At 49.7% G+C, this 57,671-nt stretch carries 30 protein-coding genes (1 of these 30 running past the window's edge); 28 read left to right on the top strand and 2 right to left on the bottom strand.

All coding sequences use genetic code 11. From position 1 onward, the window contains the following. From ACX1C1_RS23995 to ACX1C1_RS23880, 24 genes are all read left to right on the top strand, one after another. Nucleotides 1-361, top strand: the 3' portion of a protein-coding gene (locus ACX1C1_RS23995; RefSeq protein WP_458954633.1) for a winged helix-turn-helix transcriptional regulator. 23 nt of this gene lie to the left of the window's left edge; the window shows 361 of its 384 coding nt (coding positions 24-384); its start codon lies beyond the left edge, outside the window; its stop codon occupies nucleotides 359-361. Between the two features lie 317 nt (nucleotides 362-678). Beyond that, nucleotides 679-1,830, top strand: a complete 1,152-nt coding sequence (locus tag ACX1C1_RS23990; protein WP_458954632.1) for an IS4 family transposase — start codon at nucleotides 679-681, stop codon at nucleotides 1,828-1,830. Nucleotides 1,831-2,067: 237 nt separating this feature from the next. After that, complete coding sequence (locus tag ACX1C1_RS23985) at nucleotides 2,068-3,645, top strand: GH116 family glycosyl hydrolase (protein WP_458954631.1); 1,578 nt, start codon at nucleotides 2,068-2,070, stop codon at nucleotides 3,643-3,645. A 216-nt stretch (nucleotides 3,646-3,861) separates the two neighbouring features. Then, entirely contained in the window at nucleotides 3,862-5,445 is a 1,584-nt protein-coding gene (locus ACX1C1_RS23980) for a response regulator transcription factor (protein ID WP_458954630.1), read from the top strand. A 5-nt stretch (nucleotides 5,446-5,450) separates the two neighbouring features. Beyond that, nucleotides 5,451-7,223, top strand: a complete 1,773-nt coding sequence (locus ACX1C1_RS23975; protein WP_458954629.1) for a cache domain-containing sensor histidine kinase — start codon at nucleotides 5,451-5,453, stop codon at nucleotides 7,221-7,223. A 157-nt stretch (nucleotides 7,224-7,380) separates the two neighbouring features. After that, nucleotides 7,381-8,283, top strand: a complete 903-nt coding sequence (locus tag ACX1C1_RS23970) for an ABC transporter permease (protein ID WP_458954628.1) — start codon at nucleotides 7,381-7,383, stop codon at nucleotides 8,281-8,283. After that, on the top strand, nucleotides 8,277-9,137 hold the full coding sequence (locus ACX1C1_RS23965) for a carbohydrate ABC transporter permease (protein ID WP_458954627.1): 861 nt from the start codon (nucleotides 8,277-8,279) through the stop codon (nucleotides 9,135-9,137). Before ACX1C1_RS23970 ends, ACX1C1_RS23965 begins: the two co-directional genes overlap by 7 nt. A 61-nt stretch (nucleotides 9,138-9,198) precedes the next feature. After that, entirely contained in the window at nucleotides 9,199-10,743 is a 1,545-nt protein-coding gene (locus ACX1C1_RS23960; RefSeq protein ID WP_458954626.1) for an extracellular solute-binding protein, read from the top strand. An 18-nt stretch (nucleotides 10,744-10,761) separates the two neighbouring features. Then, nucleotides 10,762-13,008, top strand: coding sequence for an FAD-dependent oxidoreductase (locus ACX1C1_RS23955; protein WP_458954625.1), 2,247 nt, complete (start codon nucleotides 10,762-10,764; stop codon nucleotides 13,006-13,008). 33 nt (nucleotides 13,009-13,041) lie between these two features. Then, on the top strand, nucleotides 13,042-14,697 hold the full coding sequence (locus ACX1C1_RS23950; protein ID WP_458954624.1) for a DUF4091 domain-containing protein: 1,656 nt from the start codon (nucleotides 13,042-13,044) through the stop codon (nucleotides 14,695-14,697). A 29-nt stretch (nucleotides 14,698-14,726) separates the two neighbouring features. Then, complete coding sequence (locus tag ACX1C1_RS23945; protein ID WP_458954623.1) at nucleotides 14,727-15,986, top strand: Gfo/Idh/MocA family protein; 1,260 nt, start codon at nucleotides 14,727-14,729, stop codon at nucleotides 15,984-15,986. A 147-nt stretch (nucleotides 15,987-16,133) separates the two neighbouring features. Next, entirely contained in the window at nucleotides 16,134-21,266 is a 5,133-nt protein-coding gene (locus tag ACX1C1_RS23940) for an S-layer homology domain-containing protein (protein WP_458954622.1), read from the top strand. Nucleotides 21,267-21,457: 191 nt separating this feature from the next. Beyond that, nucleotides 21,458-22,690 carry an MFS transporter gene (locus tag ACX1C1_RS23935; RefSeq protein ID WP_458954621.1) on the top strand — a complete coding sequence of 411 codons (1,233 nt, stop codon included), beginning with the start codon at nucleotides 21,458-21,460 and terminating at the stop codon, nucleotides 22,688-22,690. Beyond that, the gene (locus ACX1C1_RS23930) at nucleotides 22,687-23,811 is read left to right on the top strand and encodes a type I phosphomannose isomerase catalytic subunit (RefSeq protein WP_458954620.1); all 1,125 of its coding nucleotides are present in this window, start codon (nucleotides 22,687-22,689) and stop codon (nucleotides 23,809-23,811) included. Before ACX1C1_RS23935 ends, ACX1C1_RS23930 begins: the two co-directional genes overlap by 4 nt. 371 nt (nucleotides 23,812-24,182) lie before the next feature. Continuing rightward, the gene (locus ACX1C1_RS23925) at nucleotides 24,183-26,885 is read left to right on the top strand and encodes a glycoside hydrolase family 38 N-terminal domain-containing protein (protein ID WP_458954619.1); all 2,703 of its coding nucleotides are present in this window, start codon (nucleotides 24,183-24,185) and stop codon (nucleotides 26,883-26,885) included. A gap of 66 nt (nucleotides 26,886-26,951) precedes the next feature. Continuing rightward, on the top strand, nucleotides 26,952-28,103 hold the full coding sequence (locus tag ACX1C1_RS23920) for a Gfo/Idh/MocA family protein (RefSeq protein WP_458954618.1): 1,152 nt from the start codon (nucleotides 26,952-26,954) through the stop codon (nucleotides 28,101-28,103). A gap of 12 nt (nucleotides 28,104-28,115) precedes the next feature. Further along, complete coding sequence (locus tag ACX1C1_RS23915) at nucleotides 28,116-31,280, top strand: alpha-mannosidase (protein ID WP_458954617.1); 3,165 nt, start codon at nucleotides 28,116-28,118, stop codon at nucleotides 31,278-31,280. 191 nt (nucleotides 31,281-31,471) lie between these two features. Next, complete coding sequence (locus ACX1C1_RS23910) at nucleotides 31,472-33,724, top strand: helix-turn-helix domain-containing protein (protein WP_458954616.1); 2,253 nt, start codon at nucleotides 31,472-31,474, stop codon at nucleotides 33,722-33,724. A gap of 195 nt (nucleotides 33,725-33,919) precedes the next feature. After that, complete coding sequence (locus ACX1C1_RS23905) at nucleotides 33,920-35,542, top strand: extracellular solute-binding protein (RefSeq protein ID WP_458954615.1); 1,623 nt, start codon at nucleotides 33,920-33,922, stop codon at nucleotides 35,540-35,542. A gap of 106 nt (nucleotides 35,543-35,648) precedes the next feature. Further along, nucleotides 35,649-36,557: an ABC transporter permease gene (locus ACX1C1_RS23900; protein ID WP_458954614.1), complete on the top strand. Its 909-nt coding sequence runs from the start codon at nucleotides 35,649-35,651 to the stop codon at nucleotides 36,555-36,557. Between the two features lie 35 nt (nucleotides 36,558-36,592). Continuing rightward, entirely contained in the window at nucleotides 36,593-37,462 is an 870-nt protein-coding gene (locus tag ACX1C1_RS23895; RefSeq protein ID WP_458957788.1) for a carbohydrate ABC transporter permease, read from the top strand. A 90-nt stretch (nucleotides 37,463-37,552) separates the two neighbouring features. Further along, nucleotides 37,553-41,503 (top strand): hypothetical protein, encoded by a 3,951-nt coding sequence (locus ACX1C1_RS23890; protein WP_458954613.1) that lies wholly within the window; start codon nucleotides 37,553-37,555, stop codon nucleotides 41,501-41,503. Nucleotides 41,504-41,525: 22 nt separating this feature from the next. After that, on the top strand, nucleotides 41,526-42,602 hold the full coding sequence (locus tag ACX1C1_RS23885) for a glycoside hydrolase family 88/105 protein (RefSeq protein WP_458954612.1): 1,077 nt from the start codon (nucleotides 41,526-41,528) through the stop codon (nucleotides 42,600-42,602). Continuing rightward, nucleotides 42,592-43,959, top strand: a complete 1,368-nt coding sequence (locus ACX1C1_RS23880; protein ID WP_458954611.1) for an alpha-L-fucosidase — start codon at nucleotides 42,592-42,594, stop codon at nucleotides 43,957-43,959. The genes ACX1C1_RS23885 and ACX1C1_RS23880 overlap by 11 nt, the downstream gene beginning before the upstream one ends. 84 nt (nucleotides 43,960-44,043) lie before the next feature. Here the strand turns inward: ACX1C1_RS23880 and mgrA are convergent, their stop codons facing one another. Both mgrA and ACX1C1_RS23870 read right to left on the bottom strand, forming a co-directional pair. Continuing rightward, nucleotides 44,044-45,033 carry an L-glyceraldehyde 3-phosphate reductase gene (gene mgrA / locus ACX1C1_RS23875; protein ID WP_458954610.1) on the bottom strand — a complete coding sequence of 330 codons (990 nt, stop codon included), beginning with the start codon at nucleotides 45,031-45,033 and terminating at the stop codon, nucleotides 44,044-44,046. Next, nucleotides 45,014-46,864: a hypothetical protein gene (locus ACX1C1_RS23870; protein ID WP_458954609.1), complete on the bottom strand. Its 1,851-nt coding sequence runs from the start codon at nucleotides 46,862-46,864 to the stop codon at nucleotides 45,014-45,016. Before ACX1C1_RS23870 ends, mgrA begins: the two co-directional genes overlap by 20 nt. A 275-nt stretch (nucleotides 46,865-47,139) precedes the next feature. On the opposite strand from ACX1C1_RS23870, the gene ACX1C1_RS23865 reads away from it, so the two are divergent. The 4 genes from ACX1C1_RS23865 to ACX1C1_RS23850 all read left to right on the top strand — a co-directional run bounded on the left by ACX1C1_RS23865 (nucleotide 47,140) and on the right by ACX1C1_RS23850 (nucleotide 57,437). Beyond that, a complete protein-coding gene (locus ACX1C1_RS23865) occupies nucleotides 47,140-52,365 on the top strand; it encodes an S-layer homology domain-containing protein (protein WP_458954608.1) in 5,226 nt (1,741 codons plus the stop codon). A 196-nt stretch (nucleotides 52,366-52,561) separates the two neighbouring features. Further along, nucleotides 52,562-53,968, top strand: a complete 1,407-nt coding sequence (locus ACX1C1_RS23860; RefSeq protein ID WP_458954607.1) for an arylsulfatase — start codon at nucleotides 52,562-52,564, stop codon at nucleotides 53,966-53,968. Beyond that, the gene (locus ACX1C1_RS23855; protein WP_458954606.1) at nucleotides 53,962-54,624 is read left to right on the top strand and encodes a DUF1961 family protein; all 663 of its coding nucleotides are present in this window, start codon (nucleotides 53,962-53,964) and stop codon (nucleotides 54,622-54,624) included. Before ACX1C1_RS23860 ends, ACX1C1_RS23855 begins: the two co-directional genes overlap by 7 nt. A 29-nt stretch (nucleotides 54,625-54,653) precedes the next feature. Further along, nucleotides 54,654-57,437, top strand: a complete 2,784-nt coding sequence (locus ACX1C1_RS23850; RefSeq protein ID WP_458954605.1) for a chitobiase/beta-hexosaminidase C-terminal domain-containing protein — start codon at nucleotides 54,654-54,656, stop codon at nucleotides 57,435-57,437. Nucleotides 57,438-57,671 lie beyond the last annotated feature (234 nt).

The following is a 57,671-nucleotide window of genomic DNA, read 5'->3' as shown; positions in this document are numbered from 1 at the left end:
TAACTCGACGCAAGGCATAATAACGACATTGGATATCATTGGCGGGAAGTGGAAGCCTTTGATTCTGTTTATTTTGCTGCATGAGGGGACCAAGCGATTCGGAGAGCTGAGGCGGATGCTCCCGGTGATTACGCAGGGGATGCTGACGAATCAGCTTCGGGAGCTTGAACGAGACGGGCTTGTTGAACGCAGAGTATATCAGGAGATCCCTCCAAAAGTCGAATACAAGTTATCCGATCACGGAAAAACGCTGGCTCCCGTGTTGACTGACATGTGCAGCTGGGGATTTAAGCATCTCGACTTTGTGAAGGGTGTTAATGGTCCCCCAAACTGCAATAAAGAAGAACCTACTAAGCACTGAAATGTCCATCATAATAGTTTTAAATGGATTCGAGATGAATCATAGATGAATTGTAAAGATATGATTCTTAGCGCTCGAAATTCCACCTTAAGCATACAGCTATCCCTCTCTACTCTTTCAACGAAAAGTTATGATAGATTTATTATTTAAATTATTCGTTGGAAGGATTATGCTGATGAAATTGAATCACTAGCGTTGCATTAATGTTCTCTGAATCTTCGCAATATTCTGTTTTTCTAGCATTTGAGCATAAAAAAATCCTTTAAAATAGATATGGTAGGTAGCCCTGTCCATAATCCATTCAAAAGGATCATCTCATGGACAATGATACGCTATTCTCATCGTTTGGTAAATGGCTCGCGCCAATATGTACGAAATCGTTCACAGATCGGATTGCTGAAACAGAGCAAGATAAGTACGTAAAGAAGTTTACGACAGCGTCCTACCTGAAGTTGTTCCTCCACACGCAATTGCAAAATCGGGAAGCATTACGACATATCGCTGACGATCTGCTCAGTGAAACGCTACAGCGAGAACTCGGGCTTACATCCATCTCTGCCTTCCAGCTCAGTCGCAAACATAAGCAAGTGGATCCTGAACTGCTCCAGCTCGTTTTCGAGCAACTAGCCAAGCAGGTACTTTCACGGTTCAGCGCACCGGCACATCGCACCAAGATTAAGATTATCGACTCGACAACCGTCGCCCTCTGCTTGCAAAAGTACAAATGGGCGGAATTCCGTAAGACGAAGTCGGGGATCAAAGTGCACATGCGACTGGCGTTTGTAGGCGATGAGGATGTCATTCCGGAGAAAGCGACGATTACAGCAGCGAAGAAGAATGACCGCACCCAGCTCGACAGACTTGTCGATGAACCTGGCATCACGTATGTGTTCGACCGCGGCTACATCGACTACGCAGCATTTGATCGCTATTGCCTCGATGGCATTTTCTTCGTCACCCGGCTCAAGAGCAATGCATGCATAGAACCGCTGGAAGAACGGGAAATTCCGGAAGGCAGCTGTGTTAGCGTAGACATGAATGTGCGTGTAGGCTCTCAGCAAAAGCTGATGAAGCATACATTACGGATGATCCAGACGGAAGACTCGCAAGGGAACATGCTGTTTCTGGTGACGAACCGTTTCGATCTAACATGTGACGAGATAAGTGATATGTATCGCAGCCGCTGGGCGATCGAAACGTTCTTCAAATGGATGAAGCAGCATCTGCGGATCAAGCACTTTCACGGACAAAGCGAGCGTGCGGTGCAGAACCAGATTTGGATTGCTCTGATCGCATTCTGCTTGCTCTTGCTGGTCAAGATGGAGACGAAGGTCGAGCACAGTCTGTTGCAACTAAGCCGATGGCTGACGAAACTGCTGTGGCAGCCTTACTCCGAATGGTTGCGACGAATGAAGCAGAAGCCGAGTCGCGAATCGCAAGGAAGGCAACGAAGGGAACCAATCGCCTAACGGCAAGCCGATCGCCAGCTAGTTATCCACATGTGAACAATTTTACATAATTCATCCAAATGGAAAGAGCTACCTCTAAGAGCTGTTCGACCTTTTGGATTTGCCGCCAGAAAAAAAATGATTTCTCAATTTTCAGACTTATAGAGTTTCAAGTTTTATGCAACGCTAGTGGCCGATTCAAAGGAAACGGCTCAGTACATTCTTGCGAATTATGACAAGCTTCATGGGGAAACGCAAATGTTTCATGATACCCTGTTTGCTTCAAGTCTTCCAAGTTACGTTCTTGATGCTGTGTCCAGCAACATCTCGATTCTGAAATCCCCGACTGTACTGCGATTGACGGACGGCACGCTGTATGGCTTCGAAGGCGTTCATATGAATGAGGGATCCTGTGAGGGCTCATGCACGCATGTATGGAATTATGAGCAAGCAACGGCATTCTTATTTCCTTCGCTTGCGCGAACGATGAGGAATATCGATTATACGTATGCGCAGTTCGACAATGGAAAGATGGCTTTTCGATTGTATTTGCCAGCAGAAAGAACAACGAAAGAGAATGTAAGATGCGCTGCTGCAGACGGGCAAATGGGCGGCATTATCAAAACGTATCGGGAATGGAAAATTTCAGGCGATACCGATTGGCTGCGCTCGCTATGGCCGAAGGTGAAGAAGGCATTGGAATATGCCTGGGACCCGTCAAACGAAGACCGCTGGGATGCCAATAAAGACGGCGTAATGGAAGGGCGGCAGCATCATACCCTTGATATGGAATTATTCGGACCTAATTCATGGCTTACAAGTATCTATTTGGCAGCTCTGAAGGCGGCAGCCGAAATGGCGGAAGCACTCGACGAACCGGATAAGGCCGAGGAGTATTACAAGATATATGAAAGCGGCTCCAAGTGGACAAATGAACATTTATTCAATGGGAGCTACTTTCATCAGGCTGTAGATATAAAGGATAAAGCTATCGTTGATGTGTTTCATGCCGCTGCCCCATATTGGAATGAAGAAGCAGGCGAGCTGAAATATCAAATCGGCGAGGGCTGCGGGATCGACCAGGTTCTTGGGCAATGGTTCGCCCATATTGTCGGGCTCGGATATATACTGGACCCGCACAAAATTAAATCGGCTGTTCAGGCCATCTATGACCATAATTTTATAGAATATATAGGAAATTATCCCAATGCATGCCGCATCTATGCGCTGAACGAGGAGGATGGGTTGATTATCTGCACATGGCCGAATCAGAATAGTCCGGTCGTGCCGATCCCGTATGCGGACGAATGTATGAATGGCTTCGAATACCAGGCAGCAGCTCATATGATCTATGAAGGATTTGTTGATGAAGGGCTGAACGCTGTCAAAGCGGTAAGAGCGCGTTATGATGGGGAGAAAAGGAATCCTTGGAACGAGTTTGAATGCGGAAGCAACTATGTCCGCTCCATGTCTTCTTATGCATTATTAATTGCGCTTAGCGGATTTGAATATGACATGACGAAGCAGCATATCGGTTTCAACCCCAAAATCATGCGCGGCGATTATCGAACGTTTTGGAGTTTGAACGAAGGCTGGGGAGCGTTCAGCTATCAGCCGGGACATCTCATACTGGAAGTGAAATCGGGACACTTGGACGTTCGATCATTCGCAAGCGATCTTCTTGACGGTCAAGTGATTAAGGGTATTAGGCTTGACGGGCAGCAGCTTATGTTTGAGCGAGCAGGCAATGTGATTACGTTTGGGATGACGGGTGCTGTGTCTGTCAATCAAAGCGGTAGGCTTGAGATACTGTTGGCAGATTATTTTTTTGTATAATTAGGAATATAATACCGTTTCAACTCACTGAAATGTACAAAATCCCAAAAATCTCCTGCCAAAGCAGGGGATTTTTTGTTTGGATGCGGCTTGAGATAAAGAAATTGCAATTTCTTTTTGAATGCGTACAATGTTTGAATATAGTTAAATCCAATTCCGATGCATGATAAAAGCTACATGATGGCAAGCCTACAACATGAATGCGAGGTGCGAGTGATGATCTATAGACCGATGCTCACAGTTCTTATTGTCGATGATGAAGAGCCTCTTCGTAAGGAAATGTCCTCTTATCCATGGGAGGATTGGGGGGCTGAGCTTATTGGCGAGGCGCGTAATGGAGAAGAGGCGCTGGCATTCTGCGAGCAGTGCGAGCCCGATCTGGTGATCACCGATGTAACGATGCCTGCGATGGACGGCATAACACTCCTGCGCGAGCTCAGACGGAGATTCCCTCGCATGCAGGTTGTGCTCCAGACCGTGCACAGTGATTTCGCTTACGCGAGAGAAGCGATACGGCAGGAAGCGCTGGATTACCTTGTCAAATCCAATGTTGAGGAAGAAGATCTGAAGCGAGTGCTGAGGAAGACAGAGCAAGCTATTAATCAAGCTTCGCTCGTCGTGCGCAGTGCCAAGGAAGAACGCAGGTGGCATTGCGGCAAGGAGATGTACGCGCTCTTGCACGATACCCCGGCCCAGGAGATGGACGAAGGCTGGCGCAAATTTGCAGAACGGTATGATATCATGCCGGAGGGGCCTGCTGCGCTTATTCAATTCAAGCTCATCTCCCTCCCGATGGACGAGCTGTATGCTAGTCGGACTGTACAGGATGCGCTCCATAACTGGGAGCTTGACAAGGCGGATCCGCTCAGATGGATATCCTTAAAGTCCAGGGAATATGTCGTATTCGCTCCTTTCAAGCAGAGGGAGGCGTTGATTACGGAGACTGTCCAGTTGATGAAGCAGGTTCAACAGCATTTATCCGCCTCATTCTCCTATTCGGATGGAGAAATCGATCTAATCGCAGTCATTAGTGCGCCCTTCGAGACAGGCGGGGAGCTTAAATTGCGTTTTGCGGAAAATCAGGCCTGGGAGGATGCGCGTTTCTATGCGCCGGAGCCGACGTCTGTCTATTATGGCGCGCCTTCCTTGCTAAGGAGCGCTACACCTGAAGAGAGTGCTGCTGTACTAAATAGCTTCTCGCTTGCGGCCTCCGATTATACGAGATGCAAACAAGAGATTCAAGAAGTCTTTATCGAATGGGCTTCCCAAGAGGCCATATTGCCCGGGGAATTGAAGGAGCTTGCCTTGCGAGGCGTCTTAAGATGGCCGATTGACGATACAGCTGAGCCGGAGCGGACGTTGAATCGAACATTATTGGAGCAGGCATCAGCCTTGACGGAATTGTCGGAGCTGCTGCACAGGCAACTCGACATGCTCTACTCCTCTCATCCGCGCAAGCTCAGAGGCGAGGTGGCTAAAGCGAAACAAATTATCGAAGAGCAGTATGCCGAACCATTCACATTGCAGAACATTGCCGAGCAGGTAGGGCAACTCTCCGCCGCTTATTTGGGCAAGCTGTTCCGCGAGGAGCTTGGCGAATCGTTTAACGAATATGTATCAAAGGTTAGAGTACAGAAGGCGATGCAGCTATTAAAGGCTGGCGACACGAAGGTTTATGAAATAGCGGAGGCTGTGGGTATTCCGAATTACCGTTACTTCTCCCTGGTGTTCAGGAAATATACCGGCTTTGCGCCCAGCGACTACAAGAAAAACGATCATGAAAGGAACGGGAGGACATGAAGCTAGTGCCACGCTTGAAGCATCCCCGCCGTTGGAGCATAGGCACCAAAATGTTTGTTCTGCTCTTTATCGTCACCATGCTGTTATTCAGCTTGCTGGCGTGGAACAATATGCGAATATCTCAGAATGCACTGAAGGAGCAGTTGTGGACTGATTCATACCGTCTTCTGAATCAGAGCAATCAACTCATCGATTCGCAGGTAAGCACTGTCCAAAATATATTGTTTTTCCTTTCTTCTCAGAAGGAATATATGCTTCAAGGCAATCGGAATGAGCTTGAAAATATATTATCGCAGTACAGCGCTGCCAATGGAGGCTTCGCAAAAGCGATGTATATGGTTCGATCGGACGGGACGGTGTATTCGAGCAACCCGTTCCTCTACGAAATCAGGGGCAATGAAATGCTGAGCACGCTGCTGCTCCGAGCCAAAATATATCGAATCGGCATTTCATGGAGCGAGCCTTACGTTTCACCGGGGATCGGTACGACGGTAGCATTCGTGCAGACCATCCTTGACGACAACGGTCAATTACTTGGCATATCGGTTGTCGAGCTGGATCTGGAGGCGCTTGGTCAAAGGCTGGCGCCCCAATTATCCAGCCGATCCAGCGGTTATTTGCTGCTTGACGCCTCCGATCATGTCATCCTGTTCAATGAAAGTAAAATGAGCATGCCTCAGCAACGACAGGTATATCCCCCGCAACTCACCTCCGAATTCGTCAATAAGCTTGAGTTCTATCATGAAGGCTCCGAGCTCTTCGACTATGACGGTCATTCCTACGTCGTCATTCGTGACGGCAGCAATCGACTAGGCTGGGAGATTGTCACGCTAATCGATGTCCAGACCTTCTACCACACTGTGAATGACTTGTTCAAGGTTTTTCGCAATACGGTCTTGGCTTGGAGTGTCGTCCTGCTTATTATTACGTTTGTATTCAGCCGGCTCTTTACCGCTCCATTGCGTCTGCTCAGCGCGAAGATGAATCGCGTTAACGATATTAATCTGGCCAGCGGCTTTTATGTCAACCGGGAGGATGAGATCGGACAACTGGCGGCTTCTTACAATACGTTGCTCGCACGCGTACATGGGCTTATTGAGATTGTGAAGCAGACTGAGAAGACAAAAAAGGATTACGAGCTTAAGATGCTGCAAAGCCAAATAGGTCCGCATTTTCTTCAAAATACGCTGTTATGCGTCTCCAGTCTTGCGCGGCAGAAGCGAACGGACGAGGTGAGGGAAACGATCAAATGTTTGATCGGCTTGCTCAGCTACAGCTTTAATCGGGGTTCCGGCGACCAGATTACGCTGGCCGAGGAGATGGAGGGGCTACGTATGTATGGGCATATTCAACGGATCAGATACGGCAGCTCTCTTAAACTTGATATCGAAATCGATGAGGGTCTGCTCGATTACAGGGTGTTAAAGCTCTCCCTTCAGCCGCTGGTGGAGAATGCGATATTCCATGGGATCGGTCCCAAGAAGGAGTTAGGCACGATCTGGATCAGAGCCAGAAAAACGGGCAGTAGTCTTCTGCTGTATATTTTCGACGATGGCGTCGGAATGGATCGGGATCAAACCTTAGCCATTCTTCGAAAGCCGGAGGAGCATGAGGGCTCTCAGCCGAACGACGCATTTTCATCGATTGGAGTATGGAATGTGCACGAGAGGATCAAGCTGTTTTTTGGCGAGCATTACGGACTTCGGTACTATAGCAGAAAAAACCGGGGAACGGTGGTGCGAATAAAGCTGCCTATCGTGATTCATGATTCGAAATAGTATGACACTTTTTGAAGATATCATGTATATTTCGTAAATTGGGACGGTGATAACATAAAACTATCAAAGAAATCGAAAGTGATGGAAGGAGGGCCACAATTCATTGGAGAGCTTACTAACCCGCACATCAGTCTCAGAGAACAAATCAAAAAGGAGGATGCTATGGAATAGGGTGTGGAGCCATCGAGCGCTGTATTTGATGCTTCTACCCGGGCTTGTCTGGTTTCTGATTTACAAGTACATCCCTATGAGCGGCGCTATTATCGCGTTTAAGGATTATTCGATTGGCAAAGGCATTTTTGAAAGTGATTGGGCAAATCCATGGTACAAATACTTTCAGGATTTCTATGAATCCCCGTATTTCTACAAAATCTTGTCCAACACACTGCTAATCAGCTTCTACAAGCTCATATTCGGCCTGATTCCTCCCATATTGTTTGCGATCATGCTGAATGAAGCCACCTCAAAGTGGTTGCAACGAGTGGTGCAGACGATCAGCTACATGCCGCATTTCTTCTCATGGGTCATCATCTACGGTATGCTGCTGATGTTCTTGTCCGAGGGCTCAGGCATCGTGAACAAATGGCTGGTTGACGGAGGGGGAGAGTCTTATCCGTTCCTGACCTCTACGGAGTCGTTCCGTTCCATATTGGTCCTGTCGGATATCTGGCAGTCTGTTGGCTGGAGCGCCATTATCTATCTGGCTGCGATGTCTTCCATCGATCCTACCTTATACGAGGCAGCCAAGGTTGACGGGGCGGGGAGATTCCGGATGATCTGGCACATTACACTGCCCGGCATCCGCAACGTTATTACTCTGATGCTGATCCTCAAGCTCGGTCACATCATGGACGCCGGTTTCGAGCAAATTTATGTGATGTACAACATTCAGGTTTATGATGTCGCGGATATTATCGACACCTGGGTATTCCGCACAGGACTTGAGCAATTGAGTTATAGCCTGGCAACAGCCGTCGGATTGTTCAAATCCATCATCGGTCTGATCCTGGTCCTTGGAACGAATCAATTGGCGAAGCGATGGGGGGGGAGCATATGGTAGCCAAAAGTTTAGGTGATCGCGTGTTTAACGCAGTCAATCATGCCATTCTGATCGCCATTGCTCTTGCTTGCGTCGTGCCGGTGCTCTACGTCATTGCGGTGTCGATTACGCCGATCAATGAGGTGATGAAGAACGGCGGTTATGTGCTTATCCCTCAAGATGTTACATGGGCGGCATACAAAGAGCTATTCGCCAAGCCGACTATTCCAAGAGCGCTTATGATTACTTTGTCATTAGCCATATTCGGGACATTCCTTAACCTGGTTGTAACGGCTTTGATGGCTTATCCGCTAAGTCGGAAAAGTTTGCCGGGACGAGGTCCGCTGCTCCTGGCGGTATTCTTCACAATGATTTTCAGCGGGGGCCTTATTCCCACCTATCTGGTAGTCAAGGAAACGGGTCTGCTTAACACATATGGAGCGTTAATTGTGCCGGCGCTAGTGGGTACCTTCCAGCTGTTGGTTATGAAAAGCTTCTTTGAGACCATACCGGAAGAATTATTCGAATCGGCTAGAATGGATGGCGCACAAGAGATGAAGATTCTGTACGCTATCGTCCTTCCGCTCTCCGTACCCGCATTGATTACGGTCGGATTGTTCTACATGGTAGGCCATTGGAATGAAATCTTCCGAGCCATTATGTATGTTACGGACTCTGACTTGTATCCGCTCCAGGTCGTGATCCGATCTATGCTGATCCAGTCCGCTGACTTTAACCAAGCGGAGGTTGTCGTTCCGACGATGACGTTGCAGATGGCCGCGGTCATGATTGCTAGCATACCAGTCATTGTGTTCTACCCATTCGTTCAGAAACATCTGACGAAAGGCATGCTCATTGGAGCGATAAAAGGGTAAGCAGCGATTAAAGGGTATATGAAAATGATTAAGACAGTAAAACATCCGAGGGGGAAATACATTGAAAACGAAGAAAACGCTTTCTAAGTCCTTGCTTTCTGTCCTATCCATTAGCTTCTTGCTTGCAGCATGCGGCAACGATACGAACATGACTAACAACAATGGCGGATCAAACACGCCGGAGAGCACGTCCGCAACGAATGAGGTGGATGACAAGAAATACCAGATCGAATTTCTGAAGCATGGCTCGGCTCTTCCGGCGGCCAATGAAAACGTCATGAAGCAGCAATTTGACGAAGCGCTTAATATTGATCTTAAGATGACGATTACCCCTTCACCGGAGGATCGCAATAATCAATTAAGCGTTCGTATAGCGGCTGGCAATCCACCGGATGTTCTGTGGCTGGAGAGCACAACGCTGCAGAAATTTGTCAAGCAGGATGTGCTTCTTGACCTAACGCCTTACCTGGATAATGAATTAAAGCCTGTCGTGGATTACATTGGCGAGGAAAGCTTGAAGAAGGGTACGGTAGACGGCAAGGTGTATGCCCTGGCATCTAAGGATTATCTGCCGCAGACTAGCTACTGGATTCGCAAGGACTGGCTGGACGGGCTTGGTCTGCAGATCCCGACGACTCATGATGAGCTGTTCGAGGTGGCGAAGGCGTTCAGAGAAAACGATCCGGACAAAAACGGTAAAAAAGATACGTATGGCATTACTGGTCTTCAATTCGAGACACTTAGCGCACTTTACACAGGTTATGATGTGGCAAAGCCAACAGATATCTATGTGAAGGACGGCAAGGTTATTGGTTCTGTCATGGATCCAGCGATGCCTGACGCTCTGGAGGCTATACAGAAATTTATCGAAGCAGATGTGATCGATCCGGACTTTGCAACGGCAACCGGTCTGCAAAATCAGCAGAAAGCGATTCAAGCGAAAGCCGGCATTGTGTATGCGACGTGGCCTGCAATGAAAAAGGATGAATTCATCTCGCAATTTACAGCTGTTGATCCTAACGCAGACTGGGTACAGTTCCAGTCGCCGTCCGGTCCTGTCGGACATTACGACAATACAATTGATATCGCAGGAGCCAATATTCTTAATGGATTGCCTAAGCAGCTAGAAGATGATCCAGGCAAGTTGCAGCGTGTATTCGATCTATTGAATTACACTGTTTCCGAAGAGGGTCAGAAGTTGACTCAGTTCGGGCTGGAGGGTGTCCACCATACCATGCAGGACGGCAATGTCGTATTGGATGAGAAGCTTACGACAGAAGGCGCTTATTTCTACCAGTACCAATTCTTCGGCCGCAATGATTACGATTACCTGAAGGCAAGATTCCCGAACCAAATCGAATATATCGAATTTGCCAAGGATCAAGCTCGTAAAGAGATTATCAACTCCGCCGCGCATGCACCGGAAGGTTATAACAAAGCGGATGCGGACAAATACATTAACGAAGAAATTTTGAAATTCATGTTCAACAAACGTCCTCTCTCGGAATATCAGAACTTCCTGGACACTTTGAATTCGACCTTCAACTATCAAGTATATATCGAAGCGGCCAATGAACAGGCCAAAGCAGCCGGATACTTGCAATAAGAACGGAGGAAGCATGTTTTGCGCTCAGAGACGATCATAACAGATATTACAGTCATCGGCGGCGGGTTAGCAGGAGTGTGCGCAGCGGTAGCTGCGGCGCGCTCCGGCCGGACCGTGGCCCTTATACAAAACAGGCCCGTATTAGGCGGCAATTCCAGCAGCGAGGTTCGAGTCTGGGTGAGCGGCGCTTCGGCTACAGGGACGCAACGCTTCGCCAGAGAAACGGGCATCATGGGAGAGCTGCTTGTCGAGAACCAGTATATCAATCCGGACGGCAATCCGTATTATTGGGATATCGTCGTGCATGAGATCGTGCTTGCCGAACCGAATATTCAGTTATTCCTGAATACGGATGTCCACGAAGTAGAAGCGGATGGCGATAAGAACTGCCGGACGATTCGTTCCGTAACGGGCTGGATGATGGGCTCGGAGCGGAAGCTTCGCTTCGAAAGCGAGATGTTCCTGGACTGTACGGGAGATGGTCTCGTCGGATTTCTAGCCGGTGCGGATTACCGGATCGGTCGAGAGGCGAGATCTGTTTATCAGGAGGAGTGGGCGCCTGAGGTAGCGGATGATATTACTCTAGGCAGTACGATCTTGTTCTATACAAAAGATGTAGGCAAGCCAGTCAAATATATTCCTCCCTCCTTCGCCAAGGATATTACAAAGACAACAATCCCGACCAGACGTATTATTCGCACTGGCGATTCCGGCTGCTACTATTGGTGGATTGAATGGGGCGGCGAGGTGGATGCTGTTCATGACAATGAACGGATCCGGGATGAGCTTTGGGCCGCCATATACGGAATCTGGGATTACATCAAAAATTCGGGTGAGTTCCAAGCGGAGAATCTGACATTGGAATGGGTAGGCTCGGTGCCGGGCAAACGCGAATACCGCCGGTTCATGGGCGATTATGTTCTCAAGCAGCAGGATATTGTAGGGCAAGCCGATTTCCCGGATAAAATCGCATTCGGCGGCTGGTCTATCGACCTGCATCCTCCGCAAGGGATGTATGCCGAGGCTAGCGGCTCGAAGCATCTGTTCCCGGACGGGACCTACCATATTCCGTTCCGCTCCCTGTACTCTGCCAATGTGTCCAACATGCTGATGGCAGGTCGCAATATTAGCGCTTCTCATGTGGCCTTCGGCACAACAAGAGTAATGGCGACCTGTGCGGTCATGGGCGAAGCGGCAGGAACGGCGGCTGCGATGTGTGTGGAGCGGGGCATAACGCCTCGGACATTGGCTGAGGAGCATATCGAAGCGCTGCAGCAAACGATTCTGCGCAATGACGGATCTATTATCGGCCTGCGTAATGACGATTGCAATGATCTGGCAAAGCAGGCTGAAGTTCAGGCATCCAATTGGCTGACTACGCCTATGGTAGAACGTGCGGACCAAAGGCATAAGCTGGACACGGACGCAGGATTGCTGCTGCCCGTCCATCCGGAGCTTCATACGCTAGAGCTGCTGATAGACGCATCGGAGAATACGGAGCTGACTGTAGAGGTATGGGATACAGGACGACCGGAAAATTATGTGCCATCTACTCTCCAGGTTTCGGATACTGTGCCAATCGAGCAAGGGGAGAAGCAGTGGATCAAGCTTCAGCTTCCTTGGCGTCCATTACAGCCGCAGAATGCCTTTATCATCATCAAAGCAAATTCTAGCGTGCATGTATGGCTTGCAGAGGAATCCATAACAGGCATCATGGCTTTCTTGCGCAGCAAGAAGCGGCCAGTTGTTGATCCAGCGCTTGAGGTACAGCCCGACCAGCCTGTCGTAGAGTGGGATCCGAAGCAGATGGTTCGCCAATTATTCTGCTTCCGTATATCCGGTTTGTCGGAGGCCTATCACCCATCGATGATCTTGAACGGTTATAGCCGTCCATATGGCGGACCTAATTTATGGGCCTCTCAGCCGATGGCGGAGCAGCAGGAGCAATGGATAGAGCTTGGCTGGCAGAAGGAAATCGCTTGCGGCGAAATTCATTTGACCTTTAATGATGAGGTCAATGAATACCTGATTAATCTCCATTATATTACGACTCCGTTCGATATCATTCCCGAGCTGGCGGCGGATTACCGTATCGAGGGCTGGCTGCAAGGACAGTGGCAGTTGCTCCATAGGGAAACCGGCAATCGCAAGCGTAAGAGAGTGCACCGGATTGCAGCGGTGAGCACCGACCGTATTCGCCTCGTTATTGAACGAACGAATGGCAGTGCAACTGCGCAACTGATCGAGATGCGAGTATACGAATAAGGCCGCCGAGCCTGCAAGAAGGAGAGAGAAGGCATGACATCACACGCATTGGAGACAAGAACTCTGAGCTCGCTTGCGAAGGTATTCGCCGATTCTGATTTAACTAACCAAGAATACCTGGAAGGCTCGGCGCTGCTGGGAGAGAATTATTCGTTCCAAGTCGCGTACCGCTCCAAGGAGCGGATCAAAAATATTCGCGTTCAGGTCGCCTCTGAGCTCGAAGGGCAGATAGAGCTGTATCGGGTAGGGCTTGTTCCTTCCGAATATCCTATCAATCATGACCATGACGAGCATGTCCTTCGAACGACTCCGGGCTTATATCCGGATCCGCTGTATCCGGATGCTGCCCTGGAGGGTGTAACCGCAGTAGGCGGTCAATGGCGGGCAATCTGGATTACCGTTCAGGTAAAGCAAGGTATGCCGGCTGGCGTTCATCCGATACGTATTTGGTTCGAGAGTAAAGAGGGAGAACAGCTTGGAGAAGCAACCTTCCGGCTGAACGTGATCCCGTCCGCGCTCCCGAAGCAGCGCTTGATCCATACAGAATGGTTCTATGCGGATTGTCTGATGGATTACTACAAGACAGACATGTTCAGCGAAGCGCATTGGTCTGTGATCGATAAGTATGTAGAGACTGCGGCACAATACGGCATCAATATGATTTTAACGCCATTGTTCACGCCGCCGCTTGATACGAAGGTTGGCGGCGAGAGAACGACTACTCAACTGGTAGACGTAATTAAAACAGGGGACAGCTATTCATTCGGCTTCGAGAAGCTGGAGCGTTGGATGGAGCTTTGCCGGAGCAAAGGTATCGAATATTTCGAATTTTCCCACCTGTTTACCCAATGGGGAGCGGGACATGCGCCGAAGATTATGGGGATCGTAAACGGAGAGCTGCAACGTCTGTTCGGATGGGAGACGGATGCGGCCGGTAGTGAATATCGCTCCTTCCTGGATCAATTCCTCCCAGCGCTGGTCGCGTTCATTAAAGAGCGTCAAATGGCGAAGGTTTGTTACTTCCATATATCGGACGAGCCGTATGCCGACCACATGGAAGCTTTCAAAAGCGCGGTATCCATCGTAGAGAAGCACTTAAGCGGCTTCCCTAGAATTGACGCTTTATCGAGTATTACCTATTACGAAGAAGGACTCGTACCGAAGCCGATTCCGGCATCCAATCATATCGAGCCCTTCCTGGAGAAGGGTATATCCGGATTGTGGACGTATTATTGCTGCTCGCAATATAAGGAAACTGCGAATCGATTTTTCTGCTTCCCTTCGGCACGCAGTAGAATTCTGGGCATCCAGCTGTATAAGTTTCAAATGGAGGGCTTCCTCCATTGGGGATACAATTTCTGGAACTCGCAATTCTCCCTTCGCCAATTGAACCCATTCGAGGTGACGGATTGTGATTTATCATACCCGTCAGGCGATGCGTTCCTTGTGTATCCGGGTGATAGCGGACCGATTGTATCCTTGCGTATGAAGGTGCTTTACGAGGCCAAGCAGGATTTGCGCGCGTTGGAGCTGCTGGAGAGCTTCATCGGAAGAGAGAAAGTCATTCAGTTTCTGGAGGAAGGTCTGGAGGAGCCCATTACCTTCAAGCAGTACCCCCGCAGTGAGGAATGGCTGCTTCAGAAGCGCTCCGATCTTAACAATTGGATTGGAGAGCTTACGCGCAATTAGGCATGGCTGGAAATCAGGAGGGTTGTCTGTTGAGAAAGGTATCTGTCGCAATCATCGGATTAGGTGCTCGGGGAGCTGGGGCCTATGCTCCGTTCGTGAAACAATTCCCGAATGAGGTTGAGCTTGTCGCCGCAGCCGAGCCGAATCCCGCAAGGCGCGAATTGTTCAGAGAACAATATAACCTTGCGAAGAATGTTATGTTTGAATCGGGCGAGGACTTTATCAAGCAGCCTAAGCTTTGTGATGCTGTAATTATTTGTACATGGGATCGCATGCATTATGAGTTTACGATGAAAGCGCTGGAGAAGGGGTATCACGTGCTTCTGGAGAAGCCGATTTCTCCTGATCCGCATGAGGTGCTGCATATTGCCCAGGCTGCCAAACGTCATAATCGACTCTTGTCGATCTGCCATGTGCTGCGGTATGCAAAGTATTGGGAATCAATGAAAAAAGTAATTGATGACGGGAAGATAGGAGACGTTGTTTCCTTGCAATTGAATGAAAATGTGGGATACCTGCACCATGCTCACAGCTTTGTCAGAGGAAACTGGAGTGATGCGGAGAAATCAAGTCCAATGATTCTGCAGAAATCATGTCACGATATGGATTTGATCCGCTGGCTTGTCGGCTCTGCGTGCACGAGAGTGAGCTCATACGGCTCCTTGTCATACTTTAATGAAGCCAATGCGCCGAAGGGGGCGACAGCAAGATGCACGGACGGTTGTCCGCATGAGCATGCTTGCGCCTTCTCGGCTCCCAGATTTTATCTGCAGGATCTAAGTCTTAATTCCTTTGCCAAGCATATTGCAGATCCGCCGACGCTTGAGAATCGTTTGAAGGCGCTGGAGGAAGGGCAGTACGGACGCTGTGTGTTCCGACATGACAATAATGTGGTCGATCATCAGGTTGTCAATATGGAATTTGCAAGCGGCGGCACTGCAACCTTCAGCATGAGTGCATTCACACGCGATATTACGCGCACGGTCTTGATTATGGGGACCAAAGGTGAAATTCGCGGTGACTTTGTATCGGGAAGCTACCAATACTTCGAATTTGCCTCCCAGCAATTGACCGAGGTAAAAGTGAATGCGCCAATTCATCATCATGGCGGCGGCGATGAAGGAATTATGCGTCAATTCTTGGCTGATGTGAGAGCGGAGCAGTTGGACAATTTGACGTCGGCGGATCAGTCCGTTGAGAGTCACATGATGGCGTTCGCTGCCGAATACTCTAGACTTCACGGTGGGGAATCCATCGATATGCGGAAATTTGCCGCTTCTCATCAGTAAGACAGAATAACTCAACAATTTATGAAATGAATAATGCTCAACAACAGCGCTGGCAGACTTGGAAGCAAGAAAGCCGGCGCTGTTTGTTTGACAAGCAATAAAGCAATTGGCTTGGCTGAAGGACCTATCTCTTTAGGAGGCGAGTTCATGAAATCAGTAGTTAGTTGGTTTGTAATCATTTGTATGTTGACGTTATATATGCCGTCGCAAGGAAACATGAGTCGAACGGCTGCCGCAGGGGGCTTCGAGCTATTCTCGAACGGAGGTTTCGAGGAAACAGGCAGCGCATCGGGCTGGGAAGGGAATGTATCAGCGACATCCTGGGGCAGATATACATTCAGCGGTTCTCCGATCTTTGCGGTTGACCCGAGCGTATCGCATGAAGGGGATCATTCGCTCAGAATGGAAGCGCTGACAACGTCTAGATCTTCCATCTTTCAGCAGACCAGTGCAGTTACAGTGAACAGCACCTACAAGATCAGCGGTTGGATGAAGACGGAGCTCTCGCTTGGGAAGGGACTGATTCGCCTGCAGGTTGGCAGGACGTCTGGTGGTCATCTCCTCATTAATATTGCGGAAGGCAGCGGAGACCAGGATTGGTTCTACTTCGAGAAGACCGTAAAGATTCCAACCAACGCGACAAGTCCGGCTTGGCTCAAGGTGGAGGCGCTGCTCGAGAACGGTGTAGGTAAAGTATGGTTCGATGATATTTCGGTAACGGAATGGGTTGCCGTTCAAGGTGTTGAACTGGCGCCGAAATCCGTTTCGCTCAGCGTCAACGATTCCGTGCAGTTGAATGCTCAGCTTCAGCCAGCCAATGCGACAAATCAAGCAACAGCCTGGAGCACTTCCAACGCTGCAGTCGCTACGGTGGATCATACAGGGCTGGTAACCACCCACTCGAACGGTTATGCGGTTATTCAGGCGGAAACGTTGGAGGGAGGGTTCACAGATACGGCTTATGTTAGCGCGGGTGCTCCGGCTACGCTTACTCTGATTCCATACGAGGGAACGACACAGGAGGATACTGCGCTGACAGGGCAGTTGGCGGCAACAGACAGCACGGGAGAGCATGTGACGTTCGAGAAGGTCTCTGAACCTGATCACGGCAAAGTGATGCTGGACGAGGATGGAGGATTTCTTTATTACCCAGATTCCGATTACTCGGGAGAGGATATCTTCATCTATATGGCCAGAACCTCGCAGGGCGGTCCTGCCTTCGGAGCGGCAGTCATTGATGTGTTGCCGGTAAACGATGCGCCTGTGCTTGATCTGCAATGGGCCTCGACAGTGAAGGACACGCCCCTTAGCGGACAGCTTAAGAAGGTGAGCGACAAGGAGGGGCACACCATTCAGTGGTCCAAGATGAGCGAACCCTTACATGGCACACTTCAAGTGCAGTCAAGCGGCGCATATACCTATACACCTGATACCGGCTTTGTCGGTTACGACGAATTTCAGATTGGCGTGCTGGATTCGGAGGGAGGAACATCGGCTGCTTCCATGAAGGTATACATAAGCCCTTCGGCCGCCGATATCCTTACGCAATTCGGCACACAATCCACTTATGAGCAGCATCCGCGCTTGCTCGCTGATGACGCGCAATTCCAGTTGATTCGATCGTTGATCGGTCATGATCATTATGTGACGGAATGGTACGATTTACTGCAGCCGCTCGCAGATGCTGTAATAGATACAACTCCGCTGCCGTATGCTTCTAACGGATCCAACAATGCAATCATTCGGAATCGTCTACTTTATACCGCTCTGATGTATCAATTAACCGAAGATAGTCAGTATGCAGACAGGACGATTCAGGAGCTGGAAGCTATGGCCGATTATGCCGATTGGGGCGGGCGATATAACAATATGCTGGCGCTGTCGGAGCTTACCTTCACGGTTTCATTGGCTTATGACTGGGTGTATGATGCGATGACTCCCGCACAGCGCTTGTTGATTACCGATGCGATCCGGGAGAAATCACTTCTTGTGGCGCTGGATTGGTACAATGGCGTGTTCACGCATAATGGAGAATCCAATAATATTAATCTGGTGGATAATGGAGCTTTTGGCCTTGCCGCTTTGGCCATTGCCGACGAAGGGATCGCTAACGAAACAGCAGCAGGAGCCGTGCTTGTCGGTATGTATAACAAGCTCCAGCAGGCGCTGCGCTTCTATACGGATGACGGTGCGTGGCCGGAAGGCCCGGCTTACTGGCATTATGGCGGTCAATATTTGACCTATGTGACAGCGGCATTAAATCATGTGCTGGGTACGGACTATGGACTGTCCTCGCTAGATGGCTTTATGCAATCCGGCGATTTCCCGCTCCATATGCTGGGCGAGGGAGGTTTCTTTAACTTTAACGACGGGAGCATTTCATCCGGACAGCCCGAATCCATGTGGTTTGCGGATTTCTATAACAAGCCGGAACTCTCTTGGCATCTGGGGGATTTGTATGACCGCAAGGGGGTATATTCGCCCCTCTATCTGGTCTTGTACAAGCCGGGTCTGCTTGACGTGGCGCCTACGGAGCTCGATCGCTTCTACAGCGGTATCGAATCGGCGTCCATGCGCAGCGGCTGGGATGATCCCAATGCGTTGTATGCTTCGATGAAGGGAACAAGCGAGACGCTGAGAAGCCACTTTGATGCCGATGCTGGAACCTTTGTTTTCGACGCGTTAGGCTGGCGCTGGGCAACGGATCTGGGCAACGAAAGTTATGAGCTGCCCGGCTTCTGGGATTATGCGAATCAACGCTGGACGTATTATCGCAAGAAGACAGAGGGGCATAACACCATTGTTATTAATCCAGCCGATAACCCTGTCATTCAACAAGATCCTGCCGGTAAAGCGCTGCGAGTCCGCGAGGAATCAAAGCCGCGGGGTGCTTATACTATTCTGGATATGACGGATGTCTATAAGCAGGATGCGGTAAGCATGACTAGAGGCATGATGCTGACGGCGGATCGAACGCAGCTTATTGTGCAGGATGAGATGAAGCTGAAGACATCTTCGGAGCTGTATTGGTTTATGCATACAGCAGCCGATATTACGATTGTGGAGAATGGAAAAGCTGCAATCCTGCAGCAAGGCGACAAAAGATTGTATGTGAAGATGCTGGAAGGACCGGCAGATGCCGTATTCTCTGTCATGAATGCTGAGCCGCTGCCGACTTCTCCTGATCCAGCGGGTCAATCAACAAACTTCGGTATAAGGAAACTGGCCGTTCATCTTAATGGAGTTGTGGAGACGAATCTTTCTGTGTGGCTTGTACCGCTATACGATACCGATCCGATCCCGACTGCGGCGCCTGCTTACACACCGCTGGACAATTGGTCGATACCGGAGGGAGAGCTGCAGCCGCTCCCGGAGCGTCCGACAGCCCAAGCTATTACGGTAGATGGCATACCTCTTCAAGGCTTCAATCCGAAGGGAACTTATTATGAGATGTTGGTTCCGTTCGACACAGAAACGATGCCAGTTGTAGCGGCAGCTTCAAACCATGAGCTGTCGATTGAACAGGCAACGGCTGTTCCGGGCAAGGCGGTCATCCGGGTAACGGATGTTTCTCAGCCGATGCTTCAGAATACGTACACGGTTACATTTAAGCGATTGCCGCTGATCGGCGAGCCCGAAGGTCTGCCGCGTTACGAGGTTGCGGAAGTTACGGCCAGCGCAGTTCCTGAGGCTGCTCAGGGCAATACACCGGAGAAGACGATCGACGGCAATCTGGATACTCGCTGGTCGGCTCCGGGCAAGCAATGGATTCAATATGATCTTGGAGGCGTAGAACAGATAGCGGCTCTATCAGCCGCATTCTATAACGGAGCGGCAAGGCAGTCTTATTTTGACTGGGAAATTTCACTCGATGGGATGAGTTGGACGAAGCTGCTTACCGTGGTCAGCTCCGGAACGACCGCGTTGCCGGAGACGCAGCTAGTTCCGACGACAGAAGCGAGATATGTGCGGCTGGTCGGGTATGGCAACTCGTCAAACAACTACAATAGCCTTACGGAGGTGGCGCTGTATGGGCCGTCGCCAGCAATTGAGGGACAGGAGCCTACTGAGGTCGAAACCGGAGCAGGGGCTAATCATCAGAATACGACGCCGGAGAGAGATAACCTGAGAAGCCTCGTATTGGAAGCCATTGAGAGCTCGCCGCCCGCTGCAATTGCTGTGGATGCCTATGAAATGGATGGGGTCTATCAGGTGAACCTTCCTGCTGATTTATTAATGGAAGCTGCTGACAAGGCGCCCATATTAGAGCTGGTGGTGAGATCACCCTTCGCATCTTACAAGCTGCCTGTTCATCTGTTGGATTGGGAAGCGCTGGCCAAGCAGCTCGGCGCAGCTCCCGATGAAGTGATGATTGCGGTGACCATCGAGAAGTCGAGTGAGAGGTTGACCAACGAATTGAAGGATAAGCTGGAGGAGAGGCAGGCAAGTTTGTTGTCGGAGGGGATTGAATTCCGTGTGACGGCGGAATCGCGAGGTCAATTAACGGACTTGAATGACTTCCAGTCCTATGTGACACGAACGATCCTGTTGCCTGATGAGGTTGAGCCCTCTAAAGTGTCAGGCATTATGTATGATCCAGGTACAGGGAAGATTATCTATGCCCCTGCGACATTCGAAACAACCGAGCAAGGCATCACAGCTGTCATCAAGAGAACAGGCAATAGCTTGTATGCTGTTGCAGAAGCGAACCGGTCATTTGTTGATGTTGAAGGTCATTGGGCTCAAGGCGACATCGAGCTGTTGGCAAACAAATGGCTGATCGAAGGGACAGGAGAAGGACATTTCGATCCGGAAGGCGTGCTGAGTCGAGCTGAATTTGCCGTTATGCTTGCAAGAGCAATGGGACTGGAAGAGCAGCAACCCTCAGCTACGTTCCATGATGTGCCTGCATCCGCGTGGTATTCCGGATACGCTGAGGCTGCTGCGAGCGCTGGTCTGATTACGGGCTATGAGGATGGAAGCTTCAGAGCAGCAGAATGGATTACAAGAGAGCAGATCGCGGTCATGCTCGTCCATGCGATGGAACGAGCTGGGAAATCGATTGACGCTACCGAAACGATGGAAAGGCTCCCGAGCACATTCGTTGATTATCACGAGATTAGCAGCTGGGCGAAGCAAGCCGTCGCTATAGCGCATCAATCCAACATCATTCAAGGTACCCCAGCAGGAAACATGGAACCGCAAGCCGCTGCAACCAGAGCGCAAGCAGTCGTAATGCTGAAGCGATTCCTGCAATTTGTTGCATTTATGAATGAATAGGATGTTGTAAGGAAAATCAAATCCATTATCGTTTCACATAAAACCTAAAGAAAATACAAGTGAACGGAAAGCAGTCCATTGCCTGCTAAAGAAGGCGACCTCTATGATAAGATAGAGGTCGTTTTTTTTGCGAGAAAAGGGGCGTCACAAGGGCATATTGAAATAATGAGACAGAAGGGAGAAACCTCATTTTGATATTCGGCCAGACTAGCGAGGGGCCGCGCGAGCATCGGTTCGGGCTGATTGCCATGTATCTTGACACGTTATTTATGGCTATTGGGTTCTATATGCTAATTCCTTTGTTATCGATTTATACGATTAGTCATCTGGGCTGGAGTCCAGCGGTCGTCGGCGTTATGCTGGCGATCAGCAGTCTGTCCCAGCAGGGGCTGAGATTGTTATCAGGCATTATAGCGGAGAGAATTGGATATAAGGAAGCGATTTTATGGGGAGTCGGCATCCGAATCGCGGGTTATCTGCTTTTTGGTCTGACACAGTCGCCTGCAGGATTTATGCTTGCCGCTTTTGTGGCAGGTGTTGGGGGTTCTATGTTCCATCCGGCAAGCTACGCTGTGTATGCCGTGCTTACAGAGAAGGAAGGGCGCTCCAAGATTTACGCCATGAGGGAGATGCTCAGTAATCTTGGTTTTATTTTGGGTCCCGTCATGGGGATGTTCTTGCTCTCTATCGATTTCAGAATGGTATGCTTCTCATCAGCTGCGATGTTTCTGCTGGCATGGGTATTAACTTATTTTTATGTTCCGTCTCCTGGCAAATCCGACCGGGATAGCGGTAAAGCGTCATCCGTTCGTACGATGCTGGTGTCCATCCTTCGGGATAAACCGTTTATTCGTTTTAATTTGGTTGCCATGATCCTATGGTCATTGTCGGTACAGCTGTACTTTATCGTGCCGATCCGTGCCGAACAGATCATGATCGACGTTTCGAAGCTGGCTTATCTATATACGGGAGCCGCCGTGTTTATGGTGCTTCTCCAATTGCCCGTCAACGTCGGCTGCAGCAAAGTGCTGAGCGGCTGGCGGATGCTAAGTATTGGCGGCGCTTTGCTTGGTCTCGGATACCTGGTGATCGGATTTGCTTCCGGTCTCTGGATGCTAATGGCCGGCATTCTGATCTTTACGCTTGGCCAAATCTTTTTTGTGCCAAAGATGAACGAGATGACCTCGGCGTATGCGGACAAACATTCCTTTGCCCTTTACTTTGGTTTCTCGGGTTTTTTCCTCGCGGCAGGCGGCTTCGCGGGCAATACGTTGACCGGATTGCTGCAGGAAGCGTCCACTCAGCTGGATGCGGATGTTAAGCTGCCATGGATTATCAGTGCGTTCGTCGGCTTCTCAGTAGCTGCATTTATTTGGCTCAAAACATTACATTCGAAAGCGTACAACAAGGAGGAGCAGGGATGACAATGATGAAGCGACTAAATCAAAGGCCGTTAAAGCTGAAGAGCAACAGAGTGTGGAGAACATATACCGGGGGCAAGCTGATCGAGGATTGGCAAGGGAAGTCTAAGGCACAGGATTCATCATTCCCGGAGGAGTGGGTAGCTTCAGCAGTCAAAGCCAAAAACGCCGGACGGGAGCATATTCTTGAAGGCTGGAGCGTCGTTAATGAAGAGGAGACCGGTGGAGCGGCAATTACGTTAAAAGAGCTCATAGAGGGAGATCCTGCAGCATTTCTTGGTATAAAGCACGTCGCTTCCTACAAGGAGCAGATGGGTGTACTAGTAAAGGTGCTTGATGCAGGAGAACGACTGACCATTCAAGTGCATCCCAGCCGCGAAGCAGCGAAAAGTATGTTTGATTCCGAATTCGGCAAAACAGAAGCATGGTATGTGCTGGGTGGGCGGGAAATCAACGGTGAAGCGCCGTGTATCTATCTTGGCTTCAAACCCGGAATGACCAAACAACGTTGGCAGGAGCTGTTCGAGAAACAAGCTATCCCTGAGATGCTGGATGCGCTTCATCGTATCCCTGTTCAGAGAGGCGATGTGTATCTGGTTGAGGGGGGCGTGCCGCACGCAATAGGCGCTGGCTGCTTCCTGATTGAAATCCAGGAGCCGACGGATTTGACGCTGAGAACGGAACGAACGACACCGAATGGACTAGCGGTTCCAGATATTGCCTGTCATCAAGGACTTGGTTTCGAGGCGATGCTGGACTGCTTCCGTTATGAGCCGCTTGATCTTCCGAATACGCTTACAACCTTTAAGAAGCAGCCTCAGTTGCTGCGACAGACGGCGGGCGGCAAGGAAACCTGTCTGATCGGTGCCGACGACACGGACCGATTCGCAATGAGCTTGCTTGAGATTTCCGGGACGTATGTGATTCGTCAAGAGAACGCCTTCTCGATCGCAATTGTCGTGCAAGGAGCCGGAGAGCTGATCTGGGAAGATGCGCGAATGAACGTCATGCAAGGCGATCAATTGTTTCTCCCGGCTGGAGTGGACACTGCGACTTGGGTCAGGGCTGGCGAGCATTCCGAGCTGAAGGTCATTGTATGTTATCCGCCGAAGCCGCGTCATTAGAAAGTGATATGTCAATCCGGGATATGGCGATTTCGGTAGAGGCTGAGGCTGGCAGTTGGGGGGAGTATATCTCAACCCTATCAAGATTAAAATACGATATGTTCATAAATAGGCCGAAACAAAAGAAGATGATGCCTCGCATTTTACGGGCATCATCTTCTTTTTTCGTTATACCTCCGAATATGCGATTTTCCATCAACCAACTGAATTCTGTTTCCGATTTAAAAAGGCGTTTGCCAGTACATACGGAATCCAGTGCACCCTCTGAATGTTGCTTATTGAGTGCTGTGAAATATTCGACTAAAGTGAAAGGGCATGTTGCCGTAACACCAGATATTTATAATAAACGGCAAGAGAGGTGGAGAAAGGAATTGACTGAACAAGCAGATTTGAATGGCAGCCAGGAAATTGAAAATGTAAAGGACAGCACGTATCGGGAACAAACAGCTGGGGACCGTCTCCATGTCGTTCCTTTTTTTCATTATGATACCGTTTATTTGGAGTCCTATGAATCCTATCTAGAGGTCGCACTGGATCATATTCTTGAGGCGCTTCGCCTGATGAACAACAATAAAACGTATACCTTCATGGTGGAGCAGGCGATTTTATTAGAGGAATTCTGGGTACGATTCCCTGAGAAACGGGTAGAGCTGCAACGATTTGCCTCCGAGGGCAGGCTCGAGGTCGGAAGCGGGATGTATTGCATGCCGGATCTCAATATGCCAAGCGGCGAATCGCTGGTGCGCAACATGGAGATTGGAAAACGGTGGGTCAAGGAAAAGCTGGGACTAGAGCCTAAGGTGTTCTGGGTGCCGGATTGCTTCGGCCATCATCCACAAATGCCGCAGATTGCGGCGCATACCGGGTATACCTCCTATATTCTCGGCCGTGTGATGGAGTCGGATGTGCAAACGCCTTTCTATTGGAAGGGGAGCGACGGCACACGTATGTTCTGCGAGCGTATTCACGGCAACTACGATATTCTCGTATTCGGCAAAACAAGTCTGTGGGACAGAGAAATTCAGAGCTGGGGCAACGACGCGCTTGGCACGAAAATTCGAAGCCGCTACGATTATTTGAAGCCTGTTCATATAAGCCGCAACATATTGCTTCCTAATGGCGGAGATATGGCCAAGCCGGTTCAATCGTCCATTGATGCCGTAGATGCCTTCAATCAGTCAGAAGCCGAGAATGGCTGCGTACAGGCTAAGTTCTCCTCATTGTCCGAGTTTATCGAGTCGGCTAAAGCGGAACAATTGGACCTGCAAACCATTGATCGGGATCTTAATCCTCCCAAAATGTCGGGAGCCAATTCGTCGCGGATGCGGCTTAAACAATATAATGGTCGCCTTACGAACCTCCTGCAGCAGACAGAGCGGCTAATGGCCGTCATCGCATGGGATGAAAGCGGCGATCGTGTTGAAGCCGGCAGATGGGCCGTTCTCCGCGATCGTATGGATCGTGCGTGGAAGCTCGTTACGTTCGGTCAATTCCACGATATCATCTGGGGTTCGATTCTGGACGAGGGTTATCTGGATATGCTGCGGCGTTACAGAGAAGCTGAGGAGCTGCTGCAAAGCGTGAACCGGGATCTGAGGGAGGAGTTGACGCAGGTTGCCGTTGATTCGAAGGGCGGCGAAAGCGCCACAGGAGTTACAATCTTCAACCCATCCGCGTATGATCGCTCCGAAGCGCATGTCGTCGAGCTTAGGCTGACGGAATCGGGAATCTGCGGTGTAGAGGTGACGCGTGCGGATGGTATGGCCATTCCTTCCGAATTCCACGAGGTAAGGGCGGAAGATGGTACCTTGACTGGGGCAAGAGTCATCATTCGTGACCAAATTCCTGCATTATCCACCGTGTCTTACCAGCTTCGCTGGCGCAAGGAATCCGAGCAGGCTCATATCCTGGAACCTGATCACACCGCGGACATTCCGGTCTGGTCGCTGCAACCGAACGGCGACGGACTGATCTTCGAGAATGCGCATGTTCGTTGCACGATTTCATCAAGCGGTTGCCTTGCCAGTTATGTGAGCAAATCTGGCAAAGCACCCGAATGGGTAGCGGAGGGACGAGGATGGAATGATCTGTTGCTCATGCGCGATACGGGAGACTTGTACAACTATTATGCATATCCAGCAGGTCGAGGAGCTCCTGATACGGTCGGAAAAGCTTGGGAATTCTATACGGCTGGAAACTCGTTCAGCGAGCCAGGTGAATTGACGGTGGAGAGTGAGACCGAGTCAACGATTACGCTGTTAGCTAAAGGTGAGGTCAATTGGTGGAGATTGGGCGTAGCCTATGAGAAACGGATCACTCTTCACAAGCGGGAAGCCAGGATTGCATTCTCAACCAGCCTGACGGGGCATGGCACCAAATACCGTGTGATGGCACTCTTCCCGACAACGCTTGCAGAAGGACGCTACGTTCAGGAGATTCCGTTTGGCTACATCGAACGGCCGAAGAAGGAATTCGCTGCCCAGCGATGGAGCATGCTGCAAGAAGAGGAGCACTCCTTGCTTCTCGTCAACCGCGACATCCCGGGCAATGGTTGCTACGAGGGTACGATGTTTCTCGCATTGACTCGTTCAGTGAATCTGGATTACAAATGCGTATCGGACACCGGCTTCGAGGAGGGAGAGAGGTACGAATATCACTATGAGATCATGCCTCATGAATCGGATACCGGTCAAGCTGTGGAGGAGCTGCAGCCTTGGCGAGCAGGAGAACGGCTCAACCTTCCTTTGGTAAGCTGGATTGACGGCGAAGGACATGTATCGAGGCAGGTCCAAGGTCCGCGAATCGAAGGAGATGCATTGCACCTTTCTGGTTTCTATTGTCGCGACAATGGATGGATGCTCCGCTTCTACGAAGCTGCGGGCAGCGGCGCGAGCGGAAGCTTGCTTCTCAATAGAAGAGAACCGATGTATATCCGTGAGAGCAATGGCATTGGCGATACCATTACGGGCGGTAACGCTTTGTCGAAGACCACAATCGATGGATCCTTAGAGATTTATTGTGGAGCCTTCCAGATCCGTACCTTGCTGCTGGAAAAGGTAGAGGACAAGAATTGAAGAACGTGTTTAGTGCGAAACAAATACACTAGCTGTGAAAATTATAAAAGGAAAAGGTGAAGCGAGATGGAGCAAGTAAGAATAGGTATCATTGGTTTGGGGATCATGGGAACTGGACATGCCAAATATTTGGTCAATAATGAAGTTCAAGGTGCGGTTCTTACTGCCATTTGTGAGCCGCGCGAAGATCGATTGATGTGGGCAAAGGAAAACCTGGGCGCAGATATCCAGTTATTCGAGCAGTTGGACGATTTTTTTGCTTCCGGCGCAATGGATGCTGTGTTGATCGCAACGCCGCATTATGATCACCCTGCAATTGCTATTCGAGCATTCGAGACAGGTCTTCATGTGCTCTGCGAGAAGCCGGCTGGCGTTTATACGAAGCAAGTACGTCAAATGAATGAAGTTGCAGCAGCTTCGGGCAAAGTATTCAGCATGATGTATAACCAGCGTGCAAATCCATTATATTCGAAGCTAAAGGATCTCGTTTCCTCTGGCGAGCTCGGAGAAATCCGTAGAACAAACTGGATCATTACGAATTGGTATCGTACGCAGCACTACTATAACTCAGGCGGCTGGCGGGCAACCTGGGCTGGCGAGGGCGGCGGCGTGCTCATTAATCAAGATCCACATCAGCTTGATCTATGGCAGTGGACGATTGATATGATGCCAAAGCGTGTTCGCGGATTCTGTTATTTCGGCAAGCACCGCAATATCGAAGTAGAAGACGATGTAACAGCATTCGTAGAATATGAGAATGGGGCGACAGGTCTCTTCGTTACAACGACTGGCGAAGCGCCAGGAACGAACCGGTTTGAACTGTCAGGTGATCGCGGTAAAATTGTCATTGAAGACGATAAGCTGACATTTTGGCGTTTGCGCGTATCGGAGAGAGAGTTTAATGCGTCGTTTAAAGGCGGTTTCGGAAGACCAGAATGTTGGAAGTGCGATGTGCCAATCAAGGGTCAAAATACGGGACATAAGGGAATCACGCAAAACTTTGTTGATGCGATTCTTAAGGGAACGCCACTTATCGCTCCAGGAGCAGAGGGCATTAAAGGTCTGATGATTTCGAATGCGATCTTGTTGTCCTCCTGGACCGATAGCTGGGTGGATCTTCCGATAGATGAAGATTTGTTCGAGCAGCATCTGCAAGATAAAATTAAACATTCCAACACGAATAAAGATGCTACTAGTTACCAGCCTTTAACGGTCTAAGGGGGAAACGTTTTGTTTTGGACCAAGGAAAAACTCGAAGCACGAATAAAGGAGTTAGACGGATACAGATATCGTGATGCCACATCGCTAGCCTCCATTCGTATGCAGATTGATCCAATGGGAGAGATTGGCGTCTATCCTTCCCTAGAAGGCGACTGGGAAGATGTAAAGCTTGGCGATCATTGGTCGGGACGCGATTATTATGTGTGGTTATCCATGGAGGTACAAATTCCTGCCGCTTGGCATGGAAGAAAAGTGGTTGGGCAGTTTGATTTCGGTCAGTCCGGGGGAGGGAACAACAGCGGATTTGAGTCCCTGCTCTTTGTGAATGGCAAGCCTTATCAAGGCGTGGATTCCAATCATAAGGAGGTGTTCTTCACATCCGAGCTGATCGGCACGAATGTAAGTCTTCAATTCCGGCTTTGGTCTGGTCTCAACGGATATGCCCCTGCCGCTCCAATTGAACATACGATGCGCCAAGCAAGTATTGGCTGGTTGGATGAAGCAACGGATGATCTTTTCTATACCGCTCGGGCAGCCCTGGATACGGTGCAAGTGCTTAGTGTGAGCTCGCCGGATTACCATGATCTATTGAAGGCGCTGGATCGTTCATTTCATCGTATCGATTGGAGTTATCCGGGCTCGGAAACATTCTATGGATCTATTCTGGAGGCAAGGGATACGCTCCAAAGGGATCTGGGACAAATGCCGAAACGTGATTCAATATCGGTACAATGTATTGGACACACGCATATTGACGTTGCATGGTTATGGCGTCTAAAGCATACACGGGAAAAGGCAGCCAGATCGTTCTCGACCGTATTGCGTCTCATGGAGCAGTATCCGGATTACGTATTTCTTCAAACCCAGCCGCAGCTATACGAATATATCAAAACGGATTACCCGGAAATATACGAACAAATCCGTGCTCGGGTGAAAGAAGGACGCTGGGAAGCTGGCGGGGCGATGTGGCTGGAGGCCGATTGTAATCTGACCTCGGGTGAATCGCTTGTCAGACAGCTTCTGTACGGGATGAGATTCTTCAAAGAAGAATTTGGAGTGGATTGCACGTATCTGTGGCTGCCGGATGTGTTTGGCTACAGCTGGGCATTGCCGCAAATTTTGAAGAAATTCGGAATTGATACCTTTATGACCACCAAGATCAGCTGGAATCAATACAACAGGATGCCGCATGATACGTTCCAGTGGAGAGGTATTGACGGCAGCGAGGTGTTGACACATTTTATTACAACGCCTGATCCGGGTGCCGATGAGGGTGCCTTCTATTATACCTACAACGGTAAAGTAACGCCTCAATCTGTACAAGGCATCTGGGATGCATATCGTAATAAAGAGATCAACCAATCCTTGTTGCTCTCCTATGGTTATGGCGATGGCGGCGGCGGTGTTAATCGTGAAATGCTGGAAATGAGGCGTAGACTCGAGAAAATGCCAGGTGTGCCCAAGGTGACAACCGGCAGGGCAGATGACTACTTCAAGCAATTGAAGGAAACGATCCAAGAAACGGATCAATACGTGCATACTTGGGATGGCGAGCTTTATCTGGAGCTTCATCGCGGAACGTACACCAGCCAGGCTTACAACAAGCGTGCCAACCGCAAGCTCGAGCTGTTATACAGAGAGACGGAGTGGCTCAGCGCTATGAACAGCATTATTCGGAATGACTGGGCGGAGTACGGACATTCTGAGCTTGTCGAGGGTTGGAAAATCATAATGCGGAATCAGTTCCACGATATCATCCCTGGATCTTCCATCGGCGAAGTATATGAGGATTGCAGACTGGAGTACGCAGAGGCGTTCGAGATCGCCAATCGGGTGTGGAATCGGTCGGCGGATGCTCTTGCCCAATCGGTAAGAGAGGTTGAGGACAAGAACAGCTATTTGGTGTTCAACAGTGCCAATTGGAGTCGCGATGCCATAGTAGCGGTGACCGACAAGCAGCTGCCTTCCTGTGGATATTGGGTTGATCATAACGGCGTGAAGCTTGTGTCCGTACATACCGGCGATCAATGGTTAGTCCAGGTCAAACAGATTCCGTCCATGGGTTATGCCGTCATGTATTATTCTAATGCCATAGCCGGTGAAGATCAGCTTGCGGACGATCCCAACTTCATTTATGATACGAAAGGGATATCGACTCCGTTCTACAGGATTGAATGGAATGACGCTGGGCAATTGACAAGCGTGTATGACAAAACGATGGATCGTGAAGTGCTCGCTAAAGGTGAAGCGGGCAATGTGCTGCAGGTGTTCGAGGATAAACCGAAGGGACGTCATGAAGCATGGGACATTGATTTGTTCTATCAGCAAAAGATGCGAACTATTGGAGATCTTCAGTTCGCCCGTCTGATTGAAAGCGGCCCTCTTCGCGCCGTCGTTGAATTTCAATGGCTGTATGGGCAATCCACCATTACCCAGAGGATGCTCGTATATGCCGACAACAGAAGAATAGATTTTGATACGAAGGTGGATTGGCAGGAGCGTCGTCAACTGCTCAAAGCAGCCTTCCCGGTAAACATCCGCAGCACGGAGGCGACGTTTGACATTCAATTCGGTAATGTGAAACGGCCAACGCATTGGAATACAAGCTGGGATTATGCTCGTTATGAGACGGTAGGCCAGCAATGGGCAGATTTGTCAGAACGCGGATATGGTGTGAGTCTGCTCAATGATTGCAAATATGGTTATGATATCAAAGATCATTTGATGCGATTGACGCTTATTAAATCGGCGATGGTTCCAGACCCGATGGCCGACTTGGGAGAGCATGTGTTCACTTATGCTTTGTTCCCGCATCAAGGAGATTGGCTTGAAGGCGGCACGGTTCCTTCAGCGTGGGAACTAAATAATCCAATACAAGCAGCATCAGGCTCTGCTCAAGCAGGGGAGATGATGTCCCTGTTCCAAACAAAGGGCGGTCATGTTTTGGTGGATGCCATTAAGAAGGCAGAGGATCAGGACAAGCTGATTGTGCGCTTGCATGAATACGCGGGTGCGCGTAATGAGATCATAATAGAAAGCTCCATGAAGATCTTGTCCTGGCAGGAATGTGATCTGATGGAGCGGCCACTAGAGGAACCAAAGCTTGATGGAGAGCTGCGCTTTTCCATTACCCCTTACGAGATCAAAACATTTATTATTGAAATAGCATTTTAATGACAACGAGTGATAGAAACTGCTCCCATTAGCCGTGGTTGCAGCTTTCATCACTCGTTTTATCTTATTCCGAAACTGAAATCGATGCTGTTGTGCGGAAAGTTGTTCATTGATTCATATGCCGATACATGATAAGAAAAGGTACAAGGTGTGCACATACATAGATTATCGATAGAAAGAAGGGGACGTTATTGCTAGCGAAAAAAAGCTTAAAAGAGTACCAACGTTCATTATTAACGTATTTGCCGATTATTTTCTTTATCATTACCGTAATAGCTTCAATCTCGTTCCTTGTGATCAATGACATCTCATCCAAACAAGCGATTCAAGCTAATAAAGTGTTTACCTCCTATATTGAGGATATGATCGATTCCAGGCTGCTCGAGACGGAGCGGAACGTTGTAATGGACATTTCATCCAATTCGGTTATTCAAAATTATTTACTTAATTCGAATGCCTCAGAGAAGAAGGCGTTGGACTATTCTTTTTTTGAAGAGATAAGAAAAATAACCATCCAAAATTCGATCGTTAAATCGATCGAGTTTTTATGGTTTGAGGATAAACGCGTCATTACATCGGTAGGCTGGGAAAACTTAAGCAGCTTCTCGGACCGTGATTATGCAATCAGCAGAATAGACCAGCCCTCCAGTATAAGCTGGTCTAGTCCAAGAAAATTAATGGATAACATGAGCGGTACGGATTATTGGGTCATCTCCATGACGAAACGTATTCCTTTTCCATTCGGTGATCAAGGTTTGGTGCTTATCCATATCGATTTAAGCTCTTTGATGAGCATGATCGATCCATTAATCAATAATTTCACCTTTATTCAAGTATGGGATTCTGAGCAAATGCTGTATCCGTATTCTGAAACTGCCGCAGATCAAGCAGGTTCTGCCGAAGAATCAAATGTTATGACGAGTATGACATCGGAATACAGCGGATTAACCATGAAGAGCGGGTTGAAATCGGCTGTTCTATTGAGTTGGATGTCCGTCCTTTCTTATGTTTGGGTTGGGGTCGGCATGCTGTTGATCCTGGTTTGCATCCTGCTATTGATTTACCTTTCCAAACGCAAATATCGTCCAATTGAAGAAATCATAAATCAAATTGACCAATATGAAAGTCGCATGTCGCTCGATAGCAGCAGAAGCGGTAATGAATTTTCGTTTATTCAACATGCGATAGAACAATTTATCCACCAAACCCAAACGTATGAGAAAGAAAAGAAAGGGGATATGGTTATACGGCGCCAACAGCTGTTCAGGGAGCTGGTGGAGGGGAAAAGAACGGTAAATCGACAGGTGTGGGAAGAGGAATTGGGACAATTCCAAATGAGGAGCAGCTTCGCGCATATCACGTTTGTTATTATCGAGATCGACCATTATCAAGAATTTTGCACGCAATACAGCGTTCGTGACCAAAGCTTGTTCAAATTTTCGATCGCGAATGTCTTGATCGAAATGGCGGGACATCACGATTGCGGAATTTGGGGCGAATGGATGAACGGTCACTCGTTCGGTGTGCTTGTATACAATGAAGATGAGGACATGCAGACGCATCGGGATTTCGTAAGGGAGCTTTGTGAACAATTGAGAGCATGGGTGAACAAGCATCTGCGATTTACGCTGTCGGCTGGAATTGGGCAAACGGCCACTGAATTGGACGGAGTACCGAAGCAGTTCGAGGATGCCCAAAGCGCATTAAAATATAAGCTGACTCTGGGTGCTGATCAAATCTTCGATAGCGCTCATTTGAATCATAATGTGGATAACGAAGCCTACAATTATTTGCATATGATTCGCGAAATTATTGAGGATTTCCGCTTGAATGAGCAATGGAAGGAGCAATTGAAGCGGATGTTCGGCGAATGGCGCAGTCGGCCGCTGCCCGAGGATGAAATCCGTAATTTGGTCCAGTATCTTCTTTATTTATTTAGTCAAAGTGTAGAGACGCTTCCTGGTGATTTGCCAGACTATTGGGAGGAGCAGCTTTTGCCCGATTTGAATAAGAACTTGGACCAAGCCGAAAGCTTGACGCAGATTGAGCAGGCCATTTCAGATGGCTTGTGCGAAATGTACGATGCTTTCCAAGTGCAATTGGGAGTCAGAAGCTGGAGACCGATGATTAAGGAAATTCGCTCATATATTGAGTTGCATTACACCGACCCCAATTTGTCATTAAAGGATATAAGCGACCGATTCGATGTGAATGGCAAATATGTAAGCCAATTGTTCAAAGAGGAGTTCGGCGAGAAGTTCGGAGATTTTCTGGTTAATCTGCGCATGGAACACGCCAAACATTTGCTTCTCAGCACGGGAGATCCTTTGAAGGATATCGCGTTAGAGGTAGGGTATACCAATCCGATTTCGTTCGGCAGGACTTTCAAGAAGATTGTGGGCATCCCCCCCATGGATTACCGCAAAATGATGTCAGCGGAATGAAAAAATCTGCCTGCGGAAAACGATATGGAAGGCGGAATTCGGTATACGGCAGGCAGCAAAACGTGTATTAACCTTGAAATTACTAGGTCAGATTACGATGACATCGGTTGGAATTAAGTTGATTGCAGCTTGCAGGTAGAGGGATGTATATTTGGAATCGTATTCAACATTAAAAAACGAGAGGGGTAATTGATTTTGAACAAAAAGATTCGATTCGTACGCAGTAGCTTATTGACGATGCTCGCGGCTTCACTAGTCGTTGTTTCGGCGGCTTGCAGCTCGGGTGCTAATGAAGCCAACAATGGGGGAACGAATACGCCAGCTAGTCCTTCCAGTTCACCTGAAGAGAAGCGGGACCCCGTCACACTGAAGATTGAAGTATTCGAGCGCGGCAATTCACCTTCCGGATTGACGGTGACAAACAATCACATGACAAAGTATATCCAGGAGGAGTTCGGAGATCCAAGGAACATTACAGTAGAATTTGTTCCGGTGCCTCGGGCGGAAGAAATTACGAAGCTGAATGTACTAATGGCAACCAGCGATGTGCCGGATCTTGTCTTCACTTATGACGTCAATACGGCGTACAAGTTTGTGAAGCAAGGCGGCGTAATGGAGTTGTCCGAGGCATTGGATCAATATGGCGCGGACCTGAAAACATTTATGGGCGAAGACGCTCTGGATGCGGGCAAGTTTGATGACGGGCAATACAGCATTGTCGCCAAAAGGGAATTCCTTGGCAGATGGGCACGCTTCGTCCGCCAAGACTGGCTGGATGCGTTGAATATGCCGGCTCCAACGAACAAGGATGAGCTGTATACGGTATTAAAAGCCTTTAAAGAACAGGATCCTGGAAAAGTAGGAAATAAGGTCATTCCTTACGGTTTCGCCATGAATACCGCTTCCTTCTTCTCCCCAATGTGGTCGTTTATTGAGCCGACTACAGAGGAAGAACAATTTGTGAATACCCAACAGTATGGTGACCTGGATAATCCAATTTTGCTTGAAGGTCACAAGGAAGGCCTTCGTTGGTTCAACAAGCTGTACAATGAAGGATTGCTGAGCCCGGATTTCGGTCTGGATAAGGACGGCAAACAATTGACGCAGGCGGTTATGAACGGTTTCGTCGGCTTCTACGCAGGCAGCAATAGCGAGGCATTCGCCGCTAAGAACAAAGTGTCAGAAACGTTGAATCAGAATGTTCCTAGCGCAGAGCTTAAAGCGATCGATACGTTCCAGGCAGCAGATGGCACCTATCCGAAGCCGCTATATGGAGTAGGCGGCATGTATATCATGATCCCTAAATCCAGCAAACGGGTTCAAGAAGCAATCGAATACTTGAGCTGGATGTCGAATCCGGATGTTTACCAACGTATTTCGTATGGCGAAGAAGGCCGCAACTACGAGCTTGTGGATGGTTATCCTGTTGTTCTTGATGAAGAGTTGAACAAAGTTGAGCTTTATAATACGGGCGATTATAAGTTGTTGACTACAGGCACATTCTTTGGCAGCATCGAAAAGAATATCAAGTCTGTCGACACTCCTTCTGAGAAATACGGCAAGCAGCTAATGGAATCGATGGAGCTGTCGCTTGTAGACGGATACCAATTCGTCAAGCTGCCGCGTCCGCTTGAATCACAATCCACGTACGGCGAAGCCTTGAAGCAGAAGTACGATCAATTAATCGTACAAACGATCATGGCGAAGCCGGAAAACTTTGATTCTGTGTACGACAGTGCGGTGCAAGATTACATGAAGAGCGGCGGCCAGGCTGTCGTTGATGAAAGAAAAGCGCTGTGGGCTGAAATGAAAAAGTAATAGTCAAAAATAGATTGAGAAATAACTGACAACTCGCGCATGCCGTTCCTTGCAGCAGCAAGCACGTGAACGGCATGCGCGGTTGTTTTCACAAGGAGGAGTCGGAATGAATTCTGCTGCACGTGTGTATCTGAAGCGTAACTGGCAGTTGTATGCATTGCTGATATTGCCGGTCACGTACTTTATCATCTTTAAATACGGTCCAATTTACGGCATCTTGATTGCATTTAAGGACTACAACATCTTCCAAGGCATTATGGCGAGCCCCTGGATTGGCTTCGATGCTTTCGAACAGATTTTTGAAAGAAATGACTTCTATTCTGCTCTGCGCAACACGTTCCTGCTCAATGGATTGGATTTGCTTTTCTCGTTCCCGGCACCTATCTTCCTGGCTATTCTGTTAAATGAGCTCAAATTGCCTTGGTTCAAGAAAATGACGCAGACGGTCTATTATCTTCCCCATTTTCTATCCTGGGTCATCATCGGCGGCATGGTTTATCAATTGTTCTCTACAAATACAGGGATCATCAATCAAATGATTATGGATATGGGATTCGATGCGGTGCCATTCCTGGCGGATAAGAACTACTGGCTAGTCACTTATCTCTCTACAGGTGTATGGCAAAGCGCAGGCTGGGGGACCATTATTTACTTGGCCGCGATGACGGGCATCAACAAAGAATTATACGAGGCGGCAGAAGTGGATGGCGCGGGTCGCATGCGTAAGATGTGGCATATTACGCTGCCAGGCATCCGCTCTACGATTGTCATTCTCCTCATTATCAATATCGGGCATATGGCTTCAATCGGTTTCGATCGTCCCTATATTCTGGGCAACGCGATGGTACAGGATTATGCCGATGTGCTCAGCACATTTGTTTACCGGGTCGGCTTGCAGTCTGGCCAATATACAATTGCGACTGCAGTAGGACTGTTCCAATCTGTTGTAGGACTCGTATTTGTTCTAGGTTCCAACTATCTTTCCAAGAAAATAACGAATGAAGGTATATTCTGATTGGATAATTACGAAAGGAGTTTACGATCATGAGAATCAAATCAAGCATCGCCGATCGTATGGCGGATTCACTTATTTATGTGCTGCTTCTTGCATTTCTGGTCATCACGCTCGTCCCATTCTTGCATATTGTGGCGATGTCTCTTAGCTCCAACGGGCCAATTCTGTCTGGGCATGTGACCATCTTTCCGGTTGAATTCAGCATAGATGCGTATAAGGTCGTGCTGAATGACAGTCAGGTGATCCAATCGTTGTTCTTTACGATTCAATTGACGGTCATGTATACGGTGTTTAGCTTGATTATGACGATTTGCTGCGCCTACCCGCTAACAAAGACGTACCTGCGCGGTTATAAGGTTATTATGCTGATGATTGTCGTGACGATGTTTTTCGGTGGAGGCGTTATCCCCGAATATATATTGATGAAAGAGCTGAATTTGCTTAACACGATGTGGGTCATGATTATTCCGGGACTGATCAGTCCGTTCTATATGATCATCATGCGAAGCTTCTTCAAGAATATTCCTGAAGGCATTGAGGAATCAGCGCAAATAGACGGCAGCACCCATTTCGGCATTCTGACGCGAATTGTACTGCCGCTTTCGATGCCTGTCATCGCTACATTAAGCTTGTTCTATGCTGTTCACAGGTGGAATGGATTTATGGACTCGCTGTTGTATATTACCGATACGGATCTGTATCCGATGCAGCTAAGATTGTACAACATTATTATGAACGCTTCCGGGGCATTTACGGAACAAGAAGGCATGATTGGTGTTCAGATCTTGCCGGAAAGCCTTAAATCCGCCAACATCGTGTTTGCGACGGTACCGATCTTGCTTGCTTATCCATGGCTGCAGAAGTATTTTGTATCCGGCATGACGCTCGGCTCCGTAAAGGGCTGATGCTCGCTATTATGAACGATAAGAAGACCCATTCTGTTGATGGCCGAGTGTCCAGCACCAGAAGCTCGAAGAAGGGAGGAGGCGATACATTTGCGATTTACGGAAGAGAAAATGATCACTTTTACAGACAGTCATATCTTTAATCTACGGGATCACTTGAAGCACGAGCTCTATTGGTGGCCAGACACACTGCTCACCTACCATCTTGATTTCAGTAAGAATCCGATTGTTCCACATGCACTTGTATTCATGGATTTAACCGCACAGCGGCACATTCCTTATCAGTTGTCCAGGTCTCGACTGGATTCGTCCGGGCGCCTGCTGTCTGCAGACTTCAGCTTTATAGCCAGCTTGCAGCCGGGGGAGGCGCGGAGCTTCAAGCTAGAGCGATCGGAAGCGATACAACAATTTGATTCGCCGATCCGCCTATCCAAGGATGAAGGCAGTTTATGGTTAGATAATGGCGTCTTCGCCGCGCGAATTCCGAATTCTCAGCTTTACCCGGTACAAATTCCCGGACCGATTATGCAAGTCCACACGGACGGCATGAAATACGGCAACTCGGAGATTAAACCGGGCAAGCTGCGCATTCTGGAAATCGTCACCACGTGCCAAGAATTCGGGCCGCTGTTTGCCGATTATAATATCGTGTATCTATTCGACGGCGGCAAGTCCTATACGGCTCAGCTTAGAATCATTCGCGGCATGGAGTTCATGATATTTGATGAGCAAATGACGAACATCGATGAACATGACGAAGCTTCCTTCACTCTTTATTGGTCTGGTCTGACGCCGACTCATCGGCATGCTCCGAACAATCCAGCGATTATGATCGGAGACTACGAAAGTGAATATGAACAATTTAATTGGGACCGTATCGATCAGCCTTATGTAGGCAATTATAGCCATCCCGTCGGGATGTGGTCGAATAGTGCAGCAGGTGAAATCCCGTTTCGACTCTCCATGTATGAGCCGCAGTCATCGATTGTCAAAGTGAATGCGGCGTCGTTCTGGGATGACAATAGCGGTCAATCCATCGGGGCATTCATATTGGATGAATCCAGCTGGGACAATGGCAGATACGATATGTTCTGCTCCTGGGACGGCTTCGCGGTTCGGTTCTTCTATCAGCATGGATTGCTGCGGTGGGAATATCCGCTTGTCAGCGGTAAACGAACGACAGCGGTTGCCATATACCCTCATGAGAAGGACAAAGCCTGGTTCGAGAGCACAAGGCCGAAGCAGCCGGAGGAGGCTCGCTATTTGTCCGGAGCAACCAACTTGCCCTTCCATGGCGCGAGCTACAGCATGTTCCTGCAAATTCGATACAGTCTTCTTTCCCTCGATAAGATCAAGGACTACGTACTGGAATATCCTGAGGATGCAAGACGTAGTACGATCATTTTTGATGAATGCCCATATCCGGACTACGAAAGCTTCGAGCAGTTTCTGATGAACTACATTCTTGTGAGCAAGCTGCCTACGCACGGTCAGCGAGCCAACGCAGGCTTTAGCGCAGTTCCCTATCGCAGGATGGAGAGTTTCGCAAAGGCGTACAATCTTTATCATCATGTCATGCCAGCACCGACCCGGCAACGTGTGGAAGCGATACTGCTGCTCCTGACCTATCTGGCTGCCAGTGAAGAAGTCATACCGCTGTTGAATATGCATGGCGGACCGCCCAACCTGCATGGTGACGTAAAGCGAGCGCTGGGTTATATGGTCACGCAGTTTCCCGCGCATCCGGAGACAGGGCATTGGAAAGAGCTGTTCGCCAAATTCGTAGAGACCTCGCTTCGGCTGTATACAAGGCCTGACTTGCCGGGGCTTCGACTGACGGGTGGACGCTGGGCAGAGAATCTCGGAACCTATACGTGGGCATTCCTTATTCCTGCGCTGAAAACAGCGACGCTGCTTGAGAGGCAAGCGGACATGAGAAACCTGTTCGCTACCCCTTATGCGGCTATGCTGGGGAGATGGCTGGTGCATGCTTTGACCGCGCCTTTCGCCGGAGAAAACCAAACGTTCATGCAGATGATCGGCAATCAGGGTCATTATTGGAGCTGCTTTGAGGAGGATGCAGGACCTCACCGCGTCTACCTGCCGATCGGCGCTCATTCAGCCAGAAGGACGACGCCTCTTTCGATGCGCGATTTCGCCCAAAGTCTGGAGCGTTATGATCCGATTCTCGCCGAGAACCTTCATTATATATGCTCAGATTTGCCCGATGATTTTGAATCCAGAAGCTTCGAACCGTACAAGCCCATCCGCGAGCAGGACCGCAGGCATCGAGGCACAAGGCCTGACTTCAAGACGATCGCTTTTACTGGTTTTGGCATCATGCTGCGGAGCGGCGTATATACGCAGGATGAGGTTTCCGTATTCGTGCAGCAGATCGACGAGGGACCCAATTACCGCTGGGGCACCGCAGGCATGGGCGGCAGCGGCAACATCTATTATTACGCCCAAGGCAAGGCGTACAGTCATCACGGCAAGGAAGATGCGGGCGATCGCATGTTAAACGATTGTGAGGTAGCATGCAATTTTGGCGTGTGGAAGAACAATAAATACACGTCAATTGGGCCGAGCGTCATGACAAATGCCTACCATTCGCTAGGTACTTTTCAATATACTGCAATTGAATCAGAGAAGGATGATCTGTCTTATTCGTATCCCGAATATCTGGAGCGCAATGTGCTGCTGTCCGGGACGGATTATATTTCGATCTATGACAAAACAGGCTCGCCGTCGATGCGCAATCGCTTTACTTGGAGCGTCTCGAGCTTTGACGAAATGCCCCAGATCCATTTGTTGTCGAGATGCGATTTCAGGAGCAAGCTGACGACAGGCGATGGAGCGAACGCTACTGACTGCGTCTGGTATGAGGGAAGCGGAGATAGCTTCGCGATCGTCAGTCATCGTAAGGATTTATTGGTGGAGAAACGAAGCTATGGCGCGGTTGTTGTGGCGCCAGCGTTCAAAGATACGTTATTCAGAAGCCATTACCCGCTACAGGGAGAGTTCGACGGCGCAGTGTTTGCCGGTACGGCTGGTGCGATAAGGGAGTATGAAGATGGTACTGTCGATATTGCGCTCATTCAGGGACAGTCGATTCTGGCCAAAGGCATATATCTGGCTTCCGAGAATGGAAAAACGGGAATCAGCTTGAGCATAAGTTCATCTGGATCGCTTACTGGCAAGGTCTCCAGCCTGGCAGAAGATCGTATTCAGGTTACCTATGAAGGAAAGGGAAATGTCCGTATCTATCTGAACAGCTTGTTGGCTGAGCCGGATGATGAAGGGATGTTCGCCATCGCAAGCGGTGAATATACACTGGAAATCGTGGATCCGCAGAGCTTGCCGATGCCTGCGGTTCCGAGTGTCGAGCGTGTTCTCCAAGGAGACGGCACTTGTGAAGTGCGTTTCCACGAGGCTCCTGGCGCAACTCGTTATCAAGTGCAGATTAGCGAGGATTATGGTGAGACATGGCAGACGACTGCTGTCGTGACGGAGACTTCCTGTAGGTTGGAAGGGATCATCAACGGAAAAAAATACTTTGTTCGCGTATGCGGGATAAACGAACATGCCAAGTTGGGCGAATATTCTCATGAATATCCTCTCTATCCAAGCGACCGTATGCCAGAGCCGCCGGAAGGGCTGGACATCGTTATCCAAGGAGATGAGCTTGAATTGACCTGGGGAAGCGTATTAGGCGCGCAGAGCTATCGCCTGTACCGTATGGATTTCCGCGGGCAGCAGGAATTAATCTATGCGGGTGAAAATACCCGGTATTCTTGTGTTCGCTCCGATTGCGGCGAGATTCATCAGTATACCGTGTCGACTGTCAATCTGTGCGGAGAGGGTGTACCTTATCCGCATCCGGTGGATGACAACCCGGCATCGCTGAGGAACTTCAAGCCTTTAATCGAACGACAGACCCATCGAACTTCTTTATATGGGCATCATCCGTTCGCGCTAAAGAATGTGCATCGATATCGGGATGTTCCAGCAACATATCCGGAGAGCATACATCGCAAATAAATACGAGTAAAGGATGATTGATTTGACACAACCAATTGCTCCCCATACGCTTGAACGTTTAGCAAGTCAAGTGTTTGATTATATGATTGATGATCATTCGGAACTTAAGGATGATAAGTCGGGAGTCGACTGCCACGGCAGCGACTGGGGAATGGATATTCATAAGTGGGACTGGAATCCGGGGGTAGGCGTTATCGCGATTTCTCACTACTATGAGGCTAGCAAACGTCCAGAGGTACTTGCATATTTGACTAGCTGGATCGAGTCGAACAAGGAGAAGGCGCTGAAATTTCAACATGTGAACAATATGGCGCCATTTACGATATTTCCCGATATGTACGCAAGAACGGGCGACGAATTTTATCGGAATACCGCAGTGGAGTACGGGGAATGGATTATCGATGAGCTTGTGAAAACAAGCTCAGGCGCTTTCCAGCATGGCGGGGAATGGCATGAGCAGGTTTGGGCGGATACTATTTTTATGGTCGTCTTATTTTTTGCCAAGCTGGCCAAGATGACTGGAAATCGTAAGTATGCCGATGTAGCAGTAGAGCAATTGCTGCTCCATCTCCAGCTGCTGGAGGATAAGGAGACCGGCGTGCTGTTCCATGGCTATCATTGCGATGGGCATCATCTATCCGCTGCACGATGGACACGCGGCAACTCGTGGATCGTCGTTGGTACGCCGCTTGTCTTGCAAGAGCTTGAAGGCCTATGCGAGATTCCGGAAGAGCTGCTTGCACGGTATCGCAAATTGGTAGATGCGATCATTACGTATCAAGCAGATAATGGCTTGTGGTCCACGATAATGGATCGACCGTCCTACTATCAGGAAACCTCTGGCAGTGCGGGAATCGGATGCGGCCTTGCTATTGCGGTTCGATTGGGATTGCTTGACGACTCCTATATGGGAGCAGCGAGTCGCGTGCTTGAAGGCGTGATGGGGAAAATCAAGGAAAACGGCGAGGTTGCGGATGTTTCCGGAGGAACTCCTATTATGCAGACGATAGAAGCGTACAATGAATTGAGCTGCTATCCGACATTGTACGGACAAGGATTAACACTGATGCTGATCTCAGAATTTCTCTATGACAACTAACAATCGGTTTATACCGGAGTATTGGAACTGGTTCCCGGAAAGTCGTTACGGCCTGTTTATCCATTGGGGGCCGTATGCTCAAATTGCGAGAGGCGAGCAAGTGCTGTTCCGTGAACATATGGATCATGCCCAGTATTCCGAGCAGGCTTGCTTGTGGAACCCTGCGCAATTCGATGCCAGACTTATGGCAAACATCGCGAAGAAGGCAGGTATGAAATATGCGTGCTTCACAACGCGTCACCATGATGGCTATTGCATGTGGGATACGAAGTTTACCGACTACTCAAGTGCGCAGCAAGCCCCGAGGCGAGACTTTGTACGTGAATATGTGGATGCATTCCGTGCGGAAGGTCTGCGAATAGGCCTTTATTATTCTTGGTTAGACTGGCGTATTCCAGCCTATTTCGACGGTCCCGATGCAGATCCTGACGGATGGGAAACGATGCGAAGCTATATGCACAACCAAGTAGAAGAATTGTTGACGAACTATGGGCAAATCGATCATTTTTTCTTCGACGGCGTTTGGCCGCGTAATCACTTGGAATTGCAAAGCCAACAGCTCGTACGCAGGATGAGAGAGCTGCAGCCCCACATTCTGATCAACAATCGACTAGGTATCTCCGAAGAAGCAATGAATAGTCATGCTGACGGCGGGCAAGGCGCGGGTGGGATGGACGATATGGGAGATTTCGGAACACCGGAGCATGTCATTATCGCTGATTCGAATCGTCTATGGGAATCTTGCCAAGTGTCGACCTGGAGACTATGGGGGTATGCCAAAGGCGAACGCTGGCGTTCTTCCGATCTCTTGCTAGATATGCTATGTGAATGCGCTGAGAAGGGCGGAAACCGAGGAGGCAATCTGCTGCTGAATGTAGGCCCGCAGGCCGATGGACAGCTGCCCGCACCGTTCGTAGAGCGCGTGCTTGAGATCGGAGAATGGCTGGAGGTTCATGGCGAAGCGATTTACGGGACAGACGGCGGTGATTTGACGGAGTTCGTCACGTATGGAAGACAGACGATAAAAGATTGTTCGTTATTTCTGATCTTCCGGTTCTGGCCCGGTGAATCCCAGCTCCGGTTGGCTGATCTGAAGACACCAGTCCTTAAGGCGACGTTGATAACAACGGGGCAAGAGCTAGCCTTCACTCAGCGCGGGGAACAATTATTTATTGAGGGGCTGCCGATCGAGCGACCAACAAAGCTGTTTCCGGTTATTAAGCTGGAATTCGCGTCTCGTCCTGAAACGGGACAATGGGGCACGGAGCGGAATTGGAGCGGCGACCCGAAACGGGTTGCGGATTGGGCACGTACAAGAGGCACCTCCGTGTTTGTGGATGGCAAGCCAAGAGCATAGGGAGTGAAAAAAAGGCTAGTTGCATTCGGGTTCGAATGCAGCTAGCCTTTTTGGTATGCAATGAGGCACAGTGGGCCAGTTCCCTTACAGAATGGCTTCGATGAGTGCCAATTCCTCGCTGCTAAATGCCAATTGCTGAAGTGCAGCTACGTTTTCTTCGATTTGAGTTACACTGCTTGCTCCAATCAGCGCGGATGTTACGCGATTGCCTCTCAGTACCCATGCCAACGCCATCTGGGAAAGCGTCTGACCGCGCAGCTGCGCGAGCTCATTCAGCCTGCGGATTTTGTCCAGCTTCTCCTCTGTGATATCCTTCTGCTGCAGATTGCCGGACTTGCTTGCAGCACGGGAGCTTGCAGGAATGCCTGACAAATATTTATCTGTCAACAGCCCTTGCGCCAGCGGAGAGAAAACAACGCTTCCTGCTCCAGCCTCCTCAAGCACATCCTGCAAGCCGTCTTCGATCCAGCGATTGAGCATGGAATAGCTTGGCTGATGAACAAGCAGCGGCGTGCCGAGCTCATTGAGAATGCCAATGGCCTCCTTTGTTTGTTCGGCCGTGTAGTTGGATATGCCGATATATAAAGCTTTGCCCTGTCTGACTATGAGGTCAAGCGCAGCTAAGGTTTCTTCAAGAGGCGTATTAGGATCAGGACGGTGCGAGTAATAGATATCGACATAGTCCAGTCCCATTTTCTTCAGGCTTTGATCCAGGCTTGCAACCATATACTTTTTGGAGCCCCAATCACCGTAAGGTCCAGGCCACAGCTTATAACCCGCCTTGCTCGTAATAATCAGTTCATCCCGGTAAGGAGCAAGATCACTCTTCAGAATTCTGCCGAAGATTTCCTCCGTTGAACCTCGCGGCGTACCATACATATTAGCCAGGTCAAAGTGGGTGATACCGAGATCAAACGCGCGTCGAACCATCGCACGTCCGTTCTCATAGGAGTCGACATCCCCGAAATTATGCCACATCCCCAGAGAAATCGCCGGCAGCTTAAGACCGGATCGTCCCGTCCGGTTGTAGAGCATCGAACCGTTGTATCTTGTTTCATTTGCTGAATAAATCATTGTTTTGTTGTCTCCTCTCGCAGCGTTCGAAATTCAAATACAAGCGGCTTCCTTCAAAACTAACGTTGATTTCCTTCGGCTTCCGCTCAGCTTTGACGAAGGGGGTATCGAAACGATCGTAGTTTGTGTTAATGATCTTGCCGTCTATTCGGAAGTTTCCTTTGTAGGTTAACGCGTATTCGATATCGCACTTGTACACCAAAGTATTGTTGTGGAAACGAATGGATCTGGCGCGAATACTTTCGATAAACGAGTGGAAGCTGCCGAAGGTTGCTTGATTGCCTAATTCGCAAATCCAATAGGTTAGCAGGCCTCTCTGGATCACATCCGACGCATCCTGTGGATTTGCCTCCAGCTGTTCTTTCCCAATGAGGGCGATATACGTTCTCCCTAGCTTTCCGAATAAATAACGGCCTTCATGCACGACTTCATCGAATTTGTCATAGGGGAAGTAGGCGTGCGTGAAGTCCGCTCTCTCTTTCTCCATAAATCCTTTACGCACGTCCAGTCTGTAGATGCTGAAATGTACGTTCCTGTCTTGAGCAGAATGAGGAAGTACACCGTTGCCTACCCAATAACCTGGTGAACCATTACGCTTTACATCATGTGTAGCAGGCGCTCCAGGGTGTGTGGTAAACACCGTAACATGATTGGAAAGGGTAGCCTGCCAAACATGCTGTTGATCGCTGAATGTGCCAGGATGATGATTTTGTACCGTTGATAACATATAATCTTTGGTTTTGTACGTATACGAATTTGCCCGCTGAATCGCGGTCCCTTGATAGACAGGATTTAGAAGCCTGCTGACGCCGGGAAGCATCCCAAGCTTTCTCACCAGGGGTACATTCACCTTGCGGAAGTCGATCAAAAATCGATTGTTATGAAGCTTCCAAGCATTAAACATATCGTACGAGATATTGACGGACTCTGGATTAATGAAGCTTTCCATCGACCATAGGAACATACCGGTAGAATGAAGGTCAGTCGGATCACTAAATTCCTTCCGGATCTCTTGAAGATCAAGTCCCATAGAGTCTTTAATAATTTGGTCTCCCTGATCAAGGCCGATTCGATAGATAACCTCAGGCAGGTCATACCGATCCATTAATAGAAAATTGGCTGATATACGGGAGTAATCCAAGTCGCCCTTATGGCCGAAGCCCCACACCTTTTCACTGATGTTCAGCGTATTCTGAACGTTGGGATTTTTTTTCTGATGCTCGTAACAGCGACCGCTTGTTGCGGCGAATAGACCCTTGAATGAATGCATGCCCATATCCAGGAGCAGTAGATCCATAATCATTTTGGACTTTAATGTGATCTCCTCGTCCTGACAGAAATCGATCAGAATAGACAGCGCCGCCATATCTTCTTCGTAATATACATTCGAATGCCACTCCGTGAATCCATAGTCGAAGCGGTATCGAAGCCAAGATAGAACTCGGATTCGCGCTTTCTTCAGATGTGCCTCGCCATTGGTACGATCATTAACAAACAGCTCGGCAGGATAGAGCTGTCCCGCCAAATATTCAACGGATGCAAACAGGATTTGATGATTTTCGGACCAATAACACATGCTGTCTTCACCGGGCTCATCGATCCAGTACTTGAACCCCAGAATGGTTTTCTTGATTCGTTCTGCCGTTTGTTCAGACAACAAATCCTTATAGGCATAGATGGTTCGAATCAAAGACACCATTCGAAAATCTGCACAATCGTAGCGCAGGTCAATAAATTGGCATATTTCGATAATAGGCCCTTCATCGATAGAATGACCTAGATGCAGCTCGCGAATTGCCCTAAAGCAAGTGGGAGCTTTCTTGTTATCCATGTCTGCCCACCTCCAACATTTATGGTCAAAGAGCACCTCCCTAATGCTGCGGACGGGTTTCCTCGTTCACCTAATGGTAGAGAAGATTAGATGTAACCGCAATAAACTTATTTCAGCAATGGCATTGGTTTCAGCACGCTGAAACAAGGCTGGCTCGATAAGCACCTAAAAAAACCACAACAACATATATGGTAATTCCTAGCTTCCGAATTCTCTCTTCTATATAGTTAGGTTGTAAATGTAAGCGCTATCTTATTGGGAGAGGAAGTCATTTTATGAAACCAGGCTTATTGCAGAAAGGCATTAGTATGGTCTTAAGCTTCGCCCTCATTTTTTCGTTTATTCCATCGCTTGACATGGTGGAGGCTGCGGAGGCTGCTGGATCTGCTGCCTATTATGAGGACAATGAACGTTTCGACGATTTCCAGAACCTCGAATCGACGATTCCTAGAGGGGATCATTCGGTGGAGCCGCCCGTGGGTGGCCAGGCTGTGAATTCCAGCAATACGACGGCGAAAACCTTGAATAACTGGCGGTCGAATGCAAGCGCGGGAGTGTGGAGCATCGGCTCGGACGATGGCTCGAATGTCGGCATGTATTTTAACGGCGGCAGCACGTCGACGGCATGGCTCATAGAGTATTCGGCAAATGATGTGCTGTTCTCAGGCAAGGTCAAGCTGCACAAGAATACGCCGACCACCGTCCCGGGCAGCCCGTCCTACTTCGGCGTGGCAACACGGGTTACGGACAATAACAGCATGTATGCGCTGGCTATACGCAAGATGTCGGCGACACAATATAATTTGGTGTTGTTCAAGCGGGTTTCGGGCACGATTACAGAAATTTCGCAATCTACACCGATCCCGAATTTTGAAGCAGATCGATATTACCGGATGACCATGCAAATCACCGGAACGCCGGGGAACACGGTCTTGACTGGCTCCATCGAAGGCGGACCGACCGTAACAGCGACTGTTACGGATACAACAGGCATTCCGACAGGGTCAAGCGTAGGCTTCTTCGGAAACTCCAACATGCGGATGTATGTGGATGATGTCTATGCCATGAAGCTATTTCCCGGCACTCCGACAGGAGTTGGCATCCAGTCGGCAGTGGACAATCAAGTCAGCCTGAAGTGGTCCGGCGCAGCCGGCGCGGAGCGATATCATGTGAAGCGGGGAGCTTCTCCAGGCGGTCCATTCACAACCATTGCAACAGTGACTTCCGGCACTTATCAAGATCTGTCTGCGACCAATGGGAGCATCTATTATTATACCGTTAGCTCAGCTGCCAAAACACGGGATGGCATGTATCTTGACGGCAGCCTGTCTGCAGCCGCGGCTGCGTCTCCGCTTGCCTCCACGGCATCACCTGAAGCACCGGGCGGACTGTTCGCTGCTGTTCGCGATACGGAGGTCGGGATTACATGGGCCGAAGTACCTGATGCCGTCGGTTATAAGATTAACCGCAGCAGTATCTCGGGCGAGAGCTATGGGGTCATCGGTACGGTGGATGGCGTGACCACTAGCTATCTGGATGTGGGCTTGACTGTGCATACGGATTATTATTATACGGTATCTGCTTACAATTCTTCGGGGGACAGCTTGCTTTCTCCTGAGCTGTACGCCAGAACGGAATATCCGCCCGACGCGCCGCAAGGCTTGACGGCGATTCCTGGTCATTCGACGATTAAGCTGCAATGGCAGCCAGTCAACGATGCGGTGTCTTATACGCTGAAGAGAGCCAGCTCCTCCGGCGGCTCCTATTCTGTTATTGCGTCGGACTTAGCAACACCTGCGTATGTAGACAACAATCTTCAGAACGGCGAAACGTATTTCTATGTTGTGCAGGCGTTAAACGACAAAAACGGCAGCAGCCTGGATTCATTGGAGGCTTCGGCCAAGCCGCAAATGAGATATACAATTACAGAGACGCAAGTGACCGCAAGCGGATTTGACAGCATGTACAACGGAGATGGTACCTGGGGCAATAAACCAGCCAATACGATTGATGACAATCCCAACACAAGATGGGGCGCGAACGGAGCGGGGGCTTGGATTCAATACGACCTGGGCACGCTGTCGACGGTCGGCTATGCTGGCATCGCGTTCTACAAAGGAAACGAAAGATCGTATACCTTCGATATGGAGAGCTCTGCCGACGGCATGAACTGGAATACGATTTATACCGGGGCAAGCAGTGGCACATCGCTTCAGATGGAGACGTTCGACGTAGCGAATACGGACGCCAGATATATTCGAATTGTCGGCAAAGGGAACAGCGCGACTGTTTACAACGGATATACAGCTGTGCACTTGTATTCGCCGATAACAGGCGATCTGCTTACCGATCCAATTGGACCTGTGGATCAGCAGCCGTCCCCGAATGTTGAGTCGCGTCCAATCAAGGCGGGGCTATACAATCCGGACGGAACGCCGCATGAGCTGCCGTTACAGAATGCAACGACCGGCCAACGCATTAATGTAATGGATCATGGCGCTGTTGGAGATGGCGTCGCGGATGATCGTCCAGCTATCCAGCATGCAATCAACGCAGCACAGCCGGGCGATGAAGTGTATTTGCCGAACGGGATCTACAAGCTCATGAGCACCTATTCTGCCGATACGCACATTATGCTGAAAAGCGGAGTTAATCTGATCGGCGAGAGCCGGGAAGGCGCGATCCTGCTGTCAGACTTCGATAACCGTCTCGGTCCGGAGGATGCAAGTACCGGCCTGACCAATGCGAGCAGCAAAGTTCTGTCGGCGATGAATCTGAACAGCTTGACGATCTCGAGTTTGACTATTACATCGACATGGGACAATGAATATCCTACGGATCCCGCAATTGCCCATCCGCTGCGCGGAGGGTACAAAAATGGTATATATATCGACAAATCCACTAGCGGCAGCTCAGCTAGTGCGCCGTATAATATTGTGGTTGACAATGTTATTATCGAGAAATTCGAAAAAACAGGGGTTCGCATGGCCAAGGGGCAGCATCTTGTCGTTCGTAACTCGTTATTCCGCAGCGCTACCGATATCGGAGGCGGCGGAGCCGGCTATGGCATCGCTCTCCAAGGCGATTTCAAGGTTGACCGCTACAGCCAAGAGGAAGATTCGCAGTTCAACCTCATAGAGAACAATGTGTTCGATGGCACAAATGCGATGCGTCACGGCATCATTGTACAGGCGTATACGCATAACAACCTGGTGCAGAACAACACCTTGATCAACAACACCTATGATGCAATTGATCTGCACGGAGAAGACGAGTATTTGAACGAAGTAACCGGCAACACCGTTATCGGAACCCGCAGAGGCGCCGGCATCGCGCTTGGCAATACAGGCGGCGGCTATCCGAGCAATCATAGCGAAGCCGGACCGTACAACTATATACACAACAACACGCTGCGAAACAATGCTGAAGGCATTACAGTAGTCATTGGATCGCCGGATACGATTATTGAAAATAATCTCATCGAGATCGATCCTTCGACCTTCGTGAGAGGTCCGTACCAGCAAGCGTTGATCGGACTTCGCCTGTTGAATGCGCCAAGAACGATTGCTTCACAGAATACGATTCGGAATTTCGAAGCGACGGATGTGCCGATTGTATTGGATTACGATAACGGCGACACGAATGCCGGATTTATCGGGAATGGCAATCCACGCGACATTCAGCTGCTGGACAACAACATCTTGAACAGCATGCGAGGTATCGAAATCCGCCAAGGACATGGACATGTTGTGAAGCAGAGTGGAATTCCAGTTCTGAATACCTCCGGCAATCCCGTTTACGATGCGGTGCATTACGCCGCTGTGGATACTCGGGACCAGGCTGGAGAGCCTTTTGCAGCTTTGTTTAAGTTCGACCTGCAGAACACGCCTATTCTGGGGGCTGCATCGCTTCAGCTCAGCGGCAGGCTGACGGATGTCAATCCCGGCAGCGAGACGATTACACTCCAGGTTTACGGGATGACAAACACGGATATAAGCAGCCCTTCAGCAGCTGCGGTGGCTGATGGCGTATATCTCGGCGAATTTACGATGAGGGGCTTCAAGGAGAATACGTATAATCTGCCTTACAATGTGGACTCCTACAATATCGCTACGGATGCGCTGAAGCAATATGTGAACAGCAGGCTGGACGGCGAAGCCGTATTCCTTGTTGCCGATCCGACGGGTCAAGGTGTGCCGATCGAGCTGTACGCGGCAAACCATCCATTCGTTAACGTTCGCCCGCTGCTGAAAACGGCGGCATATGTACCGCCAGTTTATTATCCTGTTACTCCGAACGATAGCCATACACCTGTAGAGAATGGAGTGTTGTTGGATACGAAGGTCGTAAGCGTCAACGGCATAAGCATTGCCGAGGCAAAAGCGGATGACAAGGCTATAGAGGATGCAGTGCTGCGCGCGGTCAATGGGCGCATAACCCTGATTGTCGAGCCGGTGACAAATACGTCAGGCTCAAAAGTTATCGTCAATAGTGCGGCTTTGCGCAAAGCTGCCGGTGATGGACTTGTCCGCACCATGATCGTCGAGAGCGGGCTTGGAAGCTATTCGTTACCGATTACAGAAGCTCTGCTCCAGCAGCTTGGCGAGGCGAGCGAGCTAGCTATCATCATATCCAGTAACGATATAGCAGCGGAGCAAGCGAAGGCAGCTGGCTGGAAGGTGACGGCGTCTGTTGCATTTACCTTACTGGCCATCCATTCGGATGGAACAACCGTGGAGATAAATGACTTCGGGCAGTATGTTCCGCGTACCATCAAGGCGGCAAGCAGTGTGGATGATCGTACGACGGCTGTGGTTCGTGTAGAGCAGAATGGTGACGGTACGATTCGCTACACGTCGATTCCTTATGCCATCTCCGGCAATTCGATTACGATCTACAGTAGAACGAACAGCACGTATATGGTCCTGGAGAACACCGCGTCCTTCGAGGATGTGATGAAGCACTGGGCTAAGGAAGAAATCGAGCGTATGGCAGCAAGGCGCATCGTGCTTGGTATAAGCGCCACGGCGTTCAATCCGGATCAGCTGGTGACAAGAGCTGAATTTGCCGCACTCGTCACGAGGACGCTTGGATTGTCCACTGCGTCGTCCGACACAACCCCATCCTTCCAAGATATCACAGAGGAGGAGTGGTACTATGAGGCGGTGAAGACGGCTGTGGAAGCGGGGATTGTATTGGGCTACGAGGATGGTACCTTCAAGCCGAATAAAACGATAACCCGCCAAGAGATGGCGGTTATGATTAATCGCGCCATGACATTTGCCGGCTATTCGAATTCAGGCAGTCAGAGCGGCGGACAAGTATTCGCAGATGCGGATACCTTCCAGAGCTGGGCGAAGGAATCTATTATGTTATTGGGGTCCTTGGGAATCGTCAATGGTGTCGGAGAAAACGATTATGCTCCGAATGAAACGGCAACGCGTGCGCAGAGCTCGGTCATCCTGTATCGGATGTTGAAACGACTGACCTTCACCAATTAAAAGCAGGCCTATGCGCGATTAAATGCCGATCATAGAAATTCTGGAGTTGGTCTTGCTTATGGCAAGACCAACTTTTTGTTAAGGCGAAATTTGAAATGATTAAAAAACCAACACAAGACGCTATAAAACCTGCTATCCCCCTTATGGTATTCTTGTTTTGGAATGTACACGGATGAAGGACTGGAGGAATGCGGAGATGGAGGCAACACCCAATGTAGTGTTCGTTTTGGTGGATGATATGGGGTATGGCGACTTTGGCGTATTCGGCGATGGTTCGCCGCAGACGCCGATACTGGATCAATTCGTTGCAGATGGGGTATGTCTGACCCGGCATTGGTCCGCATCCGCCGTATGCGCGCCTGCCCGCGCAGCGCTTATGACCGGTCGCTATCCCCATCGCACGGGCGCCATTGATACGCTTGAAGGACGAGGGCTTGATCGTCTCTCTTTGCGAGAAACTACGATGGGAGATTGCTTCAAGGAAGCGGGCTATCGCACCGGCTTGATCGGCAAGTGGCATCTGGGTGCTGTGCATCCGGAATTTCACCCCAACGCTAGAGGGTTCGATGAGTTTGCAGGCTTTAGAGGGGGCTGGAGCGACTATTATGATTGGACATTGGATGTGAATGGAAACGTTCGTCCGTCCAATGGCCAATATTTGACGGATGTGCTGGCAGACGAGGCAATCCAGTTCATTAGAAGGCATAAGGAGGAGCCTTTTTTCCTGCACATGTGCTTTAATGCACCCCATGCCCCTTTGCAGGCGCCAGAAGAGGACATCGCTCGTTTCGCAGAAAACAAGAAGCTTAATAAAGCGCTGCGGACGTTTTATGCTATGGTCTACCGGATGGATGAGGCTTTTGGCCGTATCTTGAAGGAGCTGGAGCAACAAGGGTTAGACGGCAATACGATCGTCGTATTTACAAGCGATAACGGTCCGCAATTCGGCGGAATCGGAGATCAATGTCTGGATCGGTATAATGCGAATTTGCGAGACTCCAAGTGCAGCGTCTATGAAGGGGGCATTCGTGTGCCTGCGATCGTGAGATGGCCGGGGGTTGTAACGGGTGGACGCATGGAGGACGCTCCCGTTCATTTCACCGATTGGCTGCCCACTCTGCTGTCAGCAGCTGGACTCGATCCAGCGGAACCCAAGTTACCGTTGGATGGAAGAAATGTGTGGCCCGTACTTTGCGGCGAAGATGACAGGCTTCGCTCGGATCTTGAGGAGCGTCCGCAATTCTGGCAATGGAACCGCTATACACCAGAGATTACATCGAACTCTGCCGTCAAGCAAGGGGATTGGAAGCTGGTGCGGCCGGCGATTCCAGAAACGATGGTTGTAGCCGCTGAGGATCTCGAGATGGATAAATGGATCAAGCGGCACCCGGAGCGGTTCAGCGATATTGTTCGCGATCCGGAGCCTGCTCGTTTCGTGCCGGACGCGCCGCAGCCGCAGCTGTTCAACCTCACGGAAGATCCATCGGAAGCTGTTGACTTGTCGGAGCAGCATCCGGAACGGACGAAGAGCATGCTTCAATCGCTTGAAGCATGGTTTGTTGAGGTGGAGGAGGAGCGAAGAGAGGTGAGTAAACGATGCTGATTTATCATAATCCGCTTGCTGCCCCGGAGGATGTGGCGGACTTTATAATGGAAGGCCAGGCTGCAGTCACATTCCCGCTCGGCCGTATGCGGCTGGAGAACCTCTTGGACCCGGGTGAGGGGCAACGCTCGAATTTCGTTTACTGGTGTCCGGTGGAATTTCCTTCGCAGATTGCTATTGAGTGGGAGTTTCGCCCGATTCGGGAGCCGGGGCTATGTATGATGTTTTTCGCAGCGGCGGGGCGTGACGGACGGTCAATGTTTGATCCGGAGCTCCTCCCGCGCACCGGTGAGTATGCCGGGTATCATCATGGAGAAATCGACACGATGCATTTGTCCTACTTCCGAAGACGGTATCCGGAGGAGCGTGCGTTCCATACGGTCAACCTGCGCAAGAGCTACGGATTCCATCTCGTTGCCCAAGGGGCCGATCCCATTCCGGATGCGGACGATACAGACCGATTCTACAAGCTGCGACTGACCAGCAAGGATGGACGGATTACCTTTGCCGTGGACAACCTGACGGTACTCGAATGGCAGGATGACGGAGCAGCCTTTGGACCTCTGCTTGGAGCAGGGCGTATCGGCTTCCGCCAAATGAGCCCGCTCATAGCGGAATATGCGCATTTGCGGGTGTATGATTTGACGGATATGTAATGCGACAGCTGCAGGAAGGAGAGATAAGCATGGAGCGAAGCGATCAGGAAAAGAGGATATTTGTTGCTCCTTACGGCAGGGACGACTCACCCGGTACGGAGGATAGACCGTTCGCTACATGGGTACGCGCACAAGCGGAAGTCCGGAGAGTGAAGAAGGACAATATGGGGAAGCCCATCACAGTGATGCTGCGGGAAGGGACTTATTATTTGAAGGAGCCTCTGACGTTTCGTCCAGAAGACTCCGGCAGCTCCTCTGCGCCGATCCAATATCGTTCTTACCCGGGCGAGAAGGTCGTCATTAGCGGCGGCTGTCACATTGGATCACGCTGGCATCCCTATAAGGATGGAATCTGGGTCGCCGAATTGCCACAATGGCAAGGAAGGCTAGAGCAGATCGACGGATTGTTCATTGACGGCAGCAGGCAGGTTCGGGCACGATATCCGAATGTGGACGCCGATCAACCGCTAATGGACGGACCTGGATACCTGCAAGCGGCAGGGGGGACGAATCTGAGGCCTGATCGTGAATTGGCGTTCGACCCGGCGACCTTCACGGACAAATCATGGGACAATCCAACAACCGGAATTATACATGCTTTCCAAAGCCACTATTGGGGGAATATGCAATATCGTTTGGCTGATGTCGATAGGGAGAATCACGTGCTGCATTTGGGCGAAGGCGGATTTCAATTGCAGCGGAGCCATGGGATCAGCCATCGCTCCCGTTATTATATCGATAATATTTTCGAAGAGCTGGATGCTCCGGGAGTATGGTATTGGGACGGAGATCAAGGGAAGCTGTACTGCTTCCCGCATGAAGGGATAGACCTGAACCAGTCGCTGGTCGTGACGACTTTCCTGAAACAGCTGATAACATTTTGCGGGTCGCCGGCCTTGCCCGTTTCCGGGATTAAGCTGAGCGGACTGCAATTCGCTCACACAGGGACAACATTTATGGAGCCTTATGAAGATTTGGCGAGAGGCGATTGGGCTATACATCGCGGCGGCGCGGTGTATTTCGAGGGAGCGGAGGATTGTGGACTTGAGGACTGCTTCTTTGATGCAGTCGGTGGCAACGCGGTGTTTATAAGCGGGTATAATCGCAGAATATCTGTTGAGGGCTGCTCCTTCGAAGCGGCAGGCGAAAGCGCAGTTTGTGTGGTTGGCAGGCCGGAGTCGGTACGGATGTATCAGACTTGGGAGATGATGGAGGGAGGTCAACGGCCCGCTTATGACGATCTCCCGGGACCTCGAACTCCGGATTATCCGGCGGATTGTATAATTGGCAACAATATCATTAGGAATATTGGCATATATGGCAAACAAACGGCGGGTGTGTTTATCTCCATGAGCCGAAGAATTACAGTCAGCCGCAATTCCATCTATGAGGTTCCCCGCGCGGCAATTTGTATCAACGACGGCACATGGGGAGGCCATCGGATAGAATTTAACGATATCTGGGAAACGGTGAGGGAGACCGGCGAGCATGGACCGTTTAATTCGTGGGGGCGGGAGCGTCAATGGGGCGACCAAGCACAGACGGATCGTGATGGCGGCATAGAGATGAACAAGGCTGCCGTCTTTCTTGATGCGTTGGAGCCGAACGTTATATGTTACAACCGAATTCGCAATATGCGCAAGAGTGTGAGCGCGGGCAACTGGACAATCGACCTGGACGACGGCTCCTCCTATTATCATATCTACGGCAATCTTTGCCTGGGATCGACCTTGAAGCTGCGAGACGGCTATTACCGGAGAGTGGAGAACAACATCTTCATCAGCCCTATTCCGCTTGGCTGGCATGTGTGGCCGAAGGATAGCGGAGATGTGTTCGTACGCAATATTGTTGTCGTTGCCGGCTGTCGACCGGGAGAAGCGGAGCCAACCGAAGAGATATTCGGCCCGGTCCGGATGCCCGAGCATCCGTGGGGGCAAGAGACGGATTGGAATCTGTACTGGAATGCGAATACGCAGCAATTCCTCGTTAAGGAACGAGCGCCAGGCCGGAGCTACAACTGGGAAGAATGGCTTGCGCTCGGCTACGATACGCATTCCCGGGTGGCCAACCCGCTGTTCGTCGATGCTGAGCGGGGCGACTTCCGGCTCCAGCCGGACTCCACAGCGCTGGACATTGGATTTGTGCCGTTACCGCTAGACCAGATTGGTCATACACAAACCCGAATCGTGCCTCCAGGTGAGACATTTGCGGGTGCCGTAGATATATCCATCTTGCCGGATGAGCGGGGCGGTGAAGTATGGTATACCCTCGACGGCAGTAGGCCGGAGGCTGGCGGTACAACCTCCTGCCTCTGCCGTGGACGGCTTCAATTGACGCAAACAACGACTGTTAGGGCGATTACGGTATGCGATGGCCTTGTCCGCGGATATGAACGAATCGCCGAGTTTACCAGAGCCGATTCCGTATCGCATCCCAGTTGGCTGAAGGCGCTCATACGCAATGAGGCAATGATGCTGGCGTCTTCATCACCTGAGACGACCGCAGCATCGCTACGGTTTATGGGGGCGGCATACACCGACATTTCCGACGGAGATCTGGTTGATGCGCTTGGCGGACATGACGAGGGGGTGCTGTTTACGGATGTGCCTGACGATTCGGATGCATATCGGGCGGGACTTCGTTCGTCCGATGTTCTCGTGCGCTGGAACGAGGAGCCGATTCGGGCGACGGAGGACTTGATTATGCAGAGAAAAGTAAACGGCGGACAGCCGGTTCGGATACAAATATTGCGAGGATATCAAATGTTGAATCTTTTAATCGCAGCGCACCGTGTAGCCATCCCCAAAGGATAGGCGCGGAAGCGCTGCTTTTTTGTGAAATTCAGGGAAGTAGTTGACGCGATTCGCTAACAATACGAATTTTATCGAATAAGGAGTTAATGACGGAGAAGCTGTCGAACAGTCAATTCAGCCACGGAAACATCTTAAAAAATGTGCACATCAATCTAAAAAATTTTCCATATTCCGTATGATACGATTTGTATAGGATATCGTTCAGCTTCCAGGAATCCACATAACTATCCTGTT

The sequence above is a fragment of the Paenibacillus sp. strain BS8-2 genome, assembly GCF_054483835.1.
Note: the sequence above shows the minus strand (reverse complement) of the source record. Positions and strands in the feature narration are given on the sequence as shown.

Coding starts and splice junctions, on each gene's coding strand:
- ACX1C1_RS23990 (WP_458954632.1), top strand. CDS start 679: ATGGACAATGATACGCTATTCTCATCGTTTGGTAAATGGCTCGCGCCA.
- ACX1C1_RS23985 (WP_458954631.1), top strand. CDS start 2,068: ATGTTTCATGATACCCTGTTTGCTTCAAGTCTTCCAAGTTACGTTCTT.
- ACX1C1_RS23980 (WP_458954630.1), top strand. CDS start 3,862: ATGATCTATAGACCGATGCTCACAGTTCTTATTGTCGATGATGAAGAG.
- ACX1C1_RS23970 (WP_458954628.1), top strand. CDS start 7,381: ATGCTATGGAATAGGGTGTGGAGCCATCGAGCGCTGTATTTGATGCTT.
- ACX1C1_RS23965 (WP_458954627.1), top strand. CDS start 8,277: ATGGTAGCCAAAAGTTTAGGTGATCGCGTGTTTAACGCAGTCAATCAT.
- ACX1C1_RS23950 (WP_458954624.1), top strand. CDS start 13,042: ATGACATCACACGCATTGGAGACAAGAACTCTGAGCTCGCTTGCGAAG.
- ACX1C1_RS23940 (WP_458954622.1), top strand. CDS start 16,134: ATGAAATCAGTAGTTAGTTGGTTTGTAATCATTTGTATGTTGACGTTA.
- ACX1C1_RS23930 (WP_458954620.1), top strand. CDS start 22,687: ATGACAATGATGAAGCGACTAAATCAAAGGCCGTTAAAGCTGAAGAGC.
- ACX1C1_RS23920 (WP_458954618.1), top strand. CDS start 26,952: ATGGAGCAAGTAAGAATAGGTATCATTGGTTTGGGGATCATGGGAACT.
- ACX1C1_RS23900 (WP_458954614.1), top strand. CDS start 35,649: ATGAATTCTGCTGCACGTGTGTATCTGAAGCGTAACTGGCAGTTGTAT.
- ACX1C1_RS23880 (WP_458954611.1), top strand. CDS start 42,592: ATGACAACTAACAATCGGTTTATACCGGAGTATTGGAACTGGTTCCCG.
- mgrA (WP_458954610.1), bottom strand. CDS start 45,033: ATGATTTATTCAGCAAATGAAACAAGATACAACGGTTCGATGCTCTAC.
- ACX1C1_RS23870 (WP_458954609.1), bottom strand. CDS start 46,864: ATGGATAACAAGAAAGCTCCCACTTGCTTTAGGGCAATTCGCGAGCTG.
- ACX1C1_RS23865 (WP_458954608.1), top strand. CDS start 47,140: ATGAAACCAGGCTTATTGCAGAAAGGCATTAGTATGGTCTTAAGCTTC.
- ACX1C1_RS23860 (WP_458954607.1), top strand. CDS start 52,562: ATGGAGGCAACACCCAATGTAGTGTTCGTTTTGGTGGATGATATGGGG.
- ACX1C1_RS23855 (WP_458954606.1), top strand. CDS start 53,962: ATGCTGATTTATCATAATCCGCTTGCTGCCCCGGAGGATGTGGCGGAC.
- ACX1C1_RS23850 (WP_458954605.1), top strand. CDS start 54,654: ATGGAGCGAAGCGATCAGGAAAAGAGGATATTTGTTGCTCCTTACGGC.